53 protein-coding genes and 1 tRNA gene (1 of these 54 running past the window's edge) are annotated in these 57,146 nt (G+C 67.3%); 30 read left to right on the top strand and 24 right to left on the bottom strand.

Annotation, left to right across the window (positions count from 1 at the left end; translation table 11 throughout):
- On the bottom strand, positions 1-656 hold the 5' portion of the coding sequence (locus tag DID99_RS09250) for an MFS transporter (protein ID WP_124666532.1). 532 nt of this gene lie to the left of the window's left edge; 656 of the gene's 1,188 nt are visible here — the first part of the coding sequence; it begins with the start codon at positions 654-656; its stop codon lies beyond the left edge, outside the window.
- A gap of 264 nt (positions 657-920) precedes the next feature.
- Here DID99_RS09250 and uvrA point away from each other — a divergent pair, with 264 nt between their 5' ends.
- Positions 921-3,806 carry an excinuclease ABC subunit UvrA gene (gene uvrA, locus DID99_RS09240; protein WP_044847452.1) on the top strand — a complete coding sequence of 962 codons (2,886 nt, stop codon included), beginning with the start codon at positions 921-923 and terminating at the stop codon, positions 3,804-3,806.
- Positions 3,807-4,061: 255 nt separating this feature from the next.
- Positions 4,062-5,144: an AI-2E family transporter gene (locus DID99_RS09235; RefSeq protein WP_185640882.1), complete on the top strand. Its 1,083-nt coding sequence runs from the start codon at positions 4,062-4,064 to the stop codon at positions 5,142-5,144.
- 136 nt (positions 5,145-5,280) lie between these two features.
- On the opposite strand, the gene purU is transcribed toward DID99_RS09235, so the two are convergent.
- The 5 genes from purU to DID99_RS09210 all read right to left on the bottom strand — a co-directional run bounded on the left by purU (position 5,281) and on the right by DID99_RS09210 (position 10,443).
- On the bottom strand, positions 5,281-6,165 hold the full coding sequence (purU, locus tag DID99_RS09230; protein ID WP_124486499.1) for a formyltetrahydrofolate deformylase: 885 nt from the start codon (positions 6,163-6,165) through the stop codon (positions 5,281-5,283).
- Positions 6,166-6,280: 115 nt separating this feature from the next.
- Positions 6,281-7,138 carry an NUDIX hydrolase family protein gene (locus DID99_RS09225; RefSeq protein WP_124666530.1) on the bottom strand — a complete coding sequence of 286 codons (858 nt, stop codon included), beginning with the start codon at positions 7,136-7,138 and terminating at the stop codon, positions 6,281-6,283.
- 5 nt (positions 7,139-7,143) lie between these two features.
- Positions 7,144-7,758, bottom strand: coding sequence for a LysE family translocator (locus DID99_RS09220; protein WP_124666529.1), 615 nt, complete (start codon positions 7,756-7,758; stop codon positions 7,144-7,146).
- Between the two features lie 33 nt (positions 7,759-7,791).
- A complete protein-coding gene (locus DID99_RS09215) occupies positions 7,792-8,358 on the bottom strand; it encodes an adenine phosphoribosyltransferase (RefSeq protein ID WP_124486502.1) in 567 nt (188 codons plus the stop codon).
- Positions 8,359-8,436: 78 nt separating this feature from the next.
- Complete coding sequence (locus tag DID99_RS09210; protein ID WP_044847457.1) at positions 8,437-10,443, bottom strand: monovalent cation:proton antiporter family protein; 2,007 nt, start codon at positions 10,441-10,443, stop codon at positions 8,437-8,439.
- A gap of 125 nt (positions 10,444-10,568) precedes the next feature.
- Here DID99_RS09210 and kdsD point away from each other — a divergent pair, with 125 nt between their 5' ends.
- From kdsD to DID99_RS09155, 11 genes are all read left to right on the top strand, one after another.
- On the top strand, positions 10,569-11,552 hold the full coding sequence (gene kdsD / locus DID99_RS09205; RefSeq protein ID WP_124486503.1) for an arabinose 5-phosphate isomerase KdsD: 984 nt from the start codon (positions 10,569-10,571) through the stop codon (positions 11,550-11,552).
- Positions 11,552-12,088, top strand: a complete 537-nt coding sequence (locus DID99_RS09200) for an HAD family hydrolase (protein ID WP_044847459.1) — start codon at positions 11,552-11,554, stop codon at positions 12,086-12,088. The genes kdsD and DID99_RS09200 overlap by 1 nt, the downstream gene beginning before the upstream one ends.
- Positions 12,089-12,091: 3 nt before the next feature.
- Positions 12,092-12,706, top strand: coding sequence for an LPS export ABC transporter periplasmic protein LptC (gene lptC, locus DID99_RS09195; protein WP_124666528.1), 615 nt, complete (start codon positions 12,092-12,094; stop codon positions 12,704-12,706).
- Between the two features lie 20 nt (positions 12,707-12,726).
- Complete coding sequence (lptA, locus tag DID99_RS09190; protein WP_044847461.1) at positions 12,727-13,392, top strand: lipopolysaccharide transport periplasmic protein LptA; 666 nt, start codon at positions 12,727-12,729, stop codon at positions 13,390-13,392.
- A complete protein-coding gene (gene lptB, locus DID99_RS09185) occupies positions 13,389-14,165 on the top strand; it encodes an LPS export ABC transporter ATP-binding protein (RefSeq protein WP_124486505.1) in 777 nt (258 codons plus the stop codon). Before lptA ends, lptB begins: the two co-directional genes overlap by 4 nt.
- A gap of 157 nt (positions 14,166-14,322) precedes the next feature.
- Entirely contained in the window at positions 14,323-15,828 is a 1,506-nt protein-coding gene (locus tag DID99_RS09180) for an RNA polymerase factor sigma-54 (RefSeq protein ID WP_044847463.1), read from the top strand.
- Between the two features lie 159 nt (positions 15,829-15,987).
- The gene (gene hpf / locus DID99_RS09175; protein ID WP_006477786.1) at positions 15,988-16,347 is read left to right on the top strand and encodes a ribosome hibernation-promoting factor, HPF/YfiA family; all 360 of its coding nucleotides are present in this window, start codon (positions 15,988-15,990) and stop codon (positions 16,345-16,347) included.
- A 169-nt stretch (positions 16,348-16,516) separates the two neighbouring features.
- Positions 16,517-17,056, top strand: a complete 540-nt coding sequence (locus DID99_RS09170; RefSeq protein ID WP_044847464.1) for a PTS sugar transporter subunit IIA — start codon at positions 16,517-16,519, stop codon at positions 17,054-17,056.
- Positions 17,057-17,185: 129 nt separating this feature from the next.
- Positions 17,186-18,154, top strand: a complete 969-nt coding sequence (gene hprK, locus DID99_RS09165; RefSeq protein ID WP_006483133.1) for an HPr(Ser) kinase/phosphatase — start codon at positions 17,186-17,188, stop codon at positions 18,152-18,154.
- Positions 18,155-18,229: 75 nt separating this feature from the next.
- A complete protein-coding gene (gene rapZ, locus DID99_RS09160; RefSeq protein ID WP_124520748.1) occupies positions 18,230-19,138 on the top strand; it encodes an RNase adapter RapZ in 909 nt (302 codons plus the stop codon).
- A gap of 26 nt (positions 19,139-19,164) precedes the next feature.
- Positions 19,165-19,800, top strand: coding sequence for an LON peptidase substrate-binding domain-containing protein (locus tag DID99_RS09155; RefSeq protein WP_124486506.1), 636 nt, complete (start codon positions 19,165-19,167; stop codon positions 19,798-19,800).
- Between the two features lie 120 nt (positions 19,801-19,920).
- Here DID99_RS09155 and mutY read toward each other — a convergent pair whose 3' ends face one another.
- Together mutY and mutM are read right to left on the bottom strand one after the other, a co-directional pair.
- The gene (mutY, locus tag DID99_RS09150; RefSeq protein ID WP_124486507.1) at positions 19,921-21,027 is read right to left on the bottom strand and encodes an A/G-specific adenine glycosylase; all 1,107 of its coding nucleotides are present in this window, start codon (positions 21,025-21,027) and stop codon (positions 19,921-19,923) included.
- A 37-nt stretch (positions 21,028-21,064) separates the two neighbouring features.
- The gene (gene mutM, locus DID99_RS09145; RefSeq protein WP_044847468.1) at positions 21,065-21,892 is read right to left on the bottom strand and encodes a bifunctional DNA-formamidopyrimidine glycosylase/DNA-(apurinic or apyrimidinic site) lyase; all 828 of its coding nucleotides are present in this window, start codon (positions 21,890-21,892) and stop codon (positions 21,065-21,067) included.
- A gap of 86 nt (positions 21,893-21,978) precedes the next feature.
- Here mutM and DID99_RS09140 point away from each other — a divergent pair, with 86 nt between their 5' ends.
- The 8 genes from DID99_RS09140 (at position 21,979) to hisC (ending at position 29,156) form a co-directional block, all read left to right on the top strand.
- Positions 21,979-23,802, top strand: a complete 1,824-nt coding sequence (locus DID99_RS09140) for a tetratricopeptide repeat protein (protein WP_124486508.1) — start codon at positions 21,979-21,981, stop codon at positions 23,800-23,802.
- Positions 23,802-24,422, top strand: coding sequence for a lipoprotein insertase outer membrane protein LolB (lolB, locus tag DID99_RS09135; RefSeq protein ID WP_124571314.1), 621 nt, complete (start codon positions 23,802-23,804; stop codon positions 24,420-24,422). Before DID99_RS09140 ends, lolB begins: the two co-directional genes overlap by 1 nt.
- A 27-nt stretch (positions 24,423-24,449) precedes the next feature.
- A complete protein-coding gene (ispE, locus tag DID99_RS09130; protein ID WP_124666527.1) occupies positions 24,450-25,331 on the top strand; it encodes a 4-(cytidine 5'-diphospho)-2-C-methyl-D-erythritol kinase in 882 nt (293 codons plus the stop codon).
- A gap of 53 nt (positions 25,332-25,384) precedes the next feature.
- A tRNA-Gln gene (locus DID99_RS09125) sits at positions 25,385-25,461 on the top strand.
- A gap of 44 nt (positions 25,462-25,505) precedes the next feature.
- On the top strand, positions 25,506-26,468 hold the full coding sequence (locus tag DID99_RS09120) for a ribose-phosphate pyrophosphokinase (RefSeq protein WP_044847472.1): 963 nt from the start codon (positions 25,506-25,508) through the stop codon (positions 26,466-26,468).
- 162 nt (positions 26,469-26,630) lie between these two features.
- Positions 26,631-27,239: a 50S ribosomal protein L25/general stress protein Ctc gene (locus DID99_RS09115; protein ID WP_044847489.1), complete on the top strand. Its 609-nt coding sequence runs from the start codon at positions 26,631-26,633 to the stop codon at positions 27,237-27,239.
- Between the two features lie 119 nt (positions 27,240-27,358).
- Positions 27,359-27,958, top strand: coding sequence for an aminoacyl-tRNA hydrolase (gene pth, locus DID99_RS09110; protein ID WP_124486511.1), 600 nt, complete (start codon positions 27,359-27,361; stop codon positions 27,956-27,958).
- A 130-nt stretch (positions 27,959-28,088) separates the two neighbouring features.
- Positions 28,089-29,156 carry a histidinol-phosphate transaminase gene (gene hisC / locus DID99_RS09105; protein ID WP_124486512.1) on the top strand — a complete coding sequence of 356 codons (1,068 nt, stop codon included), beginning with the start codon at positions 28,089-28,091 and terminating at the stop codon, positions 29,154-29,156.
- A gap of 88 nt (positions 29,157-29,244) precedes the next feature.
- Here hisC and DID99_RS09100 read toward each other — a convergent pair whose 3' ends face one another.
- The 3 genes from DID99_RS09100 to rsmD form a co-directional block, all read right to left on the bottom strand.
- Positions 29,245-29,511 carry a YfhL family 4Fe-4S dicluster ferredoxin gene (locus tag DID99_RS09100; protein ID WP_124520742.1) on the bottom strand — a complete coding sequence of 89 codons (267 nt, stop codon included), beginning with the start codon at positions 29,509-29,511 and terminating at the stop codon, positions 29,245-29,247.
- A gap of 59 nt (positions 29,512-29,570) precedes the next feature.
- A complete protein-coding gene (gene coaD / locus DID99_RS09095) occupies positions 29,571-30,068 on the bottom strand; it encodes a pantetheine-phosphate adenylyltransferase (protein ID WP_044847476.1) in 498 nt (165 codons plus the stop codon).
- 111 nt (positions 30,069-30,179) lie between these two features.
- Positions 30,180-30,794: a 16S rRNA (guanine(966)-N(2))-methyltransferase RsmD gene (gene rsmD, locus DID99_RS09090; protein WP_124666526.1), complete on the bottom strand. Its 615-nt coding sequence runs from the start codon at positions 30,792-30,794 to the stop codon at positions 30,180-30,182.
- 202 nt (positions 30,795-30,996) lie between these two features.
- Between rsmD and ftsY the strand changes: the two genes are divergently transcribed.
- Positions 30,997-32,169 carry a signal recognition particle-docking protein FtsY gene (gene ftsY / locus DID99_RS09085; RefSeq protein WP_124666525.1) on the top strand — a complete coding sequence of 391 codons (1,173 nt, stop codon included), beginning with the start codon at positions 30,997-30,999 and terminating at the stop codon, positions 32,167-32,169.
- Between the two features lie 104 nt (positions 32,170-32,273).
- Here ftsY and maiA read toward each other — a convergent pair whose 3' ends face one another.
- The gene (gene maiA, locus DID99_RS09080; protein ID WP_044847479.1) at positions 32,274-32,918 is read right to left on the bottom strand and encodes a maleylacetoacetate isomerase; all 645 of its coding nucleotides are present in this window, start codon (positions 32,916-32,918) and stop codon (positions 32,274-32,276) included.
- 199 nt (positions 32,919-33,117) lie between these two features.
- Between maiA and ybiB the strand changes: the two genes are divergently transcribed.
- Together ybiB and leuA are read left to right on the top strand one after the other, a co-directional pair.
- Entirely contained in the window at positions 33,118-34,092 is a 975-nt protein-coding gene (gene ybiB, locus DID99_RS09075; protein WP_124666524.1) for a DNA-binding protein YbiB, read from the top strand.
- Between the two features lie 395 nt (positions 34,093-34,487).
- Positions 34,488-36,134, top strand: a complete 1,647-nt coding sequence (leuA, locus tag DID99_RS09070) for a 2-isopropylmalate synthase (RefSeq protein ID WP_124666523.1) — start codon at positions 34,488-34,490, stop codon at positions 36,132-36,134.
- Between the two features lie 142 nt (positions 36,135-36,276).
- Here leuA and DID99_RS09065 read toward each other — a convergent pair whose 3' ends face one another.
- Both DID99_RS09065 and DID99_RS09060 read right to left on the bottom strand, forming a co-directional pair.
- Positions 36,277-36,660, bottom strand: coding sequence for a nuclear transport factor 2 family protein (locus tag DID99_RS09065; protein ID WP_057926513.1), 384 nt, complete (start codon positions 36,658-36,660; stop codon positions 36,277-36,279).
- 45 nt (positions 36,661-36,705) lie between these two features.
- Positions 36,706-37,275 (bottom strand): acyloxyacyl hydrolase, encoded by a 570-nt coding sequence (locus tag DID99_RS09060; protein ID WP_124520732.1) that lies wholly within the window; start codon positions 37,273-37,275, stop codon positions 36,706-36,708.
- A 361-nt stretch (positions 37,276-37,636) separates the two neighbouring features.
- On the opposite strand from DID99_RS09060, the gene rpoH reads away from it, so the two are divergent.
- From rpoH to cydX, 5 genes are all read left to right on the top strand, one after another.
- Positions 37,637-38,572, top strand: coding sequence for an RNA polymerase sigma factor RpoH (gene rpoH / locus DID99_RS09055; RefSeq protein WP_044847484.1), 936 nt, complete (start codon positions 37,637-37,639; stop codon positions 38,570-38,572).
- A gap of 330 nt (positions 38,573-38,902) precedes the next feature.
- Positions 38,903-39,178 carry a cytochrome oxidase putative small subunit CydP gene (gene cydP / locus DID99_RS09050; protein WP_124486518.1) on the top strand — a complete coding sequence of 92 codons (276 nt, stop codon included), beginning with the start codon at positions 38,903-38,905 and terminating at the stop codon, positions 39,176-39,178.
- Positions 39,168-40,748, top strand: a complete 1,581-nt coding sequence (locus tag DID99_RS09045) for a cytochrome ubiquinol oxidase subunit I (RefSeq protein WP_044847486.1) — start codon at positions 39,168-39,170, stop codon at positions 40,746-40,748. Before cydP ends, DID99_RS09045 begins: the two co-directional genes overlap by 11 nt.
- 31 nt (positions 40,749-40,779) lie before the next feature.
- Complete coding sequence (gene cydB, locus DID99_RS09040; protein WP_124666522.1) at positions 40,780-41,916, top strand: cytochrome d ubiquinol oxidase subunit II; 1,137 nt, start codon at positions 40,780-40,782, stop codon at positions 41,914-41,916.
- A 54-nt stretch (positions 41,917-41,970) separates the two neighbouring features.
- Entirely contained in the window at positions 41,971-42,093 is a 123-nt protein-coding gene (gene cydX / locus DID99_RS09035; protein ID WP_006483737.1) for a cytochrome bd-I oxidase subunit CydX, read from the top strand.
- A 259-nt stretch (positions 42,094-42,352) separates the two neighbouring features.
- On the opposite strand, the gene nagE is transcribed toward cydX, so the two are convergent.
- The 8 genes from nagE to imuA form a co-directional block, all read right to left on the bottom strand.
- Positions 42,353-44,116 carry an N-acetylglucosamine-specific PTS transporter subunit IIBC gene (nagE, locus tag DID99_RS09030; RefSeq protein ID WP_124486520.1) on the bottom strand — a complete coding sequence of 588 codons (1,764 nt, stop codon included), beginning with the start codon at positions 44,114-44,116 and terminating at the stop codon, positions 42,353-42,355.
- A gap of 87 nt (positions 44,117-44,203) precedes the next feature.
- A complete protein-coding gene (gene ptsP / locus DID99_RS09025) occupies positions 44,204-46,786 on the bottom strand; it encodes a phosphoenolpyruvate--protein phosphotransferase (protein WP_124571322.1) in 2,583 nt (860 codons plus the stop codon).
- A gap of 15 nt (positions 46,787-46,801) precedes the next feature.
- A complete protein-coding gene (locus tag DID99_RS09020) occupies positions 46,802-47,809 on the bottom strand; it encodes an SIS domain-containing protein (protein WP_124486632.1) in 1,008 nt (335 codons plus the stop codon).
- Positions 47,802-48,905 carry an N-acetylglucosamine-6-phosphate deacetylase gene (nagA, locus tag DID99_RS09015; protein ID WP_124486522.1) on the bottom strand — a complete coding sequence of 368 codons (1,104 nt, stop codon included), beginning with the start codon at positions 48,903-48,905 and terminating at the stop codon, positions 47,802-47,804. The genes DID99_RS09020 and nagA overlap by 8 nt, the downstream gene beginning before the upstream one ends.
- Positions 48,906-49,002: 97 nt before the next feature.
- Entirely contained in the window at positions 49,003-49,737 is a 735-nt protein-coding gene (locus DID99_RS09010) for a GntR family transcriptional regulator (RefSeq protein ID WP_124486523.1), read from the bottom strand.
- A 306-nt stretch (positions 49,738-50,043) separates the two neighbouring features.
- The gene (locus DID99_RS09005) at positions 50,044-53,259 is read right to left on the bottom strand and encodes an error-prone DNA polymerase (RefSeq protein ID WP_124666521.1); all 3,216 of its coding nucleotides are present in this window, start codon (positions 53,257-53,259) and stop codon (positions 50,044-50,046) included.
- Between the two features lie 6 nt (positions 53,260-53,265).
- The gene (locus DID99_RS09000; protein WP_124666520.1) at positions 53,266-54,762 is read right to left on the bottom strand and encodes a DNA polymerase Y family protein; all 1,497 of its coding nucleotides are present in this window, start codon (positions 54,760-54,762) and stop codon (positions 53,266-53,268) included.
- Positions 54,695-55,402 (bottom strand): translesion DNA synthesis-associated protein ImuA, encoded by a 708-nt coding sequence (gene imuA / locus DID99_RS08995; RefSeq protein WP_124486526.1) that lies wholly within the window; start codon positions 55,400-55,402, stop codon positions 54,695-54,697. The genes DID99_RS09000 and imuA overlap by 68 nt, the downstream gene beginning before the upstream one ends.
- A gap of 287 nt (positions 55,403-55,689) precedes the next feature.
- Here imuA and DID99_RS08990 point away from each other — a divergent pair, with 287 nt between their 5' ends.
- A complete protein-coding gene (locus tag DID99_RS08990; protein WP_124666519.1) occupies positions 55,690-55,998 on the top strand; it encodes a VF_A0006 family four-cysteine protein in 309 nt (102 codons plus the stop codon).
- 100 nt (positions 55,999-56,098) lie between these two features.
- On the opposite strand, the gene DID99_RS08985 is transcribed toward DID99_RS08990, so the two are convergent.
- Positions 56,099-56,431 carry a DUF1493 family protein gene (locus DID99_RS08985; RefSeq protein WP_124571327.1) on the bottom strand — a complete coding sequence of 111 codons (333 nt, stop codon included), beginning with the start codon at positions 56,429-56,431 and terminating at the stop codon, positions 56,099-56,101.
- Positions 56,425-56,781 carry an STM2901 family protein gene (locus DID99_RS08980; RefSeq protein WP_221623049.1) on the bottom strand — a complete coding sequence of 119 codons (357 nt, stop codon included), beginning with the start codon at positions 56,779-56,781 and terminating at the stop codon, positions 56,425-56,427. Before DID99_RS08980 ends, DID99_RS08985 begins: the two co-directional genes overlap by 7 nt.
- Positions 56,782-57,146: the final 365 nt, after the last annotated feature.

Below are 57,146 nucleotides of genomic sequence, written 5' to 3'. Positions count from 1 at the left end.
AAGTTCAGGCGCAGCAGCTCGCCGTTGTGCAGCACCTCGCCGAACGGCGCCGGCACGTGCACGGGCTTCGCCGCGTCGGGCACGATCCACACGACGACCCCGATCGCGAGGATCGACAGCACGCCGACGATCGCGAACAGCCCGCTCATCCCGACCCAGTGGAACACGATCGGCGCGCCGACGATCGCGACCGCGAACGACACGCCGATCGAGCCGCCGACCATCGCCATCGCCTTCGTGCGGTTCTGCTCGGAGGTCAGGTCGGCGATGAACGCGAGCACCGCGGACGACACGGCGCCCATCCCCTGGATCACGCGGCCGACGATGATCCACGTGATGTCGTGCGCGAACGCGGCGACAAAGCTGCCGAGCGCGAAGATCAGCAGGCCGGTGGCGATCACGGGCTTGCGGCCGAACTTGTCCGACGCCCACCCGTAGAAGATGTACAGCAGCGACTGCGTGACGCCGTACGCCCCGAGCGCGATGCCGACGAGCAGCACGTTGTCGCCGCCCGGGATGGTTTTCGCGTAGACCGAGAACACCGGCATGATCATGAACAGGCCGAGCATGCGCAGCGCGAAGATCGCCGCGAGCGACGTGGTCGCGCGCAGTTCGGGCGCACTCATGCGGGAAGACGTGGCGGACGGATGGGACATCGGGAATGAATTTCGAATGATCGGAATGTCCGCCCGGCGGCGGGCGGCGGAAGATCAGGGCCACCGGCCCGGCAGGCCTGGCTGGCGCTTTCCGGGACGTCGGGCAGGCAGCCTGCGGGGCCGCCTCGCGCCGTGCGGCGCGGCCGCCTCCCCGGCGTGGACACCGCCTTGCTGCCAGCTGCTGCAAAGGCTGGGGGCCCCCAACGACGGCCTCGAAAAGCCGTTATAGTAGCAGGTTTGGTTCCCTCCATTTTCGCCAGGTTCATGGAACAGATCCGTATCCGTGGGGCACGCACCCACAACCTGAAAAACGTCAATCTCGACCTGCCGCGCCACAAGCTGATCGTGATTACCGGGTTGTCCGGGTCGGGCAAGTCGTCGCTCGCGTTCGACACCCTTTATGCCGAAGGCCAGCGCCGCTACGTCGAGAGCCTGTCCGCGTACGCCCGCCAGTTCCTGCAGCTGATGGAGAAACCCGACGTCGACCTGATCGAGGGCCTGTCGCCCGCGATCTCGATCGAGCAGAAGGCGACGTCCCACAACCCGCGTTCGACCGTCGGCACGGTCACCGAAATCCACGACTACCTGCGACTTTTGTTCGCACGGGTCGGCACGCCGTACTGCCCCGACCACGACATCCCGCTCGAGGCGCAGAGCGTGTCGCAGATGGTCGACGCGGCGCTCGCGCTGCCCGAGGAAACCAAGCTGATGATCCTCGCGCCGGTCGTCGCGAACCGCAAGGGCGAGCACGCCGAGCTGTTCGAGGACATGCAGGCGCAGGGCTTCGTGCGCTTTCGCGTGCGCTCGGGCGGCGGCACCGCGAACGAAGGCGTCGCGAAGATCTACGAGGTCGAGTCGCTGCCGAAGCTCAAGAAGAACGACAAGCACACGATCGACGTCGTCGTCGATCGTCTCAAGGTGCGGCCGGACATGAAGCAGCGCCTCGCGGAATCGTTCGAGACCGCGCTGCGCCTCGCCGACGGCCGCGCGATCGCGCTGGAGATGGATACCGACCACGAACACCTGTTCAGCTCGAAGTTCGCGTGCCCGATCTGCTCGTACTCACTGCAGGAACTCGAGCCGCGCCTGTTCTCGTTCAACAACCCGATGGGCGCGTGCCCGGAATGCGACGGCCTCGGCCAGATCACGTTCTTCGACCCGAAGCGGGTCGTCGCGCACCCGTCGCTGTCGCTCGCCGCGGGCGCCGTGAAGGGCTGGGATCGCCGCAACCAGTTCTACTTCCAGATGCTGCAGAGCCTCGCGGCGTTCTACGAATTCGACATCGACGCCGCGTTCGAGGACCTGCCGGAAAAGATCCGCAAGGTGCTGCTGTTCGGCTCGGGCAAGCAGACGATCCCGTTCTCGTACATCAACGAGCGCGGCCGCACGACGATCCGCGAGCACGTGTTCGAAGGGATCATCCCGAACCTCGAGCGCCGCTACCGCGAGACCGATTCGGTCGCGGTGCGCGAAGAGCTCGCGAAATACCAGAACAACCAGCCGTGCCCGTCGTGCGACGGCACGCGGCTGCGCCGCGAGGCGCGCCACGTGCGGGTCGGCACCGGCGACTACGCGCGCGGCATCTATGAAATCAGCGGCTGGCCGCTGCGCGACGCGCTCGGCTATTTCGACGGCCTGTCGCTTGACGGCGCGAAGCGCGAGATCGCCGACAAGGTGATCAAGGAAATCGTCGCGCGCCTGACCTTCCTGAACAACGTCGGCCTCGACTACCTGTCGCTCGAGCGCAGCGCTGAAACGCTGTCCGGCGGCGAGGCGCAGCGGATCCGGCTCGCGTCGCAGATCGGCTCGGGCCTGACCGGCGTGATGTACGTGCTCGACGAGCCGTCGATCGGCCTGCACCAGCGCGACAACGACCGCCTGATCGCGACGCTCAAGCACCTGCGCGACCTCGGCAACTCGGTGATCGTCGTCGAGCACGACGAGGACATGATCCGCACGGCCGACTACGTCGTCGACATGGGCCCGGGCGCCGGCGAGCACGGCGGCGTGATCGTGGCCGAAGGCACGCCGAAGCAGGTGCAGTCGAACCCGCAGTCGCTGACGGGCCAGTATCTGGTCGGCAAGCGCACGATCGAATACCCGGACGAGCGGCTCGCGCCCGACCCCGAGCGGATGCTGCGCATCGTCGACGCGCACGGCAACAACCTGAAGCACGTCGATCTCGAACTGCCGGTCGGCCTGCTGACCTGCATCACCGGCGTGTCGGGCTCCGGCAAGTCGACGCTGATCAACGACACGCTGTATCACGCGGTCGCGCGCCACCTGTACGGCTCGTCGGCCGAGCCGGCGCCGCACGAGGCGATCGAGGGCCTCGAGCACTTCGACAAGGTGATCAACGTCGACCAGTCGCCGATCGGCCGCACGCCGCGCTCGAACCCGGCCACCTACACGGGCCTGTTCACGCCGATCCGCGAGCTGTTCTCGGGCGTGCCGACCGCGAAGGAGCGCGGCTACGATCCGGGCCGCTTCTCGTTCAACGTGAAGGGCGGCCGCTGCGAGTCGTGCCAGGGCGACGGCGTGCTGAAGGTCGAGATGCACTTCCTGCCGGACGTCTACGTGCCGTGCGACGTGTGCCACGGCAAGCGCTACAACCGCGAAACGCTCGAAGTGCAGTACAAGGGCAAGAACATCAGCGAAGTGCTCGACATGACGGTCGAGCACGCGTACGAATTCTTCAGCGCGGTGCCGGTGATCGCCCGCAAGCTGAAGACGCTGCTCGACGTCGGCCTCGGCTACATCCGCCTCGGCCAGTCGGCCACGACGCTGTCGGGCGGCGAGGCGCAGCGCGTGAAGCTGTCGCTGGAGCTGTCGAAGCGCGACACGGGTCGCACGCTGTACATCCTCGACGAGCCGACCACCGGCCTGCACTTCCACGACATCGCGCTGCTGCTCGAGGTGATCCACCGGCTGCGCGACCAGGGCAACACGGTCGTGATCATCGAGCACAACCTCGACGTGATCAAGACGGCCGACTGGGTGATCGACCTCGGCCCCGAAGGCGGGGCCGGCGGCGGCCAGATCATCGCGCAGGGCACGCCCGAGCAGGTCGCGAAGACCAAGGCGAGCTTCACCGGCAAGTACCTCGCGCCGCTGCTCAAGCGTCCGGCCCGCAAGGCGGCGGCCGGCTGACACTTTCCGTTCCCGCGCGCGGCTGCCCGGCCGCGCGCGCCCGGCAGCGGGGCGGCGCCGACCTCCTCGTTTTCCCTTCTGCGGTTTTCCCCTCTGCGTTTACACCACGAGCCAAACAGCCCCGTGGCGGACCATAATGGCAGCTATACTTTACGGTCGTAAGGTTCGCCATCCGCACCAATCCGGTGCGGCGCCGGGCGATCGCCGCCGTGTCGCCCACCGCGCGGCACGGCACACGAACGACAGGAATCCATGATGGAGAAGCAACAAGAGTCGCGCGACGCGCAGAACCGCGAGCCGCACCTGCGCAGCGTGCGGCTGACGAGCGACTTCAGCCTGCCGAAGCTGTCGGCGATCGAGATCGGCAGCTACCTGTTCGCCCTCGTCGCGATGGTGCTCGTCATCGAACTCAAGCTGCTGGGCGGGCTGCTGGCCGGCATGCTGGTCTATCAGCTGATCCACACGATCGCCCCGGTGATCGAACGCCACACCACGAGCATGCGCGCGCGCTGGGTCGCCGTCGTGCTGCTGTCGATCGCGATCGTCGGCGGGCTCACGGGCCTGACGATCGGCATCATCGAGCACTTCGAGCACACGGTGCCGAACCTGCAGAGCCTTCTTGGCCAGCTGATGCAGATCGTCGAGCAGACGCGCGCCCGCACGCCGGCCTGGATCGCGAACCTGCTGCCGGTCGACGTCGAACAGATGAAGACCAAGGCGGCGCTGCTGATGCACTCGCACATGGACCAGCTCCAGCAAGGCGGCAAGAGCGTCGCGCGCGGCTTCGGCCACGTGGTGTTCGGGATGATCATCGGCGCGATGATCGCGATCGGCGTCGAGCACGGCAAGGTGCGTCGGCCGCTGTCGACCGCGCTCGTCACGCGCGTGTCGCGCTTCGCCGAATCGTTCCGCCGGATCGTGTTCGCGCAGATCAAGATCTCGGCGATCAACGCGACCTTTACCGGCATCTACCTGCTCGTCGCGCTGCCGATCTTCCACCAGCGGCTGCCGCTGTCGAAAACACTGGTGCTCGTCACGTTCATCGTCGGCCTGCTGCCGGTGATCGGCAACCTGATCTCGAACACGCTGATCGTCGCGGTGTCGCTGTCGGTCAGCATGGGCACCGCGATCGCGTCGCTCGCGTTCCTCGTCGTGATCCACAAGCTCGAGTACTTCCTGAACGCAAAGATCATCGGCGGCCAGATCGAGTCGCGCGCGTGGGAGCTGCTGCTCGCGATGCTGATCATGGAAGCCGCGTTCGGGCTGCCGGGCGTGATCGCCGCGCCGATCTTCTATGCGTACATGAAGCGCGAGCTATACATGCTGCGGCTGATCTGACGCGCCGTACCCGACGCAACCCGATCCCCGCGCATCACGCGAAAAAAACGCCGCGCCCCGTCAAGGGCGCGGCGTTCTTGTTTGCGGCAACCGACGGCCTGCGCAGGCCGGCCGGCGCGCATCACCGATCAGCCGATCAGCGGAACACGACGGTCTTCGTCCCGTTCAGCACGATCCGGTGCTCGACGTGCCACTTCACCGCACGCGCGAGCGTCACGCACTCGACGTCGCGGCCGATCGCGGTGAGCTGGTCGGGCGTCATGCTGTGGTCGACGCGCTCGACTTCCTGCTCGATGATCGGGCCTTCGTCGAGGTCGGTCGTTACGTAGTGCGCGGTCGCGCCGATCAGCTTCACGCCGCGGTCGAACGCCTGGTAGTACGGCTTCGCGCCCTTGAAGCTCGGCAGGAACGAATGGTGGATGTTGATCGCGCGGCCGGCGAGCTGCTGGCACATGTTCGGCGACAGGATCTGCATGTAGCGCGCGAGCACGACGAGATCGGCCTGGTGTTCGTCGATCACTTCCAGCACCCGCGCTTCCTGCGCGGCCTTCGCCGCATCGGACGAACCGCCGACGAGCGGGAAATGATGGAACGGGATGTTGTAGCTGGCGGCGAGCTGGTAGAACTCCTTGTGGTTCGACACGATCGCCGGAATCTCGATCGGCAGCTGGCCGGTGCGGTAGCGGAACAGCAGGTCGTTCAGGCAGTGGCCGATCTTCGACACCATGATCACGACGCGCGGCTTCACGGCCGCGTCGTGCATTTCCCAGCGCATCCCGAACTGCTCGGCGAGCGGCGCGAATTCCTCGCGCAGCGTGTCGAGCGCCGACGCGGCATCCGCGCCCTCGCCGTCCTGCACGAAGTGCACGCGCATGAAGAACTCGCCGGTGCGGCTGTCGCCGAACTGCGCCGAATCGAGGATGTTGTTGGCGCGCTCGAACAGGAAGCCCGAGACCGCGTGGACGATGCCATGCCGGTCGGGGCACGACAGTTTCAAGATAAAGCTGTGATCGGTCGACATGACCGCTACTCCCTTCGTTTCGGTATTCGTCAAATAGGCCGTTCGTCCGGCCTCACCCTGGGGCCCAAGCCCGGGCAGGCAGGCGGCGCCTTCAGGTGGCTCGCCAGGTGGCGCGTCAGGCGGCCGGCGCGAACAGCGCGTCGATGCCCGCGGCGTCCGCCGCCGATAGCCAGCGGTGGCGCAGCAGCGTGTCGAGCATCGCGAGGCTCGCATCCATCGTCGCGCGGCCTTCGCGCAGCCAGCCGATCACCTCGGGCACGCCGGCCAGCAGGTGCTCGGCCACTTCGCCGTCCTGGTTGTGCGGCGCGAAGTCGCGCGGCAGCGGCAGGTCGTACACGAAGATCAGTTCGGACTGCGTGCCTTCCGGCAGCGAACACAGTACCTGCACCGCGCGGCCCGCGATCGCGCGTGCCGCCAGTTCGGCCAGCATGCCGGCCTCTTCCCAGCATTCCTTCGTGAGCGTCTCGTGAACGCCCAGGCCCCAGCCGATGCCGCCCGCGACGACGTTGTCGAGCATGCCGGGGTCGGTGGCCTTGGTCGCGCTGCGGCGGCCGAGCCACATCTGCGGCGCGGCGGGCGAACCCGGCGCAGCCGCATATTCTACGATGCCGTTCAGGTGCACCGCATAAGTCTGCGTGCCGAAGAAGCGCGACGCGGCGCGCTCGATGTACGCGAGCGGCGGATCGTCGAAGCGGTTGCGGATAGCATAGATCTCGTCGCGCCAGCCGGGAATCGCGCCTTCGGCCGCCAGCGCGCCGATCGCGCTCGCGAGCGCCATGCTGCGCGCGTCGACCGTGTCATAGCGCGCCGACAGCACGACGCGCGCGTCCGTCAGCTCGAACACGTCGGGCCAGCGCGCGAGCTTCGCGATGTCCTGGCGCCGCACCCAGCCCACGGCCACGCCGGCGATCTCGAAACGCAGGTGCGCGGCCGGATCGAAGCGGCGCGCGGCCGCAATGCACGGAAACGTCATCGGGCTCAGTCCTTCAGCGCGACGCGGATGCCGATCGCGATGAAGGTCGCGCCGGCGATCCGGTCGAGCCACACACCGGCCTTCGGGCGGCGCTTCAGCCATGTGCCGATCGCGCCCGCGCCGACGCCGAACAGCGAGAAGATCGCGGCCGTCTGCAGCATGAACAGCGCGCCGAGCTCAAACATCTGCAGCGTCACGCCCTGCACGCCGTGCTGATCGACGAACTGCGGCAAGAACACGACGAAGAACAACGTGACCTTCGGGTTCATCAGGTTGCCGATCACGCTCTGCCGGAAGATCGCGCCAAGCGGCTGCGGCGGGCGCGCGTGCGCGTTCGCGAGGCCCTGGCTGCGCAGCGCCTTGATGCCGATCCACACGAGGTACGCGGCGCCCGCGAGCTTCAGCGTCTGGAACGCGACCGGCGACGAGCGCAGCACCGCCGCGACGCCGAGCGCCGCGAGCGTCGTATGGAACAGGATTCCGGCCGTAAAGCCGAGCGCGGCGACGAAGCCGGCCGCGCGGCCCTGCGAGATGCCGCGCGCGAGCACCTGCAGGTTGTCGGGACCCGGCGCGAACGTGATCGCGATCGACGTGGCGAGAAACAGCATGAAGTTGGGCATCGTGACCTCGCGGCGTGGGCCGGCTCCAGTGGTTCAGTGGCCGGCGAATTCGGTGACGGTATAGACGGGCAGCCCCGCGTTGCGCAGCAGCGTCGAGCCGCCGAGATCGGGCAGGTCGATGATCGCCGCGCCTTCGACGACGACCGCGCCGAGCCGCTGCAGCAGGTTGCGCCCCGCCATCATCGTGCCGCCGGTCGCGATCAGGTCGTCCATGATGATCACGCGGTCGCCGGGGCGGCACGCGTCTTCATGGATCTCGACGGTCGCGCTGCCGTATTCGAGGTCGTACGATTCCGAGCGCGTCTTGTACGGCAGCTTGCCGAGCTTGCGGATCGGCACGAAGCCGACGCTCAGCTCGTACGCGACGATCGGCGCGATGATGAAGCCGCGCGCGTCGAGCCCCGCGACGTAGTCGAGCTTCGCATCGACATAGCGTTCGACGAACAGGTCGACGAGGATGCGCAGCGCCTTCGGGCTCTGCAGCAGCGTCGTGATGTCGCGGAACTGCACGCCCGGCTGCGGCCAGTCGGGCACGGTGCGGATCTGGCTGTGGATGAAGGCGACCGGATCGAGCGGTGCGCCCGGCGACGAATGCGGCATGAAACTCTCCGAAAAAAACGGTGCGCGAAGATCGGGCACCGTTTCGAATAAATACGGGTCAGGTTATCGAAGCGCGACTCAGGCGAGCGCGGCCGGCGGCTCGCGCCGATGCCGCGACAGCCGTTCCTCCGCGAGCGCGAGCGCTTCGGGCAGCCCGCGCAGCACGACGATGTCGCTCGCGCGCAGCTTGGTCTGCGGGTCGGGTTCGACGCCGCGGATGCCGTGCCGGCGGATCGCCGTGACTTCCAGCCCGAGCGCATACAGCCCGAGCTCCTCCAGCGAGCGCCCGACCGCATCCGCGCGCGCGTCGACCGGCACCGATTGTAGCCGCACCTGCTCGTGATCGTCGTCGTCCGTGTCGTCGGCGCCGCGGAAATAGCCGCGCAGCAGGCTGTAGCGCTCGTCGCGCATCTCCTCGACGCGCCGCACGACCTTGCGCATCGGCACGCCGACCAGCACCAGCGTGTGCGACGCGAGCATCAGGCTGCCCTCGACGATCTCCGGAATCACCTCGGTCGCGCCCGCCGCGAGCAGCTTCTCGAGATCGGCATCGTCGACCGTGCGCACGATCGCCGGCAGCGTCGGCTCCAGCTCGTGCACGTGGTGCAGCACGCGCAGCGCCGACGGCGTGTTCGCATACGTGATCGCGACGGCCGCCGCGCGATGAATACCGGCCGCGAGCAGCGACTCGCGGCGCGCCGCGTCGCCGAACACGACCGATTCGCCGGCCGTCGCGGCCGCGCTCACGCGATCGGGGTCGAGGTCGAGCGCGACATACGAAATACCTTCCTGCTCGAGCATGCGCGCGAGGTTCTGCCCGGCGCGGCCGTAGCCGCAGATGATCACGTGGCCACGCTGCTTGAGGCTTTGCGTCGCGATCCGCGTCATCTGCAGCGACTGCTGCATCCATTCCGTCGACGACAGCCGCATCACGATCCGGTCGGCGTTCTGGATCAGGAACGGCGCGGCGAGCATCGACAGCAGCATCGACGCGAGGATCGCCTGCAGCAGAGTCGAATCGACGAGATGCCGGTCGAGGATCAGGTTCAGCAGCACGAAGCCGAATTCGCCGGCCTGCGCGAGGCCGATGCCGGTGCGCATCGCGACGCCCGGCGTCGCGCCGAACAGCCGCGCGAGCCCGGCGATCATCGTCCCCTTGAACAGGATCTGCCCGACGAAGAAGCCGAGCACCAGCAACGGATGCTCCCAGATCACGCGCGGATCGAGCAGCATCCCGGTCGTCACGAAGAACAGGCCGAGCAGCACGTCGCGGAACGGCTTGATGTCCTCTTCCACCTGATGGCGGAATGGCGTCTCGGAGATCAGCATCCCCGCGATGAACGCGCCGAGCGCGAGCGACAGGCCGAAGCGGTCGGTGATGAACGCGGCGCCGAGCGTGACGAGCAGCAGGTTCAGCACGAACAGTTCCTGCGAGCGGCGCCGCGCGACGACGTTGAGCCAGCGCGTCATGAAACGCTGGCCGACGATCAGCAGCAGCGCGAGCGCGATCACGATCTTGACGGCCGCGAACCCGAGCGTGAGCGCGAGATCCTTCGACGACTCGGCGCCGAACGCGGCGATCACGATCAGCAGCGGCACCACCGCGAGATCCTGGAACAGCAGCACGCCGAAGATGTTGCGACCGTGCGCGGTCTCGATCTCGAGCCGCTCGGCGAGCATCTTCGACACGATCGCCGTCGACGACATCGCGAGCGCGCCGCCGAGCGCGACGCTGCCCTGCCACGTGATGTGCACCCAGCGCTCGAACAACGCGCCGAGCACGACCGCGAGCGCGAGGGTCGCGACCACCTGCAGCAGCCCGAGCCCGAACACGAGCCGCTGCATCGCCCGCAGCTTCGCGAGCGAGAATTCGAGGCCGATCGAGAACATCAGGAACACCACGCCGAATTCCGCGAGATGCTCGGCCCGTTCGAGGTCCGCGGCGATGCCGAACGCGTGCGGGCCGACCAGGATGCCGACGGTCAGGTAGCCGAGCATCGGCGGCAGGTTCAGCGAGCGAAATACGACGACGCCCACTACCGAGGCCAGCAGCAGCAGCAGGGTCATTTCGAGCGGGGAAATCACGGGCGAAGCGTCCTCGTTCGTCGGGGCCACGGCAAGGCGGGCGCGGGTGGTGGCGGTAGGCAAGCGGCATCGGACGAGTCCGAAGGCGCGGCGCGGCGAACAAACGCCTTTGCTATACTCCGCGCATGATAGCGAAAATCAATGATGATCGGGCGCTCGCGCTCGCCCGCGACGTGCTCGACATCGAGGCGGACGCCGTGCGCGCGCTGCGCGACCAGCTCGACGGCGACTTCGTTCAGGCCGTCGCGCTGCTGCTCGGCTGCCGCGGCCGCGTCGTGGTATCCGGCATCGGCAAATCGGGGCATATCGCCCGCAAGATCGCGGCCACGCTCGCCAGCACCGGCACGCCGGCCTTCTTCGTCCACCCGGCCGAGGCCAGCCACGGCGACCTCGGCATGGTCACGTCGGACGACGTCTTCATCGGCATCTCCTATTCCGGCGAATCGGAAGAACTCGTCGCGATCCTGCCGCTCGTGAAGCGGATCGGCGCGAAGCTGATCGCGATCACGGGTCGTGCGGAATCGAGCCTCGGCACGCTCGCCGACGTGAACCTGAACGCCGCGGTGTCGAAGGAAGCCTGCCCGCTGAACCTCGCCCCCACCGCGAGCACGACTGCCGCGCTCGCGCTCGGCGACGCGCTCGCCGTCGCGGTGCTCGACGCGCGCGGCTTCGGTTCCGAGGATTTCGCGCGCTCGCATCCGGGCGGCGCGCTCGGCCGGCGCCTGCTCACCCACGTGCGCGACGTGATGCGCTCGGGCGACGACGTGCCGCGCGTCGGGCTCGACGCGACGCTGTCGGACGCCCTGTTCCAGATCACCGCGAAGCGGCTGGGCATGACCGCCGTGGTCGGGCCCGACGGCCGCGTGGCCGGCATCTTCACCGACGGCGACCTGCGCCGTGTGCTCGCGCGCGACGGCGATTTCCGCACGCTGCCGATCGTCGACGTGATGACGCGCGAGCCGCGCACGATCGGCCCCGACCATCTCGCGGTCGAGGCCGTGGAACTGATGGAGCGCCACCGGATCAACCAGATGCTGGTGGTCGATGCCGACGGCGCGCTGATCGGCGCGCTGAACATGCACGACCTGTTTTCGAAGAAGGTGATCTGATGAGCGCAGCGCTGACTGCGGCCGAACGCGCGAGCCGCGTGAAGCTGATGATTTTCGACGTCGACGGCGTGCTGACCGACGGCGGGCTGCTGTTTACCGCGGCCGGCGACGCGATGAAGTCGTTCAATTCGCTCGATGGCCACGGCGTGAAGCTGCTCGGCGAGGCCGGCATCGCGACCGCGATCATCACCGGCCGCCGCTCGGAAATCGTCGCGGCGCGCGCGAAGGAAATGAAGATCGCGCACCTGTTCCAGGGCGTCGAGAACAAGCTCGCCGTGTTCGCCGACCTGATCGCATCGCTCGGCATCACCGCCGACGCCTGCGGCTACATGGGCGACGACTGGCCCGACCTGCCGGTGATGCTGCGCTGCGGCTTCGCGACGGCACCGGCCAACGCGCACCCCGAGGTGATCGCGCGTGCGCACTGGGTGGCCGAGGCCCGCGGGGGCCACGGCGCGGTGCGCGAGGTCTGCGACGCGATCCTGCGCGCGCAGCGCCGCTACGACGCGCTGCTCGCGGCTGCCTGCGGAGCCTGACGGATGAACACGCATTTCCGCTGGACCCAGCTGCTGCCGCTCGTCGCGGTCGCCGCGCTCGCGGGCATCACGTGGTGGCTGCTGCAGGCGACGCTGCCGCCGCCCGGCGAGGACGCCGTGCGGCCGAAGCGCCACACGCCCGATTATTTCGCGGACAACTTTTCCGTCACCGAGCTCGACCAGTCCGGCTCGACGCAATACCGGCTGACGGCCGCGAAGCTGATCCATTACGAAGATACCGACAACAGCGACCTGACCGATCCGGCCATGCGCGCGTTCCAGCCCGGCAAGCCGGTCGTGACGACCACCGCGAAGCGCGGCACCGTCAACGGCGACGTGTCGATCGTCGACTTGTACGACGATGCGCGCATCCTGCGCGTGGCCGGCGGCGGCGATCCGCAGATGCAGGCCGATTCCCAGCATTTCCGGATCTTCGTCAATGACGATGTGATCCAGACCGAAAAGCCGGTTAAACTTCAGCGCGGCCTGTCGCTCGTCAACGCGACCGACGGCATGAAGTACAACAACGTCACCCGGGTCATCGAGCTTTACGGCAACGTGCGCGGCACGATCGCCGCGGCGGACACGTCCGGCGGCTCGAAAGGTCAATCCAGGTGACGCATCCCTCACGTGACTGCATGAACGAACCGTTCCCTCGACAGAATTCCGGCGGCGCTGCGCGCGCCGTCCGCGCCGCGCTCGCCGCGACGCTCGTGGCGCTCCCGCTCGTCGGGCTGGCGCCGCTCGCCCATGCCGAGAAGGCCGACCAGAACAAGCCGATCAACGTCGAGGCGGACAACCTGACCTATGACGACCTGAAGCAGGTGACGGTCGCGACCGGCAACGTCGTGATCACGAAGGGCACGATCATCATCAAGGGCGACCGCGTCGAAGTGCGCCAGGATCCGGAAGGCTATCAGTACGCGACGTCGTTCGGCAGCGGCAAGAAGCACGCGACGTTCCGCCAGAAGCGCGAAGGCCTCGACGAATACATCGACGGCGACGCCGAGCGCATCGACTACGACGGCAAGCAGGACCTGACGACGCTGACGACCGCCGCGACCGTGCGCCGCCTGCAGGGCACGTCGACGATCGCCGACACCGTGCACGGCAGCGTGATCACGTACGACGGCCAGCGCGACTTCTACACCGCGAAGGGCGGCAAGGACGTCGCGGCGCCGGGCAACCCGAACGGCCGCGTGCGCGCGATGCTGTCGCCGAAGAACGGCGGCCCCGGGCAGCTGAACGGCGCGCCGGCGAAGCTGTCGCCGTCGACCACGATCCAGGGAGCGCCGGCCCAATGAACGCGCTTCCGAACCGCCAGCCGGCCGGCACGACGAGCTCGCTCGTCGTGCGCAACCTGAAGAAACGCTACGGCTCGCGCACCGTCGTCAAGGACGTGTCGCTCGACGTGAAGAGCGGCGAGGTCGTCGGCCTGCTCGGCCCGAACGGCGCCGGCAAGACGACGTCGTTCTACATGATCGTCGGCCTCGTGCCGACGGATGCGGGCGAAATCTCGCTGAACGGCAGCTCGATCGGCCTGCTGCCGATCCACAAGCGCGCGTCGCTCGGCCTGTCGTACCTGCCGCAGGAAGCGTCGGTGTTCCGCAAGCTGACCGTCGAGGAAAACATCCGCGCGGTGCTCGAGCTGCAGCACGGCGAAGACGGCAAGCGGCTGTCGAAGGACGCGATCGCGTCGCGCACCGAGGCGCTGCTCGACGAATTGCAGATCGGCCACCTGCGCGAGAACCCGGCGCTGTCGCTGTCGGGCGGCGAACGCCGTCGCGTCGAGATCGCGCGCGCGCTCGCGACCAATCCGAACTTCATCCTGCTCGACGAGCCGTTCGCCGGCGTCGACCCGATCGCGGTGCTCGAGATCCAGAAGATCGTCAAGTTCCTGAAGCAGCGCAACATCGGCGTGTTGATTACCGATCACAACGTCCGCGAAACGCTCGGCATCTGCGACCACGCTTACATCATCAGCGACGGTTCGGTGCTCGCCGCCGGCGCGCCGAGCGAAATCATCGAAAACGAAAGCGTGCGCCGCGTGTACCTCGGCGAACACTTCCGCATGTAAATCCCCCGTGGCTGGCCGCCCCCGCCCGGCATCGCCGCGCGGGGCGCGCCCGCGTGTCCTGCGGCCCCGCCGCGGCCGGGCGCCGCGCCGCGCGTAATCGCGGATGGCTCAAGGCGCCTGGGTCGTGGCAAACTGCCGGTATGACTCCCTCTCTGCCATGAAAGCCAGCCTTCAACTCCGCCTGTCGCAACACCTGGCGCTGACACCGCAACTGCAGCAGTCGATCCGGCTCCTGCAGCTGTCGACGCTCGAACTGCAGCAGGAAGTCGCGATGGCCGTCGCGCAGAATCCGCTGCTCGAGAACGACGACGAATGGATCGCGAGCCCGCTGCGCGTCGCGGCGGACGGATCGCTGATCGCGCAGACGCCGCCCGGACAGAACACCGAACCGGGCATCACGAACGGCAGCAGCCAGTCGAGCGAACGCGCCGAGCGCGACGAGCCGGCCGGCGCCGACGAATACGACGGATACGCATCGGGCGACGCCGGCGACGGCCCGCAGTGGAATCTCGACGAGTTCGGCCGCTCGAGCGGCGCCTCGGACGATGACGATCTCCCGCCCCTGCAGGTGCAGGAAGCCGCGACGTCGCTGCGCGACCACCTGTCCGCGCAATTGCGCGTCACGCAGGCCGGGCCGCGCGACCGCGCGCTCGTGATGTTCCTGATCGAATCGCTCGACGACGACGGCTACCTGACCGCCACGCTCGACGAAGTGCTCGCCGACCTGCCGCCCGAACTGGAAATCGACTGCGACGAACTGAATGCGGCGCTCGCGCTGCTGCACAGTTTCGATCCGGCCGGGGTCGGGGCCCGCTCGGCGTCCGAATGCCTGAAGCTGCAGTTGCTGCGCCTCGATCCGTCCCCCACCCGCACGCTCGCGCTGGAGATCGTGTCGCAGCACCTCGAACTGCTCGCCGCGCGCGACTTCACGCGGCTGCGCAAGCAGCTGAAGGCGAGCGACGACGCGCTGCGCGACGCGCACGCGCTGATCCGCTCGCTGGAGCCGTTCCCCGGCGCTGCCTACGGCAAGGCCGAGGCCGACTACGTCGTGCCCGACATCATCGTGAAGAAGGCCGGCCAGGGCTGGCTCGCGGAACTCAATCCGGAAGTGATGCCGCGCCTGCGGATCAACAACCTGTACGCGAACATCCTGCGCAACAGCCGCGGCGACCCGTCGGCCGGATCGTTGAAACAACAGCTCCAGGAAGCACGCTGGCTGATCAAGAACATCCAGCAGCGATTCGACACGATCCTGCGTGTCGCGCAGGCTATTGTCGAACGTCAGAAGAACTTCTTTGCGCATGGCGAAATTGCCATGCGCCCCTTGGTTTTGCGGGAAATAGCTGATACGCTGGGCCTACACGAGTCGACTGTCAGCCGTGTGACAACCGGGAAGTACATGCTGACCCCGTTCGGGACGCTGGAATTTAAGTACTTCTTCGGATCACACGTTTCGACCGACACCGGAGGCGCCGCATCGTCGACCGCCATCCGAGCCCTGATCAAGCAACTGATAGGAGCTGAAGACCCAAAATCGCCACTTTCGGACAGCCGCATTGCCGAGCTGCTGGCAGAACAGGGATTCGTGGTTGCGCGCCGCACGGTTGCCAAGTACCGCGAAGCCCTCAAGATCCCGGCAGTGAATCTGCGCAAGTCTCTTTAAGCCTGCTGCCTGCCCGGCGGCAGGCGTGTTCCGGCCACCGCGCACTCGGGGAACAGGCCGGGCGACTTGTCCGCGAATTTGCCGCGCCATGCGGCAGGGGCAAGTCGACCGGAGCGCCGCCTCGATGCGGCCGGGTGGTCACTCGCTTGGAGAAGCACTATGAACCTGAAGATCAGTGGACATCATCTCGAAGTCACGCCTGCAATTCGCGAATACGTGATCACCAAGCTGGACCGGGTGCTACGGCATAGCGATCAGGTGATCGATGGCACTGTGATCCTCTCGGTCGACAATCACAAGGAAAAGGACAAGCAGCAGCGCGCGGAAATCAACCTGCATCTGAAGGGCAAGGACATCTTCGTCGAAAGCGCAAACGGCAACCTGTACGCTGCGATCGATCTGCTGATCGACAAGCTGGATCGCCAGGTCGTCAAGCACATGGAGCGTCTGCAGACCCATGCGCACGACCCGATCAAGCTGCAGCCGTCGATCGACCAGATCGAACTGCCGCCGCAATAACGTTCACCGCAACACACACGCCGCCCGGTTCGCCGGGCGTTTTTTTTGCGTCCACGCGGCAGTGGTGCGACCGGTCCGTCCATGCCGCGCCACGCACGCGGCTGTGCTCTATAATGTTCCGGTTATCGCCGGGGGGCGTTGGGTGCGGTAGCTGTCGTGCAGGTTTCCGATGCCGAACGCCTTGATATCGCCGAACATGGAAAATCAGTCTGCCGCCGCAAGGAGACCCCAGGCCGCCCAATCGCCTGCCAACATGAATCGCCTAGCCAAAATCCTGCCCATAGAGAACGTCGTCATCGACCTCTCCGTCACCAGCAAGAAACGCGTCTTCGAACAAGCCGGGCTGATGTTCGAGAATCAGAACGGCATCGCCCGCAGCACCGTCACGGACAACCTGTTCGCGCGCGAGCGCCTCGGCTCGACCGGGCTCGGCGAAGGCGTCGCGATTCCGCACGGGCGCATCAAGGGGCTCAAGCATCCGCTCGCCGCCTTCGTGCGGCTCGCCGACGCGATCCCGTTCGAAGCGCCCGACGGCCAGCCGGTCGGTCTCCTGATTTTCCTGCTCGTCCCCGAGCAAGCCACCCAGCAGCACCTCGAGATCCTGTCGGAAATCGCGCAACTGCTGTCCGATCGCGACGCGCGAGAGCGTCTGCACAACGAAACGGATCTCGCCGAGTTGCATCGCCTGCTCACTCAGTGGCAACCTTGAGTTGATCCGGGCGGATTATTTTCCCGAACGAGGCGGCACACGCCGCCGACCAGGGCCGCCCGGCGCCGGTCCGGCATGGCGACGCCCGTCGCCGCGCGCATGCACCGGCTCATTGGAGTGACGAGAGTCATGGATACGTCCAGCATCAACGCCCAGAGCATCTTCGACGACAACGCGGCCACGCTGAAACTGAGCTGGCTGACGGGGCATGAAGGCTGGGAGCGCGGTTTTTCGGCCGACACCGTCGGCAACGCGACGTCGAGCGCCGACCTCGTCGGCCACCTGAACCTGATCCACCCGAACCGGATCCAGGTGCTCGGCGAAGCCGAAATCGACTACTACCAGCGGCAGACCGACGAAGACCGTTCGCGCCACATGGCCGAGCTGATCGCGCTCGAACCGCCGTTCCTCGTCGTCGCCGGCGGCGCCGCCGCGCCGCCCGAGCTCGTGCTGCGCTGCACGCGCTCATCCACGCCGCTGTTCACGACGCCGATGTCGGCCGCCGCCGTGATCGACAGCCTGCGGCTCTACATGTCGCGCATCCTCGCGCCGCGCGCGACACTGCACGGCGTGTTCCTCGACATCCTCGGGATGGGCGTGCTGCTCACCGGCGACTCCGGGCTCGGCAAGAGCGAACTCGGCCTCGAACTCATCAGCCGCGGCCACGGCCTCGTCGCCGACGACGCGGTCGACTTCGTCCGACTTGGCCCCGATTTCGTCGAAGGCCGCTGCCCGCCGCTGCTGCAGAACCTACTGGAAGTGCGCGGCCTCGGCCTGCTCGACATCAAGACGATCTTCGGCGAAACCGCGGTGCGCCGGAAAATGAAGCTGAAGCTGATCGTCCAGCTCGTGCGCCGCCCGGACGGCGAATTCCAGCGGCTGCCGCTGGAAAGCCAGACGGTCGACGTGCTCGGTCTGCCGATCAGCAAGGTCACGATCCAGGTCGCGGCCGGCCGCAACCTCGCGGTGCTGGTCGAGGCGGCCGTGCGGAACACGATCCTGCAGTTGCGCGGCATCGACACGTTGCGCGATTTCATGGATCGGCAACGACTCGCGATGCAGGATCCCGACAGCCAGTTCCCCGGCAAGCTCGTGTAACCGCCCCGCGCCGGCCTCGCAGCGCCGACGCGTCGAGCCGGTGCTATGATGAAACGTCAGGATTCTCTGCTTCCCATGCGCATCGTCCTCATCACCGGCATCTCCGGCTCAGGCAAGTCCGTCGCGCTGAACGCGCTCGAAGACGCAGGCTACTACTGCGTCGACAACCTGCCGCCGCACGTGCTCCCCGAACTCGCCCGCTACCTGGCCGACGGCGGCCAGCACCGGCTCGCGGTCGCGATCGATGCGCGTTCGAGCGCATCGCTGGACGAAATGCCCGGCCTGATCCGCTCGCTGTCGCTCGAGCACGATGTCCGCGTGCTGTTCCTCAACGCAAGCACGCAGGCGCTGATCCAGCGCTTCTCCGAAACGCGCCGGCGCCACCCGCTGTCCGGCTCGCCGTCGCACGACGCGAACGTCGGGCTGCTGTCGTCGCTCGAGGAAGCGATCGAGCGCGAACGCGAGCTGGTCGCGCCGCTCGCCGAATTCGGCCACCAGATCGATACGAGCACGCTGCGCGCGAACGTGCTGCGCACGTGGGTCAAGCGCTTCATCGAGCAGAAGAACAACGACCTGATGGTGATGTTCGAGTCATTCGGCTTCAAGCGCGGCGTGCCGCTCGATGCCGACCTGATGTTCGACGTGCGCGCGCTGCCGAACCCGTACTACGACCATGAGCTGCGCCCGCTCACCGGGCTGGACCAGCCGGTCATCGCCTTTCTCGACGCACTGCCGATCGTCCACCAGATGATCGACGACATCCATGCGTTCCTGATGAAATGGCTGCCGCACTTTCGTGAAGACAACCGCAGCTACCTGACCGTCGCCATCGGCTGCACGGGCGGTCAGCATCGCTCGGTGTTCATCGCGGAAACGCTCGCCGCGCGCCTCGCGCACGATGCGAACGTGATCGTGCGGCATCGTGACGCGCCGGTGGATGTCGACGCGTCGTCGCGGCTCGTCACCGAGGTCGAACGACCTTAGCGACACCGCCCTCTCGCCGGCGCGCCATGTCCACCCTATCGACCACCCTGATCGACCTGCCGCTGTTTCCGCTGCATACGGTGCTGTTCCCCGGTGGCTTGCTGCCGCTCAAGGTATTCGAGGCGCGCTATCTCGACATGTCGCGCGCGTGCCTGCGCGACGACGCGCCGTTCGGCGTGTGCCTCCTGAAGAGCGGGCCCGAAGTCGCGCAGGACGGCGCCGTGTCGGTGCCCGAGACGATCGGCTGCATGGCGCGCATCACCGAGTGCGACACCGGCGAATTCGGGATGCTGTACCTGCAGGCGATCGGCACGCAGCGATTCGAGTTGCTGTCGTATCGCGTCGAAAGCAACGGGCTGCTGGTCGGGATCGCGGAGCCGCTGCCCGACGACATCCCGCTCGAAGGCGAACAGGCGCTCGCACAATTCGGCTCGTGCGCCGAGGTGCTCGAGCGCATCATCGAAGCGCTGAAGAAGTCCGAACCGGACAAGATGCCGTTCGGCGAACCGTTCCGCCTCGACGACCCGAGCTGGGTGTCGAACCGACTCGCGGAACTGCTGCCGCTCGACCTGCGCGCACGGCAGAAGCTGATGGAGTTTCCGGATGTCGGCGCGCGGATCGACGCCGTGCACCACGTGCTCGACCGGCACGGCTGGCTGTAAGGCGCGGCCGGCCAGCCGCGTCGCACCGGCGTCGCCGGGCGGATCATCCTGACGGGCGAGCCGACCGCGTCGGCGCGGCACTTCCGTAAGCACGGCCCGCACCGCGCCCTTTCCCCATCGTTACAGCAACGACCCGCTCAGCGCATCGAGCAGCTTGCGCACGGGCGCCGGCACGCCGTACGCATCGAGCCCGGCGAGCGGCACCCACGCCGTCTCGGCATCCCGTGCATGCGCAAGCGGAAGGCCGCCGTTCGTCATGTCGCTCAGCCGCGGCTCGATCTCGAGCCGGAAATGCGTGAACGTGTGCGTGAACGGCGCGAGCGGCACCGGGCCGCCGCCGCCGAAGCCACGCGCGAGTTCCGCGAGCGCCGCATCGCCGTCCGCCTGCGGCAGGCACCACAGGCCGCCCCAGATGCCGGCCGGCGGACGCCGTTCGAGCAGCACGGCGTCGCCGTCGCGCAGCACGAGCATCCAGGTCTTGCGCGTCGGCACGGCCTTCTTCGGCCGCGCGGCCGGCAGTTCGCGCTGGCGGCCCGTGGATTGCGCGACGCAGTCGCCCGCGAACGGGCAGCGCGCGCAATCCGGCTTGCCGCGCACGCACAGCGTCGCGCCGAGATCCATCAGCCCCTGCGTATAGGCACTCACGTCGGCCGCGTTCGCGGCATCCGGCAGCAGCGATTCGGCCAGCGCCCACATGTCGTTCTCGACGCGCTTCTCGCCCGGAAAGCCCTCGACGCCGAACACGCGCGCCAGCACGCGCTTCACGTTGCCGTCGAGGATCGTCGCGCGTGCACCGTATGCGAACGACGCGATCGCCGCGGCCGTCGAACGGCCGATGCCGGGCAGTTCGGCAAGTGCTTCCGGCGTCGACGGGAATACGCCGCCATGCTCGGCGACGACGACCTGCGCGCAGCGGTGCAGATTGCGCGCGCGCGAGTAGTAGCCGAGCCCGGCCCACAGCGCCATCACGTCGTCGGACGGCGCGGCCGCGAGCGCGGCGACGTCGGGAAAGCGCTCGAGAAAGCGCGTGTAATACGGGACGACGGTCGAGACCTGCGTCTGCTGCAGCATGATTTCCGACAGCCAGATCCAGTAGGGATCGCGGGTGTTCTGCCACGGCAGGTCGTGGCGGCCGTGCTCGCGCTGCCAGGCGATCAGTCGCGTGGCGAACGTGCGATGCAGCGGCGTGACGGGGAACGGAGCGGGGGCGATGCGGGGCGGCTTCAAGTGTTCGAATCTTCGGAAAAAGGTTGCAACGCGGGGCTCAACGCTGGCAGGTCGGGCAGTAATAAGTCGAACGCTGACCCTGCACGATCTGGCGGATCGGCGTGCCGCAGACGCGGCAAGGCAGCCCCGCACGGTCATAGACGAAGCAGTCGAGCTGGAAATAGCCGCTTTCGCCGTTGCTGCCGACGAAATCGCGCAGCGTACTGCCGCCGCGCTCGATCGCGTCGGCGAGCGTCGCGCGCACCGCGTCGGCCAGCCGCTCATAGCGCGGCAGCGACACCTTGCCGGCCGCGGTCGTCGGCCGGATGCCCGCGCGAAACAGGCTCTCCGACGCATAGATGTTGCCGACGCCGACGACCATGTCGCCCGCGAGCAGCGCCTGTTTGACCGACACCGTGCGGCCGCGCGTGCGTGCGTGCAGCAGCGCGCCGGTGAACGCCGGCGAGAACGGCTCGACGCCGAGGCTCGCGAGCAGCGGATGCGCATGCACGTCGCCGGCTTCGCGCGGGTGCCACAGCACGGCGCCGAAACGGCGCGGATCGCGGAACCGCAGCACGAATTCGTCGAAGATCCAGTCGATGTGGTCGTGTTTCGCAGCCACCGGCACGCCGGCCGCGGGCAGCACGCGCAGCGTGCCCGTCATCCCGAGATGGACGATGAACCAGCCTGCGTCGACCTCGAACAGCAGATACTTGCCGCGACGCTCGACGGCGAGCACCTCGCGCGCGCGCAACTGCTCGGCGAGCCCCGCCGGCACGGGCCAGCGCAGCATCGCGGTACGGACGTCGACACGCTCGACGCGGCGGCCCGCGACAAAGGGCTCGATGCCCCGGCGCGTGACTTCGACTTCTGGCAACTCTGGCATGTTCTACGGGTCCGAAACTCGATTCACGATCGTGCGTGTATTGTAGCGAGCGCGTTACAATCGGTTGAAACATCGAACGGATTTCCATGACCCTGCCCTCGAAGCTGCTTCTGAAGCGCCCCGCCGCCGAGCGCGGCGTGCGTGCCTTCCCGGTCCGCCGTGCGCTCGGCGCCGCGCTGTTCGCCGCCTGGACCCTCACCGCCATCCCGGCTCACGCGCAGGATCCGGCATCGGACGACGCGGAGCCGCAGGGCGCGTTCGAGCACGTGATGCCGGACGAGCAGAAGAATCTCCCGGGCGTCCCGCTGACGAGCCAGATCGTCTACCAGGTACTGGCCGCCGAAGTCGCGCTTCAGCGCAACCAGCCGGCGCCGGCCTACCAGACCTACCTCGCGCTCGCCCGCGACACGCGCGATCCGCGCATGGCGCAGCGTGCGACCGAGATCGCGCTCGGCGCGCAAAGCCCGGCCGACGCGCTGTCCGCGGCCAATCTCTGGCGCCAGTACGCACCGGATTCGAACCGCGCATCGCAAGTCGACGCCGCGCTACTGGTGCTCGCCGGCAAGCCGGCCGACGCGCAGCCGATGCTCGCGCGCGAACTGGCCCGCGCGACCGGCGAAACGCGCGGCCCCGCGATCCTCGCACTGCAGGCGCTGCTGGTGCGCGGCGCGGACCGCGTCGGCGGCCTCGCGGTGCTGAAGGACATGCTGAAGAACGACATGAACCGTCCCGAGGCGCAGCTCGCGATCGCGCGGCAGCAGCTCGCGGTCGACGACAAGGAAGGCGCCGCGCAGTCGCTGAAGCAGGCGCTGCAGATCCGCCCCGACTATCTGCCGGCGGCGCTGATGCTGTCGCAGATGGGGCCTGCCGAGCGCGCAGCCGGCATCACGTCGTTCGAGAAATATGTTCAGCAGAATCCGAAGTCGCGCGATGCGCGCCTCGCACTGTCGCAGCTCTACCTCGCCGACGACCGCCTCGACGACGCGCAGAAGCAGTTCGAGACGATGCGCAAGCTCGACGCGAAGGACCCGACGCCGCTGATGGCGCTCGCGCTGATCAAGATCCAGCAGAAGAAACTCGACGACGCGAACGCATACCTGAAGCAGTACGTGCAGCTCGGCAACAAGCAGCCGAACCTCGACGTCGGCCAGGGCTACATCTACCTCGCGCAGATCTCGATCGAACAGGGCAATGACGCGCAGGCGTCGCAATGGCTCGACAAGGTCGACCAGACGAGCCAGCACTACCTGCCCGCGCAGATCACGCGCGCGCAGCTCCTGCAGAAACAGGGCAAGACCGACGAGGCCCGCAAGGTGCTCGACGACCTGCCGATCAGCGATCCGCGCGATGCGGCCGTGGTCGCACGCACCGACGCGTCGATCCTGTTTACCGCGAAGCGCTATCCGGAAGCCGAGGCGCGACTCGCGCAGGCAGTCCAGGACTTCCCGGACGATCCCGACCTGCGCTACGACTACGCGATGGCCGCCGAGAAGACGGGCCACTACGCGGCAATGGAAAAGCAGCTGCGCGAGCTGATGCGCACGCAGCCCGACAACCCGCAGGCGTACAACGCGCTCGGCTATTCGCTGGCCGATCGCAACCAGCGCCTGCCCGAAGCCAGCAAGCTGATCGACAAGGCGCTGTCGCTCGCGCCGAACGACGCGTACATCATGGACAGCCTCGGCTGGGTGAAGTACCGGATGGGCGACGCGGCCGGCGCGGCGAAGGTGCTGCGGCGCGCGTACGAGCTGCAGCCGAACGCCGAGATCGGCGCGCACCTCGGCGAAGTGCTGTGGAAGAGCGGCGCGCAGGACGACGCGCGCACCGCGTGGCGTGCCGCGCAGAAGCTCGAGCCCGACAACGACACGCTCGTGCAGACGCTCAAGCGCCTGCAGATCAACGGCCTCTGATGCGGATGTTCCCGATGCTTTCCCTGTCTTCCCGCGCGCTGCGCACGCTGGCCGCGGCCGGCGCCGCGCTCGCGCTCGCCGGCTGCGCGAGCACGCCGCCGTCGGCGAATGCGCCGGCGGGCACGGTGCTGCAGACGGCCGCGACGCACGCGTACCACGGCCGTTTCGCGGTGCAGTACAACGATCGCCTCGGCCGACCGCAGAACGTGTACGGCAACTTCGACTGGCAGGAGTACGGCGACGACGTGTCGCTGGAGCTGCGCAGCCCGCTCGGCCAGACGCTCGCGGTCGTGAAATCGACACCGCAGGCCGCGTCGCTCGAACTGCCGAACCGCCAGCCGCAATACGCGACGGACGTCGGCGAGCTGATGCAGAACACGCTCGGCTTCTCGCTGCCGCTGGCGGGCCTGCGCTACTGGCTGCTGCCGACGCCCGCGCCCGCGACGCCCGCGCAGACGGTGCGCGACCCGGCCGACACGACGCACGTCAAGCAGATCCGCCAGGACGGCTGGACGATCGACTATCTCGCCTACGCGGACGCACCGGCCACGGGCGTCAAACGCGTCAACCTCGTGCGCGCGACGCCGCCGCTCGACATCAAGCTCGTGCTCGACCAGTAAGCACGTGAACCTAGCCCCGACATACGCATGACCGATTCGATCCGCTCGCTGCGCAACTGCCTTGCGCCCGCGAAACTCAACCTGTTCCTGCACATCACCGGCCGCCGCCCGAACGGCTATCACGATCTGCAGAGCGTGTTCCAGCTGCTGAACTGGGGCGACACGCTGCATTTCACGCTGCGCGACGACGGTCGCGTCGCACGCGTCACCGACGTGCCGGGCGTGCCCGAGGAAAGCGATCTCGTCGTGCGCGCGGCCAACCTGCTGAAAACGCACACGGGCACCGCGGCCGGCGTCGACATCGAGATCGACAAGCGCCTGCCGATGGGCGCGGGCCTCGGCGGCGGCAGCTCCGATGCGGCAACGACGCTGCTCGCGCTGAACCGTCTGTGGCAACTGAACCTGCCGCGCGCGGAACTCCAGTCGCTCGCGGTGAAACTCGGTGCCGACGTTCCGTTTTTTGTTTTTGGAAAAAATGCGTTCGCAGAGGGTATCGGAGAAGAATTAGCTGAGGTAGAATTGCCGACTCGCTGGTTTTTGGTTGTGACGCCGCGAGTTCATGTCCCCACCGCTGAAATTTTTTCAGACGAGTTGTTGACAAGAGATACAAAGCGAGTCACAATTACAGACTTTCTTGCACAGCAAAACAGCGATGCGGGATGGCCAGATAGCTTCGGCCGGAACGATATGCAGCAAGTTGTGACAAGTAAGTACGCGGAAGTTGCGCAGGTGGTCAAATGGTTGTATAATGTGACCCCCGCGAGGATGACCGGCTCCGGAGCAAGCGTGTTTGCAGCGTTTCATAGCAAGCACGAGGCAGAAGCGGCGCAAGCCAAGCTGCCCACCGGTTGGAACGGTGCAGTTGCCGAGAGCCTGAACGAGCATCCGCTCTTCGCTTTCGCGTCATGAAGTTTTGCTTTGCCGGATGGCCTACAAGTCCGGTGAAGTTATCAGTTGAGTGTAGGGGAGTCGCCAAGTTGGTCAAGGCACCGGATTTTGATTCCGGCATGCGAGGGTTCGAGTCCTTCCTCCCCTGCCAAAAATTTTCCCGCATTTCCCGCCTAAGCCTGAAGCAGGTGCACGATGAGCAGCCACAGCCATGATGGCTTGATGGTCTTTACTGGCAACGCGAATCCCGCGCTCGCCCAGGAAGTCGTCAATATCCTTGGAATCCCCCTCGGCAAAGCAATGGTCAGCCGTTTCTCCGACGGTGAGATCCAGGTCGAGATCCAGGAAAACGTGCGCGGCAAGGACGTCTTCGTCCTGCAATCCACGTGCGCGCCGGCCAACGACAACCTGATGGAACTGATGATCATGGTCGATGCGCTCAAGCGCGCATCCGCCGGCCGGATCACCGCTGCCATCCCCTACTTCGGCTATGCCCGCCAGGACCGACGCCCGCGTTCGGCGCGCGTCGCGATCTCGGCGAAGATCGTCGCGAACATGCTGGAAATCGCCGGCGTCGAGCGGATCATCACGATGGATCTGCACGCCGACCAGATTCAAGGCTTCTTCGACATCCCGGTCGACAACATCTACGCAACGCCGATCCTGCTGGGTGACCTGCGCAAGCAGAACTACTCGGATCTGCTCGTCGTGTCGCCGGACGTCGGCGGCGTGGTCCGCGCCCGGGCACTCGCGAAGCAACTCAACTGCGATCTCGCGATCATCGACAAGCGTCGCCCGAAGGCGAACGTCGCCGAAGTGATGAACATCATCGGCGAAGTCGAAGGCCGCACCTGCGTGATCATGGACGACATGGTCGATACGGCCGGCACGCTCTGCAAGGCCGCGCAAGTGCTGAAGGATCGCGGTGCGAAGCAGGTGTTCGCGTACGCGACGCACCCGGTTCTGTCGGGTGGCGCCGCCGAGCGTATCGCCGCATCGGCACTCGACGAGCTGGTCGTCACCGATACGATCCCGCTGTCGGCCGAGTCGCTGTCCTGCTCGAAGATCCGCTCGCTGACGAGCGCGAGCCTGCTGGCAGAAACGTTCTCGCGGATTCGCCGCGGCGACTCGGTGATGTCGCTGTTCGCGGAATCCTGATCGCGGAACGACACGATATAGCATGCGCAGAAAGCGAAGCGGCAACGCTTCGCTTTTTGCACAATCGGACGGGATAGACGAAACCCCGTCCGTTTCATCGGGGGCCGCCATTTCGCCGGCCCCGTTTTACTGCCTGGTCGCGGGCAGCAAATGGAGAATCACATGAAAGTCGTCGCTTTCGAGCGCCAACAGCAAGGTACGGGTGCGAGCCGCCGCCTGCGCAACGCCGGTAAGACCACGGGTATCGTCTACGGTGGCGAAGCAGCCCCGCAAAAGATCGAACTGGATCACAACGCGCTGTGGCACGCCCTGAAGAAGGAAGCCTTCCACTCGTCGATCCTCGACCTGGAAGTCGCTGGCCAGTCGCAACAGGTTCTGCTGCGCGACGTGCAATACCACCCGTTCAAGCAACTCGTGCTGCACGTGGACTTCCAGCGCGTCGACGCGAAGAAGAAGCTGCACACGAAGGTGCCGCTGCACTTCCTGAACGCTGAAGTCAGCCCGGCAGTGAAGCTGTCGAGCGCAATCGTCTCGCACGTCGCGACGGAAATCGAAGTCGAGTGCCTGCCGTCGGCCCTGCCGGAATTCCTCGAAGTCGATCTGTCGAAGATCGAAGCAGGTCAGTCGCTGCACGCGAAAGACATCGCACTGCCGAAGGGCGTGACGCTGGTCGCGCACGTCGACGCGGAAAACCCGGTTGTCGCATCGGCGACGGTCCCGGCTGGTGCCGTGTCGGACGCAGCAGGCGAAGGCGAAACGCCGGCTGCCTAAGCGGCTGCCCACGCGCCATTCGATCCGTTTCACGAAACGGTCGATGCAACCCGCCGCGGCTTGCCCGGCGGGTTTTTCTTTTTCTGCGCCCAGGCGGGCGCTGCCGCCTACGAAACGTCATGATCAAACTGATCGTCGGCCTCGGCAATCCCGGGGCGGAATACACCGCGACGCGCCACAACGCCGGCTTCTGGCTGATCGACCAGCTCGCCCGCGAAGCCGGCGCGACGCTGCGCGACGAGCGCCGCTTTCACGGCTTCTACGCAAAAGCGCGCCTGCACGGCGAGGAAGTCCACCTGCTCGAGCCGCAAACCTACATGAACCGCTCCGGCCAGTCGGTCGTCGCGCTCGCGAATTTCTTCAAGATCCTGCCCGACCAGATCCTCGTCGCCCACGACGAACTCGATCTGCCGCCCGGCACCGTGAAGCTGAAGCTCGGCGGCGGCAGCGGCGGCCACAACGGCCTGAAGGACATCTCCGCGCATCTGTCGTCGCAACAGTACTGGCGCCTGCGCATCGGCATCGGCCATCCGCGCGACCTGATCCCGGAAGGCTCGCGCGCCGGCGCGAAACCCGACGTCGCGAACTTCGTGCTGAAGCCGCCGCGCCGCGAGGAGCAGGACGTGATCGACGCATCGATCGAACGCGCGCTCGCCGTGATGCCGATGGTCGTCAAGGGCGAACTCGACCGCGCGACGATGCAGCTGCATCGCAACTGAACCCGCGCTGCACCGGTGCGGTGCAATGTGCCGCCCGGTTGCGCCGGGCAGCCCCGCCCTGCCGCGCAATTGCGCACTGCAACGCCCACATGCGGTAATCTGGTCGCTTTTGCCCGTCAGGAGCCAAGCGGTGAGCCGTTACTGGAGCGACGTCGTTCAGCAACTCGTGCCTTACGTGCCGGGCGAACAGCCCGCGCTCGCACACCCCGTCAAGCTGAACACCAACGAGAATCCCTATCCGCCTTCGCCGCGCGTCGTCGCGGCGATCGCACGCGAACTCGGCGATACCGGCGACACGCTGCGCCGCTATCCCGATCCGCTCGCGCGCGCACTGCGCGAGACGGTCGCGGCCCATCACCGCATCAAGCCCGAACAGGTCTTCGTCGGCAACGGCTCCGACGAAGTCCTCGCGCACGCATTCCAGGCCCTGCTCAAGCATGACCGGCCGCTGCGCTTTCCCGACATCTCGTACAGCTTCTACCCGACCTACGCGCGCCTGTATGGCGTAGAGACTGCGATCGTGCCGCTCGCGGACGACTTCTCGATCCGGGTCGAAGACTATCTCGACGACGCGGGCGGCGTGCTGTTCCCGAACCCGAACGCGCCGACCGGGCGCGCGCTGCCGCTCGCGGACATCGAGCGGATCGCGGCCGCGAACCCGTCGTCGGTCGTGCTGATCGACGAGGCGTATGTCGATTTCGGCGCGCAATCCGCGATCGCGCTGATCGACCGCCATCCGAACCTGCTCGTCGTGCACACGACGTCGAAGGCGCGCTCGCTCGCGGGCATGCGCGTCGGCTTCGCGTTTGGCGATGCCGCGTTGATCGACGCACTGAACCGCGTGAAGGACAGCTTCAATTCCTATCCGCTCGACCGGCTCGCGCAGGCCGCGGCGCAGGCGGCATACGAAGATACCGACTATTTCGGCGCGACCTGCCGGCGCGTGATCGACAGCCGCACGCGGCTCACGCACGCGCTCGAGGCGCTCGGTTTCGACGTCGTGCCGTCGGCCGCGAACTTCGTGTTCGCGCGCCATCCCGCGCACGATGCGGGCACGATCGCGGCACAGCTAAAGGATCGGGAAATTTTCGTGCGGCACTTCAGGGCGCCGCGCATCGACCAGCACTTGCGCATCACCGTCGGTACCGACGCCGAATGCGACGCGCTCGTCGCGGCATTGCGCGAGCTGATCGGCTGAAACGGTAGCGGAAGCTGAAACGGAACCGGCGCCGAACGGCGCCGGCCGAGGAAATCGTGACGTCGAGACGCGCGACGTCAGCAGGGCGTCACCGCACGTCGTCGCCCTTCGCGGCGGTCAACGCGTGATACTTCGCCATCAACTGCGCGTGCGATTCGTCGTGCTGCGGATCGCGCGGAATGCATTCGACCGGACACACCTGCTGGCACTGCGGCTCGTCGAAATGGCCGACGCACTCGGTGCACTTGTTCGGGTCGATCACGTAGATATCCGGGCCCATCGAAATCGCGCCGTTCGGGCACTCGGGCTCGCACACGTCGCAATTGATGCACTCGTCGGTAATCATCAAAGACATACTGATCTCACTTCTTCAGGCCGGCGGCCGGCTTCACGACGAAACCGGCCGGCGCCGCGTCACGCGGCCGGACCTCCCATCGCAGTGACCTTCTCGGTCAGCCACTTCTCGACGGACGGGAACACGAACTTGCTGACATCGCCGCCCAACTGCGCGATTTCGCGCACGATCGTCCCCGAGATGAACTGGTACTGATCGGACGGCGTCATGAACATCGTCTCGACGTCGGGCAACAGATAGCGGTTCATCCCCGCCATCTGGAACTCGTATTCGAAATCGGACACGGCACGCAGGCCGCGCACGATCACGCGCGCGTTGTTGATGCGGACGAAATCCTTCAGGAGGCCCGTGAAACTCATGACCTTCACGTTCGGATAATGACCGAGCACCTCGTTCGCAATCGTCAGACGTTCTTCCAGCGAGAAGAACGGCTTCTTCGCGCGGCTGTCGGCGACACCCACCACCAGCGTATCAAAAATGCTCGACGCACGCCGCACGAGGTCTTCGTGCCCGCGCGTCAGCGGATCGAACGTACCGGGATACACGGCGACTACCATGTCGCTCCTCCTGTCATCACGCAAACGGGGTGGCAGCCGTGCGACGCGCACGCCACTGCCGAGATGGGCATGCGTCGCCTTTGCCGCGCGCCGCCTCGTATGGAACGCGCATTATTCATCATTTTCGCGCCGCAGCAAATGATAGTGAACCGCACCGGCCTTGCCGTGCTTCACCACCTGCCAGCCGGCCAGTGCGTCGTGCGCGGCCGGGTCGAGCTCCGCCCCCGTTTCGACGTACAGCGCACCATCCGGCGAGACGAGCGGCGCCGCCAGCGCGATCGAGCGGTCGAGCACGGCCGGCTCGCCGAACGGCGGATCGAGGAACACGACGTCGAACGCGCCCGGGGTCAGCCCGGCCGCGAGCCGCAGCGCGTCGGCTTCCGCGACCTCGACCGAGCGTGCGCCGAGCTTGTCCTTGATCGCGCGCAGCTGCTGCGCCGCGCGCGGGTGGCGCTCGACCATCACGACGCTCGTCGCGCCGCGCGACGCGGCCTCGAAGCCGAGCGCGCCGGTGCCCGCGAACAGGTCGAGGCAGCGCCGGCCTTCGAGATCCTGGCCGAGCCAGTTGAACAGGGTCTCGCGCACGCGATCGGGCGTCGGCCGCAGGCCGTCGAGATCGAGCACGGCGAGCGGCGTGCGTTTCCAGTCACCGCCGATGATGCGGATCGTGTGCGGCTTGCCGCGGCCGGCGGGGGCCGCCGGGCGGCCGGAAGAGGAACGGGACATACGGAATATCGACAACGGAGGGAACGGGTGCGCACGCGGGCGCACCGCCAAACAGGCGCACGTTACCACAGCGGCGGCACCGACTGACGCGAGTGCCTCGCCGCACTGATAAAATGCACGGTTTCGGCCGTCGTGCGCACGCGCGCCGGCCTCTCCGGCGCTCCGCCCTGGCGGCGCCCCGCCCTCTTCCCGACGTCAGACCATGTTCAGCTTCTTCAAACGATTCAAGAAAACGCAGGAGCCCGACTCCGCGGAATCGCAATCAGCCGACGCGCCGCAACCGGACGAGCCGTCCGACGCGCCCGCGCCCGCGCCCGCCCCCGAGCCCCGCCGGGCGGTCGAAGCACCGCAAGCGCCCGCGCAACCGCGACAGGCCGCGCCGGCCGTCGTGATGACGGTCACGCCGACCAACGACGGCAGCGACGAAGTCGTCGAAGCGGTCGAGATCGTGCCGCCGCCGACGCAGGACGCGTCCGCGAAGAAGTCGTGGCTCGCGCGCCTGAAGTCGGGGCTCGCGAAGACGGGCTCGAGCATCACCGGCGTGTTCGTCAACACGAAGATCGACGAGGATCTGTACGAGGAGCTCGAAGCCGCGCTGCTGATGTCCGACGCCGGCGTCGACGCGACCGAGTACCTGCTCGGCGCGCTGCGCGAGAAGGTGCGCGCGGGCCGGCTGACCGATCCGCAGCAGGTGAAGGGCGCGCTGCACGACCTGCTCGTCGAACTGCTGACGCCGCTCGAGAAGTCGCTGATGCTCGGTCGCGCGCAACCGCTCGTGATGATGATCACGGGCGTGAACGGCGCGGGCAAGACCACCAGCATCGGCAAGCTCGCGAAGCACCTGCAGAGCTTCGACCAGTCGGTGCTGCTGGCCGCGGGCGACACGTTCCGCGCGGCCGCGCGCGAACAGCTGGCGGTCTGGGGCGAGCGCAACAACGTGACGGTCGTCCAGCAGGAAAGCGGCGATCCGGCCGCGGTGATCTTCGACGCGGTCAGCGCCGCGCGCGCACGCAAGATCGACGTAATGATGGCCGACACGGCCGGCCGCCTGCCGACGCAGCTGCACCTGATGGAAGAGCTGAAGAAGGTGAAGCGCGTGATCTCGAAGGCGCACGACGGCGCGCCGCACGAGGTGCTGCTCGTGATCGACGCGAACACGGGCCAGAACGCGCTCACGCAGGTGAAGGCCTTCGACGATGCGCTCGGCCTCACGGGCCTGATCGTCACGAAGCTCGACGGCACCGCCAAGGGCGGGATCCTCGCCGCGATCGCGCGGCAGCGCCCGGTGCCCGTCTACTTCATCGGCGTCGGCGAGAAGGTCGAGGACCTGCAGCCGTTCAACGCAGTGGAATTCGCGGACGCGCTGCTCGGCTGAACGCCGCCGGCCCGCATCGCACGGGGCGCCTTCGGGCGCCCTTTTTACATGCGCGGCCGGAAGCCGTCAGCCGGAAGCCGGCGGCCCCGCGACGTCATTCGATGTCATTCGGCGTCGGGCTGCACGCCAGGCTCGGCGGCCTTGAACGCATCGAGCGTCGACGCATGATCGGCGATCCGCTGGATCGTCGGAAAGCGCGTCGTGTCGATCGAGAAACGGTTCGCGTTGAACACCTGCGGCACGATGCAGATATCGGCGAGCGTCGGCGTGTCGCCGAAGCACAGCTTGCCGGTGCGCGGATCGCTCGCGAGGCGCGTCTCGAGCGACGCGAAACCCGCCTCGATCCAGTGCCGGTACCATTCGTTCTTCGCTTCCTCCGGCACCTTCAGCGTGTGCTTCAGGTATTTCAGCACGCGCAGGTTGTTCAGCGGATGGATCTCGCACGCGACCTGCAGCGCGATCGCCCGCACATACGCGCGGTCGACCGGGGCCTTCGGCAGCAGCGCGGGTTCGGGATGCGTTTCCTCGAGATATTCGATGATCGCGAGCGATTGCTGCAGCGTGGCATCGCCGTCGATCAGCGTCGGCACGACGGCATCCGGATTCACCGCGCGATACGCGTCCTTCAGTTGCTCGCCGCCGTCGCGCAGCATGTGCACGGGGACCGTGTCGAACGGCAGCTGCTTCAGGTTCAGGGCGATCCGCACGCGGTACGACGCGGAACTGCGGAAATAGCTGTAAAGCTTCATGGGTGTCTCTCTGTTGGTCGTATTCGGCCGGTAACGGCGCCTGCAGCGCACGCACGGCGCCGCCGGGAACCCGAGTTTAGCGCGCCGCGCGGCGGCGGCGCGCGCAGCCGCGCTTGGGCGACCCGCGCCCATGCGATACTCGGGGCATTCGTTACCGCTTACCGCGCGGCCCGATGCCGGCCGCCCGCCCCACGCCCCGATGACCGCTCCCCACGACTCCGCCGCCTCGCCGTTCCCCTGCGCCCGCTTCATCAAGGAAATCGGCCGCGGCCCGAACGGCGCACGCGCGCTGTCCGCCGAAGACACGTTCGAGCTCTATCGCGCGATGCTCGATGCACGCGTGTCGGACGTCGAACTCGGCGCGATCCTGATCGCGTATCGCCTGAAGGGCGAAAGCGCCGACGAACTGTCCGCGATGCTCGCCGCCGCGCAGGCGTCGTTCGAACCGGTGCACGTGCAGGACGCCGCCTTCCGCCCGGTGTCGATTCCGAGCTACAACGGCGCGCGCAAGCAGCCGAACCTGGTGCCGCTGCTCGCGCTGCTGCTCGCGCGCGAAGGCGTGCCGGTGCTCGTGCACGGCGTCGAACGCGATCCGGGCCGCGTGACGAGCGGGGAGATCTTCTCGGCGCTGTCGATCGCGCCGTCGAAGTCGCACGACGCGATCGAGGACATGCTCGCCGAGCGCCGCGTCGCGTTCGCGCCGATCGACGCGCTGGCGCCGCGCATCGCGCGCCTGCTGGCGCTGCGCGGCGTGCTCGGCGTGCGCAACTCCACGCACACGCTCGTGAAGATCCTGCAGCCGTTCGCGCCGGCCGGGCTGCGGCTCGTCAACTACACGCATCCGCCGTACCGCGACAGCCTCGCGCAACTGTTCCGCGATCATCCGGACGCCGCGCTCGGCGGTGCGTTGCTCGCGCGCGGCACCGAAGGCGAAGCGGTGGCCGACACGCGGCGTCAGGTGCAGGTCGACTGGCTGCACGACGGCGTGTGCGACACGCTGATCGAGCCCGAGCGCTCGTCGAGCGACGCACCGCCCGTCGCGCTGCCCGAATCGCGCGACGCGGCGACCACGGCCGCGTGGACGGACGCCGTGCTGCGCGGCGAAGTTCCGGTGCCGGACGCGCTTGCGCGGCAGGTCGACACGATCGTGCGGATCGCCCGGATCGCACCCTGACCGGCATCCCGGGCCGGCGTGCTGTCGCGCCGGCCTTTTCAACCGACCATTTGACACGCACCCGCATCCTGGCATAGAGTTGTCGCCATGCGTTCCTTTCCGAACACCCTCCGAATTACCTCCGGCCGCCTAGCGCGGTCGCTATCGCTACGACTAGCCTAAGGCTGTCTTAGCGCCGTGTGCTGTCCGCACGGTCCCTCCCTGCAGTTCCTCGCAGCACCCTTCTCGCAGTTTTTACAACCCGAAGTCGTCAGCATTCGTCCGTCTATCCGTCGGTCGATTCGCGAAGATCATCCGCATCCGCAGCGCGTTTCCGGCGCCACGGTGCGAGGCAGCGCCTACCGTCGCCCATGCCGCCCGTCTTCGCTCGCGACTTGAGACCCGAGGTCCAGAAGATGAAGCGCAACCCGCAAGACAAGTATCGTCCGTTCGAACCCGTCCGCATCAATGGCCGCCGCTGGCCGACCCGCACCATCGAGCGTGCGCCGGTCTGGATGAGCACCGACCTGCGCGACGGCAACCAGTCGCTGATCGAGCCGATGAGCATCGAACAGAAGCTGGAGTTCTTCGACATGCTGGTCGCGATCGGTTTCAAGGAGATCGAAGTCGGGTTTCCGTCGGCGTCGCAGACCGACTTCGATTTCGTCCGCAAGCTGATCGACGAGAAGCGGATCCCCGACGACGTGACGATCGAAGTGCTCGTGCAGTCGCGCGAAGACCTGATCGCGCGCACCTTCGACGCGCTCGACGGCGTGCCGCGCGCGATCGTGCACCTGTACAACGCGATCTGCCCGTCGTTCCGGCGCATCGTGTTCGGGATGTCGAAGGACGACGTGAAGGCGCTCGCGGTCGAGGGCACGCGACTCATCAAGGAACACGCGGCGGCCCGCCCGGACACGCACTGGACCTATCAGTACTCTCCTGAAACCTTCAGCATGACCGAGCTGACGTTCGCGCGCGAAGTATGCGACGCGGTCGCGCAGGCGTGGCGTCCGACCCGCGATCACAAGATGATCGTCAACCTGCCGGCGACCGTCGAAGCCGCGAGCCCGAACGTGTTCGCCGACCAGATCGAGTGGATGGACCGCAACCTCGCGTATCGCGACAGCATCGTGCTGTCCGTGCATCCGCACAACGATCGCGGCACCGCGGTCGCCGCCGCCGAACTCGCGCTGCTCGCGGGCGCCGACCGCATCGAGGGCTGCCTGTTCGGCAACGGCGAGCGCACCGGCAACGTCGACCTCGTCACGCTCGCGCTGAACCTCTATACGCAGGGCATCGACCCGGGCCTCGATTTCTCCGACATCGACGCGGTGCGCCGCGTGGTCGAGCGCTGCAACCAGATTCCGGTGCATCCGCGCCATCCGTACGCGGGCGACCTCGTGTTCACCGCGTTCTCCGGCTCGCACCAGGACGCGATCCGCAAGGGCTTCGCGCAGCAGCGCCCGGACGCGGTGTGGGAAGTGCCGTACCTGCCGATCGACCCGGCCGACCTCGGCCGCAGCTATGACGCGGTGATCCGCGTGAACAGCCAGTCCGGCAAGGGCGGCGCGACGTTCCTGCTCGAACGCGGGATGGGCTTCACGCCGACGCGCCGCGTGCAGATCGAATTCAGCCACGCGGTGCAGACGCTCGCCGACGCATCCGGCGAGGAAGTGACCGGCGACGCGATCTGTGCGCTGTTCGCGCGCGAATTCTTCGAGACCGACGGCCCGGCCGCGCGCCACGGCAACGGGGCGCGCTGGCAGAACCGCGACATCGCGAGCGCGCCGCCGGCCGATGCGACGCCCGAAGACGCCGTGCAGCGCATGGCCGCGGCCTTCGCGACGGCAGCCGGCGCGACGATCGACGTCGCCTCGTGCGAGCACGCGCGCACGACGGACGGCCGGATCGCGGTATCGGTCGGCTGCCGGGTCGGCGACGCGCCGCTGCGGCATGGTGTCGGGGTGCACGACGACGCGGCGAGCGCCGCGCTCGATGCGGTCGTCAGCGCGATCAACCGCTCGGCCTGGCATTGCGCCGACCGCCGTGCGGCGGCCTGACGGCAGGTTTCGCTTCAGGGTTCGAACGTCAGCGAGCGGTGCGTGACCGCCCGTGCGCCGCGCGATCCGCGCCGCACGGGCCAATGAAAAGCGGCCCAGAAGGCCGCTTCGGTCGGGACATGAAAAGGAGCGCCAGGCGCGCTCATGTCTCGGTCGCGCACCGCGTCGCCTGCCACGCGAGCAGGCGCCAGTGGCCCTGCTCATGCGTGTGGACGGCCGTATAGGCGATCGGAAACACCAGCCCGCCGTTGTTCGTTTCCATCTCGATCAACGCGCGCCCGGTGACGACGCAGGTCGCGTCGCCGACGGGCAGCAGGTCCTGCGACTGGATTTCGATCTGGCGATAGCGGCGGCGGCCGGCGACGATGGCGTCGATGAACTGCTGCTTGGTTTCGCGTTTGCCGTTGGTGTGCACGAAGAACACCTTGTCCGACAATTGCGCGTCGAGCGCCTCGCCGTCTCCGTCGACCATCGCCCGGAACCGATCGCGCTCGAGCGCGCGAATCGCATCGACCACCTTCGCCATCGCCTGACTCCTCGGCAACGCGCCCGCCGTGCGCCGGCGTGCGGATCAGAAGTTGTACTGCACGTAGAACTGGTGGAAATTTATACCAGGATTCGGCTCTTTGATACCCGCGTTAGACACATGTTGAAAACGGTAACCGACCTGATACTGTTGCCGTTCTCCGAACTGGGCGCCAACGCCGGCGACGTCCACGAACTGGAACGACGTCGCCAGCGACAGATTGTTGGAGATCGTCGGGGAAGTCAGGAAGCGGATGCCGGCACCGGCCTCGATGAACGGACGCACCTGGCCCGCGCTCTTGATGAAGCGGAACATCGGCTGCGCGCCGAATTCGCCGATGCTGCCATGAACATTGCCGCCCGTATGCCAGTAGCCGGCGTGCCCTTCCACCACGAACGCGAAGTGCCAGCCGCCGATTTCCCACCAGTTCCAGCCCGGATCCCATACGACGCCGAGATCGCCCTTGTCGATCCCGTGGCGATCGGAAAACCCGCCGCCGGCCTGGATTCCCCATCGATCCGCGAACGCGGCACCCGATCCGCCCAGCAGCGACGCCGCCAGCAACGCGTGCAGCGCAAGCCGACTATGGGGCCGGCGATTCTTCTTATTGTTCATCTGACACTCCAACTTTGTGGGTTGAATGGAGCCTTGCCGCAGCGGCCGGGCCCGAGCGAACTGAATGGTATGGTAAAGGACTTTTCGGATCGGCATCGCGAAGCGAAATTGTTTGCTTCCAAAACTACAAAAATCGAAATCGTCTACTGATTACCATCAGAAACAATGGCTTACGGAACTTCCCTCCGCCAGCCCGGTCGCAAATTAGACTATCGACTCGACAAGTTCGATAGAAAACTGGGAACTTGGATGCCCCCGTGCCCTCTAAGGAATTAGCACTCGGATTACGGGAGTGCTAAGATGGGCCCCGGAATCTCATCCGAGACCAGGGGTTTGTCCCTGATTCCAAAGGAGTTTTTTAGTGAGCCACGCCCTGACCCTTCCGAATACCCTGAGCCCGACGCCGGCCAAGGCCGAATCGGCAGGCTCGCTGGCGCTCGCGACTCAATCGATGTTGCCGGGCCAGCTTGGCAACATCGACGCGTATATCCAGGCCGTCAACCGGATCCCGCTGCTGAGCGCCGAAGAGGAACGCCAGTACGCGACCGAATTCCGCGAAGACAACAACCTCGACTCGGCACGCCGCCTCGTGCTGTCGCACCTGCGGCTCGTCGTGTCGATCGCGCGCAACTATCTCGGCTACGGCCTGCCGCACGGCGACCTGATCCAGGAAGGCAACATCGGCCTGATGAAGGCGGTGAAGCGTTTCGACCCGGCGCAAAACGTGCGTCTGGTGTCGTACGCGATCCACTGGATCAAGGCCGAGATCCACGAGTACATCCTGCGCAACTGGCGGATGGTGAAGGTCGCGACGACGAAGGCGCAGCGCAAGCTGTTCTTCAACCTGCGCAGCCACAAGAAGAGCATGCAGGCGATGACGCCCGAGGAAATCGACGGCCTCGCGCAGGAGCTCAACGTCAAGCGCGAAGACGTGACCGAGATGGAAACGCGCCTGTCGGGCGGCGACATCGCCCTCGAGGGCCAAGTGGAAGACGGCGAGGAGTCGTACGCGCCGATCGCCTATCTGGCCGATTCGCACAACGAGCCGACCGCCGTGCTCGCCGCGCGTCAGCGCGACATGCTGCAGACGGACGGCATCGCGCAGGCGCTCGAGGCGCTCGACGCCCGCAGCCGCCGGATCATCGAGGCGCGCTGGCTGAACGTCGACGACGACGGCTCGGGCGGCTCGACGCTGCACGATCTCGCGGCCGAGTTCGGCGTATCGGCGGAACGCATCCGCCAGATCGAAGCGAGCGCCATGAAGAAGATGCGCACCGCACTTGCCGAATACGCCTGAATCCGCAATTTAGAGCGCTTCACCCAAAACCGCTGCCCGCCCGGCAGCGGTTTTTTTTCGTCTGTCGTTTTTAGCCTCGATCGTGTCTGATTAATCGACCTTGTTGATCGGGTATCGGGCGAATTCCGGCCCCTTCCGCATAACCTTGATCTGCCTCAAGTTTCGGCATGCGCTTCGCGACGGTCTGCCGCATCGCCGCACTCGGCATCGGAAAGCCGGCATTTTAAAATTGGCATGTCGGCTCAAAAGGATTAAAACAGCTTAACTGCCGTCATAAATCCGACGTAAAGTCGCCCCAAAACCGATGTAAATCGATTCAGGATAATCACCTTGATCTCGATCAATAAAGCGCCTGCGCCGCGTCCCCCGCAGGCCACAGGCAGCGGCTGGCGCGCACGCATCGCCGCGTGGGCGCGCGGGCCGACCCTCATGCGCGACATCACGCTGGTGCTGATCGTCAAGCTGATCCTCCTGATGTCGCTCAAATACGCATTCTTCAATCATCCGCAGGCCGAGCACATGTCGCTGCCGCCTGCCGTCGTCGCCGAGAAGCTGCTCTCGGTGCCGGCGCCTGCATCTACCGAGGGAGACCACCATGATAAGTAGCGAAGTCGTCGATCTGTCGCGTCTGCAGTTCGGCATCACGGCGCTCTACCACTTCCTGTTCGTGCCGCTGACGCTCGGCCTGTCCTGGCTGCTCGTCATCATGGAAGCCGTCTACGTGATGACCGGCAAACAGGTCTACAAGGACATGACGCAGTTCTGGGGCAAGTTGTTCGGGATCAACTTCGCGATGGGCGTGACGACCGGCATCACGCTCGAGTTCCAGTTCGGCACGAACTGGTCGTACTACTCGCACTATGTCGGCGATATCTTCGGCGTGCCGCTCGCGGTCGAGGGCCTGATGGCGTTCTTCCTCGAATCGACGTTCGTCGGCCTGTTCTTCTTCGGCTGGAACCGCCTGTCGAAGGTCAAGCACCTGATGGTCACGTTCCTCGTCGCACTGGGCTCGAACCTGTCCGCGCTGTGGATCCTCGTCGCGAACGGCTGGATGAACAACCCGGTCGGCGCCGAGTTCAACTACCAGACGATGCGCATGGAGTTGACGAACCTGTTCGACGTGCTGTTCAACCCGGTCGCGCAGGTGAAGTTCGTGCACACCGTGTCGGCCGGCTACGTGACGGCCGCGATGTTCGTGCTCGGCATCTCGTCGTGGTATCTGCTGAAGAAGCGCGACACCGATTTCGCGCTGCGCTCGTTCGCGGTCGCGGCCGGCTTCGGTCTCGCGTCGACGCTTTGCGTGATCGTGCTCGGCGACGAGTCGGGCTATACGACCGGCGAAGTGCAGAAGATGAAGCTCGCCGCGATCGAATCGGAATGGGAAACCCAGCCGGCGCCGGCGTCGTTCACGCTGATCGGCATCCCGAACCAGAAGGAAGAGCGCACCGACTACGCGATCAAGATCCCGTACGCGCTCGGCCTGATCGCGACGCGCTCGATCGACGAGCCGGTGATCGGCCTGCGCGAGCTCGCGAAGCGCAGCGAGGAGCACATCCAGAGCGGGATGGTCGCGTACGGCGCATTGCAGAAGATCAAGCAGGGCGACACGAGCGACGCGACCCGCGCATTGTTCGACCAGCACAAGCAGTATCTCGGCTACGGGCTGATGCTCAAGCAGTTCACGCCGAACGTGACCGATGCGACGCCGGATCAGATCAAGGCCGCCGCGAAGAAGACCATTCCGCCGGTCGCGCCCGTGTTCTTCTCGTTCCGGATCATGGTGTTCCTCGGCTTCCTGTTCCTCGCGACCTTCGTCGCCGCGTTCTGGTTCTGCGCGCGCCGCGAGCTGCTGCAGGACAACCGCCGCTGGTTCCTGCGCTATGCGGTGTGGGCGATCCCGCTGCCGTGGCTCGCCGCGGAATTCGGCTGGGTCGTCGCCGAGCTCGGTCGCCAGCCGTGGACGATCGCGGGCATCCTGCCGACGCATCTGTCCGCGTCCAGCCTGACGTCGACGGACCTGTACCTGAGCCTCGCCGGTTTCATCGCGTTCTACACGGCACTGTTCGTCATCGAGATCAAGCTGATGTTCAAGTACGCGCGCCTCGGCCCGTCGTCGCTGCATACCGGCCGCTATCACCACGAACTCGCCGCAGCCGGCGAGCGTGCCGCGGTTTGAGCACGCCCCCGCAACGGAACAAGGAATCGCTATGGACTATGCAACTCTCAAGCTGATCTGGTGGCTGCTCGTCGGCGTGCTGCTGATCGGCTTCGCCGTCACCGACGGCTTCGACATGGGCGCGACCGCGCTGCTGCCGTTCCTCGGCAAGACCGACGAGGAGCGCCGCATCATCGTCAACACGGTCGGTGCGACGTGGGAAGGCAACCAGGTGTGGCTGATCACGGCCGGCGGCGCGATGTTCGCCGCCTGGCCGCTCGTCTATGCCGCGTCGTTCTCCGGCTTCTACTTCGCGATGCTGCTCGTGCTGTTCGCGCTGTTCTTCCGGCCGGTCGGCTTCGACTATCGCAGCAAGCGGCCCGACCCGCGCTGGCGCGCGGGCTGGGACTGGGGCCTGTTCGTCGGCGGTTTCGTGCCCGCGCTGGTGTTCGGCGTCGCGTTCGGCAACCTGCTGCAGGGCGTGCCGTTCAAGTTCGACAGCGACCTGCGCGTCACCTACTACGGCGGCTTCTGGGCGCTGCTGAACCCGTTCGCGCTGCTCTGCGGGCTCGTCAGCCTCACGATGCTGGTCGCGCACGGCGCGGCATTCATCAAGATGAAGACCGACGGCGTGATCGCACGCCGCGCGTCGATCGCGCTGCTGGTGTCGGCGCTCGTCGCGGTCGTGCTGTTCGTGCTGGCCGGCGTGCTGATCGCGTCGACCATCGGCGGCTTCCACATCACGCACGCCGCGCCGACCGACACGGTCGCGAACCCGCTGCTGAAGGACGTGGCGGCCGGCTCGGGCCTGTGGCTCGCGAATTACGGCGAGTATCCGTGGATGATCGCGGCGCCGGTCGTCGGGATCGCGGGCGGCCTGCTCGCACTGCTGCTCGCCGGCTCGAAGCAGGAAAAGACGGCGTTCTTCTGCACCGGCCTGATGATCGCCGGCGTGATCCTGACCGCGGGTTTCTCGATGTTCCCGTTCATCATGCCGTCGTCGCTCGACCCGCGCAGCAGCCTGACCGTGTGGGATTCGACGTCGAGCCACATGACGCTGCAGGTGATGCTGTTCGCGGTGATCGTGTTCCTGCCGATCGTCCTGCTCTATACGAGCTGGGTGTACCGCGTGATGCGCGGCAAGGTCACGCACCAGTCGCTCGAAGAGAACAAGCACTCGATGTATTGAACCCGGCCGGGGCGCGCACGCGCCCTCGCCCACCGTTTCGCAAGGAGTCGGATCATGTGGTACTTCAGCTGGATTCTCGGTATCGGCGTCGCGCTGTCGTTCGGCATCGTCAACGCGATGTGGCTCGAAGCGCGGCAGAAGCCGCAGGAAGCGCCGGTGCGCGCACGCCGCGACTGACCGCTCCGGCGCGGCGGCGGCTGATCGCCCCGCCGCCCGCCGTCGGGAACGAACCTCGCTACGTGCGAGGTTTTTTTTCGTCCGGACATTCGTTCGGCACGCGCGGCACGTCGAAGCCAATTGAGCGCGATGCCGATGCACGCATCGCGCCCGCGCGCCGACAAAGAAAAACGGCTTGCGACACACGCGTCGCAAGCCGTTTTCGTTTTACCGACCGGCGGCCCGCATCCGCGAGGCGGATCGGGCCGGTCTCGTCAGATCATGCCGGTTGCACGGCCGCACCACCGCCCGTCGACGGCAGGCGCGCGCCGAGCTGTTCCGCATAGCGCGCCGCCGCGTTGCCGCAGACGATGTGGAACGTGTCCGGCGCCACCCATGCGACATCGAGCGCGCCGAGCCGATCGCGATCGACCGCCGCTGCGTCGCGCACGACGACGCGCAGGCGCGTGGTCGCGATCGCGTCGAGCGATGCGACGTTGGTCGCGCCGCCGAACACCGCAAGCCAACGCAGCGGATCGGGATCGAGCGGACCGGCCGCAGCGCCCGTGACCGGCTGCGCGGGCGCGACCGCGGCCGCCGCCGCGGCACCGGCCGCACCGCTGCCGATCGCCGAACGCATCTCGTCGGCGATGATGTCCGCCTCCGGCCCGATGATCACCTGCACGCTGTTGCCGCCGCGCTTGAGCACGCCGCGCGCGCCGATCGACTTCAGTTCCGGCTCCGACACCTTCTCCGGATCGACGACGCTCAGGCGCAGGCGCGTCGTGCAGGCGTCGACGACCGTCAGGTTGCCCGCGCCGCCGAGCGCGGCGATGTAGCGCTGCGCACGCGGCGCTGCCGCCGCGGCACCGGCCGCCGGTGCGACGAAACCGCCCGACGCGAACGACTCGGTTGCCGAGTCGGCCGAGGCCGGCTCGCGACCGGGCGTCGCCATGTTGAACTTGCGGATGAAGAAACGGAACAGCCCGTAGTACGCGACGCCGTACGCAATGCCGAGCGGCACCGCGATCCAGCCCTTCGTCGACAGCCCGTAGTTCAGCACGTAGTCGATCGCGCCGGCCGAGAACGTGAAGCCGAGCTTCACGCCGAGGATCTGGCAGATCGCGAGCGACAGCCCGGTGAGTACCGCGTGGATCACGTACAGCACCGGCGCGAGGAACATGAAGCTGAATTCGATCGGCTCGGTCACGCCGGTCAGGAACGACGTGAGCGCCATCGAGAACAGCAGGCCGCCGACCATCGCGCGGCGCTCCTTCGGCGCTTCGTGCAGCATCGCGAGACACGCGGCCGGCAGGCCGAACATCATGATCGGGAAGAAGCCGGCCATGAAGGTGCCCGCGGTCGGATCGCCCGCGAAGAAGCGGTGCAGGTCGCCGTGCACGAGCTCGCCGCCGGCCGGCGGCGTGAAGTTGCCGAACACGAACCATGCGAGCGAGTTGATGATGTGGTGCAGGCCCGTGACGAGCAGCAGGCGGTTCAGGAAGCCGAACACGAACGCACCGATCGCGCCCGCCGTCGTCAGCCACTGGCCGGCCGCGTCGATCAGATGCTGGACCGGCTGCCACACGTATCCGAACACGATGCCGAGTACCACGCACACGAGCCCGGTGATGATCGGCACGAACCGCTTGCCGCCGAAGAACGCGAGGTAGTCGGGCAGCTTGATGTCCTTGTAGCGGTTGTACAGCAGGCCCGCAACGACACCCGCGATGATCCCGGACAGCACGCCCATGTTCAGCTTGGGATCGATGTCCTTCATGATCGCGGTTTCGATCAGGTAGCCGATCGCGCCCGCGAGTGCCGCCACGCCGTTGTTGTCCTTCGCGAAACCAACCGCCACGCCGATCGCGAACAGGAGCGGCAGGTTGTCGAAGATCGCGCCGCCGGCGTCGGCGATCATCTTGATGTTGAACACGTCCGGCTGCCCGAGCCGCAGCAGGATGCCGGCGACCGGCAACACCGCGATCGGCAGCATCAGCGCCCGGCCCAGGCCCTGTATCTTCAGAAACGGATTCCCGTCCATTCAATCCTCCAATCCATGTCTCGTCATTAAGCGTCGTTGACCTAATTGCTTGCGTAGTGAAACGGGTCGCGCGCCCGCCGTCGACGTTCAGTCGAGCGGCCAGACCTCGCGGCTTGCTGCCCTTACCGCCTGTGCCGAGTCGAGTGCGAGCAAATCCTGCGCACGCTGGCGACACAGCTGGTAATCGAGACGGCGCACGCGCGCCTTGATGCCCGGCACCGACACCGGGTCGACCGACAGTTCGGTCACGCCGAGGCCGACGAGAATCGGCACCGCGAGCGGATCGCCGCCCAGCGCGCCGCACACGCCGACCCATTTGCCGTGCTTCGCGGCGCCGCGCACCGCGATGTCGATCAGGCGCAGCACGGCCGGATGCAGGCCGTCGGACTGCGCGGCCAGATCGGCCTGGCAGCGATCCATCGCGAGCGTGTACTGCGTCAGGTCGTTGGTGCCGATCGACAGGAAATCCGCGTGCTGCGCGAGCTGGTCGGCGAGCAGCGCCGCCGACGGCACCTCGATCATCACGCCGACCTCGATCGGCTCGGTGCGGCCCTGCGCCCGCGCGAATTCGTCGATGCGCTGTCGCAGCCGCACGAGTTCCCCGGCATCCGTCACCATCGGCAGCAGGATGCGCACCGCGCCGAACGGCTTCACCGCGAGCAGGCCCTGCAGCTGATCGTCGAGCAGATCGGGGCGCACCTGCGCGAGGCGGATGCCGCGCAGGCCAAGCGCCGGGTTCGGCTCGGGCGGCAGCGTCAGGTAGTCGACTTCCTTGTCGGCGCCGACGTCGAGCGTGCGGATGATCGCCGTGCGGCCCTGCAGCGCATCGACGATCGACTGGTAGCTCTGCTGGTGCTCGACGACGCTCGGCGCGGCCTGGCGATGGATGAACATCAGCTCGGTGCGCAGCAGGCCGACCGCGTCCGCGCCGTTGTCGACCGCGGTGTTCGCGTCGTCGAGCGTCGCGATGTTCGCGGCGACCTCGATGGCGCGGCCGTCGACCGTCGCGGCGGCGGCGCCGGCCAGCTTCCGGTTCGCCTCGCGCACGCCGTCCAGGCGCTGGCGCTCGTGGCGCGCGCGTTCGACGTCGAGTGCGGTCGGTGCATGTTCGAGACGGCCCGCGCTCGCATCGACGACGACCTGCGTGCCGTCGGGAATCGCATACAGCGCGTCGCCGACCGCGACGAGCGCCGGAATGCCGAGCTGGCGCGCGATGATCGCCGCATGCGACGTCGCGCCGCCGCGCGCCATCACGAGCGCGGTCACGCGCTGGCGATCGAGCGACGACAGGTCCGACGGCGTGAATTCCTCGGCGGCGAGCACGGCCTCGGCGGGCAGCGTGCGGGTCGCGCCGCTCGTGTGGCCGAGCGCGCGCAGCACGCGCTTCTCGATGTCGCGCAGGTCGGCCGCGCGCTCGGCGAGCAGCGCATCGTCGAGCTTCGACAGCGTGTCGATCTGCGCGCGGATCGTCGCGCGCCACGCGAAGCCCGCGCTCTTGCCGAGGCTGATCTGGTCGCGCGCCGCGTCGACCAGCGTCGGGTCTTCGAGCAGCACGCGATGCACCGCGAAGATCCCCGCCTCGCCGACCGCGCCGCGCGCCGATGCGTTGCGCACCGTTTCGTCGAGTTCGGCGTCGACCGCCGTCAGCGCCTGGTCGAGCCGGCGGCTTTCCGACGCGGGCGTGCCGCTCGCCTGTTCGGGCGGCACGATCTCCGCATCGTCGAGACGCACCAGCGTGCCGACCGCGATGCCGGGCGCCGCGCACACGCCCGCGAGCGTGTTCGGGTCGAGTGTCGCGCCGGTGTCGTGCACGATCGGCTGCGGTGCGGGCGAACGCAGCCGCGCCGGCTTCTCCTCGACTTCGCCGTGCGCTTCGCGCAGCAGCTCGTGCTCGACCGCGTCGACGGCCTGCTGCGCGTGCGCGCCGCGGCCGATCAGCTCGATCGTCGCGCCTTCGCCGGCACCAAGGGCGAGCAGGCCCACGACGCTCGCGATCGACGCCTTGCGGCCGTCGAACTGCACGTCGACCGTCGCGTCGAAGCCGCGCACGGATTCGCGTGCGCGTGCGGCCGGCCGGGCATGCAGGCCGCCCGGCTGCGTCAGCACGAGTTCGCGACGCACTTCGTTCATCGCCGCGGCGCCGGCCTGCGCCGCCTGCGCGGCCGCTTCGCCCTTGCCGCGCAGCGTCAGGATCGGCGTCTCGCCGGCCGTCGCGAAACCGCTCGCGCGCTCGACGACGTCGAACGCGTCGGAGTTCGCGATCGCGATCACCGAAACCAGCGAATGCGCGCTGCGCGCGACCGCGTCCTGGTCGAACTCGATCAGCAGGTCGCCCGCGTCGACGCGTGCGCCGGCTTCGACGTGGGCGGTGAAGCCCTGCCCGTTCAGCTCGACGGTGTCGATGCCGATATGCAGCAGCACTTCCGCGCCTTGCGGCGTCGTGATCGTCACCGCATGGCCGGTGCGCGCGAGATGCGACACGACGCCGGCGCACGGGGCGACGAGCTGGCCCGCGAGCGGGTCGATGCCGATGCCGTCGCCGAACATCCCGCCGGAGAACACCGGATCGGGCACATCGGCCAGCGCGACGATCGGCCCGGTCAGGGGGCTGAGCAGGACGATCTGATCATGGGTGGAACTCTTCAACTGGGACTCCTCGGCGCGTCTCATCGGCTGTCTCGGCTATCAGTGCGTTTCGGTGACTTTGTTCAGGTGGCGCGGCGTGTCGGGATTGCGGCCGCGCGCGACGGCGAGATCCGCCGCCATCACGTAGAACGAAAGAATGGCGGCGATCGGGTCGAGCGCCGAATGGGCGGACTGCGCGAGCGGCAAGGTCGCGCCGGGCGTGCCGGCGGGCGCCGCGAGCAGCACGGCCGCGCCGCGTGCGCGCATGTCCTGAGCGAGCTGCAGCAGCCCGGCCTGCTCGGGCCCCGGCGGCGCGAACACGAGCAGCGGATAGTCGCGGTCGATCAGCTCCATCGGGCCGTGCCGGACTTCGGCGCTCGAGAATGCCTCGGCCTGGATGCCGGAGGTTTCCTTCAGCTTCAGCGCGGCTTCCTGCGCGATCGCAAGCCCGAGGCCGCGGCCGATCACGATCATCCGCTCGACGCCCGCGAGCGCGGCGACGGCCGGCGACCAGTCGAGGCGGCCGGCCTGCGCGAGCACGTCGGGCAGGCCGCGCAATGCCGTCATCAGCGCGGCGTCGCGCTGCCAGTACGCGACGATCTGCGCGGACAGCGACAGCATCGCGATGTAGCTCTTGGTCGCGGCGACCGACAGCTCGGGGCCGGCCAGCAGCGGCAGCTGGTGCTCGCACGCGTCGGCGAGCGGCGACGGCAGCACGTTGACGGCGGCGACGGTGCGCGCGCCGGCTTCGCGCAGCGCGGCCATCGTGTTGACGAGATCGGGGCTCTTGCCCGACTGGGAGAATGCGAGCGCGAGCTGGTCCTGCACCTTCAGCGGCGCCTGCTGCAGCGTCGCGACCGACATCGGCAGCGACGCGACGGGCACGCCGAGGCGGCTCATCGTCAGGCTCGCGAAATAGCTGGCGGCGTGATCCGAGCTGCCGCGCGCGACCGTCAGCGCGACGGCCGGCGGGTGATCGAGCAGTTGCGCGGCGAGCGTTTCGACGCGCGTCGTGTCGGCGAGTTGCGCGGCGACGACCTGGGCGGACTCGCGCGCTTCCTTAAGCATATTCGACAATCGATTCTCCTTCGACGTAGGTCGCGGTGAGGTTCAGGTCGCGATCGAACACGACGAGGTCGGCCCATGCGCCGCGCTCGAGGCGGCCGCGATCGGTGACGCCGAGGTAGTCGGCCGCATAGCGCGACATCCGGTTCGACACGTCGGCGATCGGCAGGCCGAGCGACACGAGGTTGCGCAGCGCCTGGTCCATCGTCAGTGTGGAGCCGGCGAGCGTGCCGTCGGCGAGCCGCACGCCGCCGAGGCACTTGGTCACGTGCTGGCTGCCGAGCCGGTATTCGCCGTCGGGCATGCCGGTGGCGGACGTGCTGTCGGTCACGACGTACAGGCGCGGAATCGCGCGCAGCGCGGCACGAATCGCGCCCGGATGCACGTGCAGCAGGTCGGGGATGATTTCCGCGTACTCGGCATGCGCGAGCGCGGCGCCGACGAGGCCCGGGTTGCGGTGATGCAGCGGCGACATCGCGTTGAACAGGTGCGTGAAACCACACGCGCCGTGCTTGAGCGCGGCGACGGCGTCGTCGTAGGTCGCGAGCGAGTGGCCGAGCTGCACGCGCACGCCGCGCGCGGCCATCTCGCCGATGATCTCGATGTGGCCGGCGATTTCCGGCGCGAGCGTGACGACGCGGATCGGCGCGATCGACAGGTACGTCAGCACTTCGTCGAGCACGGCCGACACGGCCGCGTCCGGCTGCGCGCCGAGCTTGCCGGGGTTGATGTACGGCCCTTCGAGGTGCACGCCGAGCACGCGCGCGCCACCCTGCGTGCGGGTGCGGGCGACGGTGCCGAGGTTCGCGACGACCTGCATCAGTTCGTCGCGCGGCGCGGTCATCGTCGTCGCGAGCAGGCTCGTCGTGCCGAACTGCGCGTGCGTGCGCGCGATCGTCTCGATCGCGTCGCCGCCTTCCATCACGTCGGCGCCGCCGCCGCCGTGCACGTGCAGGTCGATGAAGCCGGGCAGGATGTACGGCGCGTCGTTCTTCGCGGGATCGGCGGGCGTGCCGTCGAGCGTGGTGATGCGGCCGTTCTCGCTGTCGAGCGAGCCGTGAATCCAGCCGTCGGGGGTGAGGATGTTTCCAGTCAGCATGACGTTTCTCTTGATGATCTGGTGACGCGGACATCCGCGTCGCGATTTGCAAATGCGTTGTGCTTCGTTGCACGTGGCGCGCGGGCAGTCTCGCGCGTCAGCGTTTCAGTTCGGCGACGAAGTCGTAATAGTCGTCGCGGCAATACGTTTCGGTCACTTCGATCGCGCGCTGGTCGACGCCGTAGCCGATGCGCGTGATCACGAGCAGGGCCGAGCCCGGCTTCACCGCCATCCACTTCGCGATGTCGTGCGTCGCGTTCGACGCGCGAAAGTGCTGCAGCGCGCGCACGACGGTCATCCCGCGGGCGTCGAGGTATTCGTACAGCGACGCGCCGAGCGCCTGCGGATCCGGCACCGCCGCGGCCGGCAGCGTCGAATGCTCGACGGCCATCACGATGCCGTCCGCGCGGCGCAACCGCTCCAGCCGCGCGACCGTCGCGCCCGGCGCGAGGCCGAGACGCGTGATCTCGTCGCGGCGCGCGGCGCGCAGCGTGCGCGACAGCCACACCGAATCGGGCACGAAACCGCGCTGCTGCATCTTCGCGGTGAAGCCGACGAGACGCGACAGCGGATCGGCGACGCGCGGCGTGATGAAGCTGCCCGCCCCGCGCACCCGCTTGATCAGCCCCTGCTCCACCAGCAGCGCGAGCGCACGGCGGGCCGTGATCCGCGACACGCCGACCGACCCCGACAGCAGCCGCTCCGACGGCAGCGCCTCGCCGGCGCGCCACGCGCCGGCGTGAATCGCGCGCGCCAGGTTGCGGGCGAGCTGCAGATACAGCGGCGTGTCGTCGAGGGGATCGGGCGCCAGTTCGGACCAGCCGGTTTCCATGTGCCTCCGGGTGTCGGACGACGATCTCGGACCGTCGAAAGTGAACGCATTATATAACCACCATAATACCAGTCAACGAACTGGTATTAGATAGGTGAAAATCGCCGGAAGCCTTGCCAGGCAAGCGGTTTAGTAGCGGGAAAGCCTTTGTTTACAACATGATGCAGGATAGGGATTTACCCGGATTGGTATGCAAGGGGACAGTTCCGGTGCCGGATTTGACGGGTTTGGGGCGCTGAAAACGATACCTGAATAGAACCAGTTCGGTCGACTGGTATGCATCCGGCGGCGTGCCGGCGCGCCGCGTCAGTGGAACTCGCGGCTCGACGTGCGCAGGCCGCCGAGCAGCGGCGTCAGGTCCTCGAAATGCTGCGCGACGAGGTGCCGCACGTCGCTGACGACCTGCCACACGCCCGACGCCGCGAGCAGCCGCGAATCGAGCGTTTCGCGGCGCTGCCGCGCGAGCAGTTCGGGCCGCACGATCACGTTCACGCAGCCCGTCTCGTCCTCGAGCGTCATGAACATCACGCCCTTCGCGGTGCCCGGCATCTGCCGCGCGATCACGAGCCCGCACGCGCGCGCGAGCCGGCCGTCGGGACGGTCGCGCAACTCGGCCGCGGACGACAGCCGCTGCGCGCGCAACGCGGGCCGCAGCAGCGCGACCGGGTGGCGGTTCAGCGTGAGGCCGGTGGTGTGATAGTCGGCGAGGATGTCGTCGGCTTCCGACGGCGCGCCGAGCACGGGCTGCTCCGTTTCGTCGATCGGCGCGGCGGCGAGCAGGTCGCGTTCGGGGGCTGCGGCGACGGCTTGCCATAATGCATCGCGGCGATGGCCGGCGAGCGTCGCGAGCGCGTTCGCGGCGGCGAGCGCTTCGAGATCGCGCCGTTCGAGCTGCGCGCGGCGCGCGAGCGCGTCGACGTTCTCGAACGGGCCGGCCGCGCGCGCGGCCTCGATGCGCCGCGCGGCGGCCTCGCCGAGACCGCGCACCAGCGACAGGCCGAGCCGCACCGCGGGCTGGCCGTGCGGCGGCGGCTGGTCGGGCAGCGCTTCGAGCGACGCTTCCCAGCCGCTTCGCGTGACGTCGGCCGGAAACACCTTCACGCCGTGGCGCTTCGCGTCCTGCACGAGCTGCGCGGGCGCGTAGAACCCCATCGGCTGGCTGTTCAGCAGCGACGCGACGAAGATCGCGGGTTCATGGCATTTGAGCCAGCTGCTCGCGTACGCGAGTTTCGCGAAGCTGGCCGCGTGGCTCTCGGGGAAGCCGTATTCGCCGAAGCCCTTGATCTGCTCGAAGATCTGCTCGGCGAATTCGCGCGTGTAGCCGCGTTCGAGCATTCCGTCGACGATCTTGTCGTGATACGGGCCGAGATCGCCCCTGCGCTTCCACGCCGCCATCGCGCGACGCAACTGGTCGGCCTCGCCTGGCGTGAATCCGGCCGCGACCATCGCGATCTGCATCACCTGCTCCTGGAAGATCGGCACGCCGAGCGTGCGAACGAGCACTTCCTTGAGCGCCTCGCTCGGATACGTGACTTCCCCCTCCTCTTCGCCGGCCACGATCCTGCGCCGCTTCAGATACGGATGCACGGCGCCGCCCTGGATCGGCCCCGGCCGCACGATCGACACCTGCACGACGAGGTCGTAGTAGTTGCGCGGCTTCAGCCGCGGCAGCATCGACATCTGCGCACGCGATTCGATCTGGAACACGCCGACCGTATCGGCACGGCAGATCATGTCGTAAGTTGCTTCGTCATCCTGCGGAATATGCTTCAGCGTGAATGGCTCGCCGTCCTCCTCTGGCCCGCGCCATGCGGTGCGCATGTCGAACGCGCGATGCAGCGCCGACAGCATGCCGAGCGCGAGCACGTCGACCTTCATCAGCTTGAGCGATTCGAGATCATCCTTGTCCCACTGAATGACGCGCCGCCCGTCCATCGCTGCGTTTTCTACCGGCACGAGCCGCGTGAGCTTGCCGCGGCTGATCACGAAGCCGCCCGAATGCTGCGACAGGTGGCGCGGAAAGTTGAGCAAGCGCCCCGCGAGTTCGGCCCATGCGCGAATGATCGGCGTGGCCGGATCGAGCCCGGTCGACGCAAATTGCTGCAGCAGGTCGCGGCTGCCGTCGAACCAGCGATGCCCCTTCGCGACGCGATCGACCAGCATCGGATCGACGCCGAGCGCCTTGCCGATTTCCCGCAGCACGCCGCGCGGGCGATACGTCGAAACGGCCGCCGCGAGCGCGGCGCGATGCTTGCCGTATTTTTCGTAGATATGCTGAATGACTTCTTCCCGGCGCTGATGCTCGAAGTCGACGTCGATATCGGGCGGCTCGCCACGTTTCTCGCTGATGAAGCGCTCGAACAGCATCGTGCTCTGGTCGGGATCGACTTCGGTGATGCCGAGGCAATAGCAGACGACCGAGTTCGCCGCAGAGCCGCGCCCCTGGCACAGGATGTTCTGGCTACGTGCGAACTTGACGATGTCGTACACCGTCAGGAAGAACGGTTCGTAGCTCAGCTTCGCGATCAGCGTCAACTCGTAGCCGATCCGCTCCATGACATGAGCCGGCGGCTCCCCGGCATAGCGACGGCGCGCGCCCGCCAGGGTTTCCTGTTCCAGATAGCTCGTCGGCGTATGACCTTCAGGCACGATCTCGTCCGGATACTCGTAGCGCAGCGAGTCGAGTTCGAAATCGCACGCATCGAGAATCGCGCAGGTCTCCGCGATCTCGTCCGGCGCAAACAGCTTCGCGATCCGCCCGCGTGCGCGCAGATGCTGCTCCGCATTCGGCGCGAGCGCATAGCCGCATTCCGACACCGGCATCCCGACGCGGATCGCCGTCATCACGTCCTGCAGCGGCTTGCATGAGCGCCGATGCATCGTCACGTCGCCGAGCGCGACGACAGGTACGCCGCGCCGCTCGCCTGCGTCCCGAATCTCGTCGCGCTGCGGGCCGTCCAGCGCGCGCTGCAACTGTACGAGCCCGAGCCGCGCACGCTCGCCGAAGGTCGCGCGAAACCACGCGACCTGCGCATCGAGCACCTCCGCACGCACCGGATACGCGGGCACGAGAATCGCGAAACAGTCGGGCATGCCGCGCAGATGAGCGAAAGCCTCCGGCGGCCTCGACAACATCCTCGACGTCAGCCGGTAGGTTCCCTTCGGCGCCTCCATCCGCCGCCATGAAATCAGCTCGGACAGGTTGCCGTAGCCCTCGCGGTTCTGCGCCAGCAACACGAGTCCGAACGCACCGGGGCCCGGATCGTGACCCGGTGCGACTTCATCCGGCGTGACGTCGAAATACGAACCGATGACGAGCGGCAGCCCTTGCGCTTTTGCCGCGACATGCATGCGCGGCGCGCCGGCGAGCGAGCATTCGTCGGTGATCGCGATCCCTCGATAGCCGAGTTCCACCGCGCGCTCGACCAGTTCCTCCGCATGCGACGCGCCATGCAGAAACGAGAAGTTCGAGCGGCAGAACAACTCCGCGTAATCGGGCAGCAAACCGAATTCCGCAACCATCGCCGCTCACCCGAACAGGCCGTGCAGGAACCAGTGCGGTTCGGCCTCGCTCCCCGCCCGCTCCCTGAACACCCAATAGCACGCGCCCTCTTCGTCCTGCGCGACGCAATAATCGCGCGCCACGTGCTGACCGTCGAACCACCCTGCCTCGATCCGTTCGGGTGACGACATCATTCTCAGCGGCGTATGAAATACCGGCCGTTCCCCGCGCATCAGCAGCGGCAGCGGCTCGGCCAGCAACCACGCGGGACGCGGCGGCGCAGCCGGCAGTCCGTCAGCCGGCTTGCCCGCCGGTGCATCGAGCGGCAGCCAGCGGTTCGCGGCCTCGGGCCGATAGTCGGCCACCGGCGCCGCGCGCAGCACGTTATCCGCGCCGAGCCGCGCGACCAGCAGTTCGAACAGCCGCGCGCGCGTCTCGCGCGTGCCGCCCGGCTCGGGGAAGAGATCGTCGGCCGGCGGTGCGACCGATTCGACGCGCGTGGCCTTCAGCCGCACCGCGATCACCGCGGCCGGCAACTCGACGCGTGCGAGCCGCTCGCCGAGCAGCCGCATGAAGTGCGTCTCGTCGCGCACGGGCGCGGCGAACGCGAGTTCGAGCGGCGTCGGCGGCACCGCCTGGCGGCCGCGCTCGTGCTCGAGATCGAGCGTCATCGCGGCCAGCGACAGCTGCCGCGCGGCCAGCCACCCGCAGAGCTGCACGACGAGCCGCCGCGCGGCGAACAGCACGGCTTCCGCGTATTCGACGCGCTCCGGCAATTCGAGCCGCACGTCGAACACGGGCGGCACCGCCATCCACGCGAGCGGCTCGACCGCATCGCCGTACGCACGATCGAGCGCGGCCAGCAGCGCGGGACCGCAGCGCCGCTGCAGCCCCGCGCGCGGCAGGCGGCGCAGATCGGCGAGCGTGCGGCAGCCGAGGCCGTCGAACCAGCCCGCATACGGGCGCGCGTCGGGCAGCAGCACGCACGGCAAGCGATCGAGCGTACGAACGAGCGAAGCCGGCCCGGCCACGCGGCGCCGGCTGCGCGCACGCGCCGACGTGCGCGCGAGCAGCCACGCGCCGCGCCCGGTCGGCGCGGCGGACAGGCGCGCCGCATAGCCGAGCGCCGCGAGCGTCGCGCGCACCTGGCGGCACAGCGACGGCAGGCCGCCGAACAGGCGCAGGCTCGGGCCGACGTCGACGATCAGCGTCGCTTCGTCGTCGAGCGCGACGCACGGCGAGAAGCGCAGCAACGCGAGCGCGACCGCCCGCAGCGCATCGGCCTCGCGGGCGGGATCGCGTTCGACGAGCCGCGTGTCGGGCGAAAGCGTCAGCACGCCGCCGCGCTTCATGCCCGCGCGCACGCCCTGCCGGCGCGCGGGCGGGTCGGCAATCAGCACGACACCCTGCTCGAGCACCGCGCAGCCTGCGTCGTCTGCGCCGTCCGCCGCGCCGTCAGACGGCGGCGGGGCGCACACGTCGAGCGGCAGGCGCGGCAGATGGATGCCGAGCAAGACGCGCATAGCGGCTCTCCACGATGGGCGACGGCAAATCGAGCGCGAGCGGCTCGCCGCGCGCGGGCCCGCGACGCTTGACGATGTCGAGCGACACGCCGCCCGGCACCGGATGCAGCGCGACGCGCAGCACGGCCGGCGACGGCTGTTTGGCCGCCGACAGCGGGCGCAGCATCACGAACAGCGTGTCGCCGGTGCGCGCGGCCGCGAGATGCAGGCGGCGCAGCGCATCGGGCCGCGCGTCCTGCCAGAGCAGCAGCGCACCGCAGCAGCCGGTCCTGAGCGCCTGCTCGGCGGCCCACAACGCATCGGTACGGCTGCCGGCGCGCAGCCACAGCAGCGCGTCGGCCGGCACGCCGAGCGCGGCCAGCGCGGTCGCATGCGGCGACTGCGGCGGCGCGACGAGCGCGAGCGGCCGCCGCGCGCTGACGGTGCGCGCGAGCGCCGGCGCGAGCAGCCGCATCTCGCCGCAGCCCGGCTGGGCGGCCAGCAGTTCGACGAGCCCGCCGACCGGCCAGCCGCCGCCCGGCAGCTCGGCGGACAGCGACGCGAAACCCGTGTCGATCGTGCGCGCACCGCCGCGCGCGAGCTGCGAGCCGCGCCAGAGCGATGGATGAAGGGATTCGGGAGAAATGGAGGATGCGAGCATGACGCCACCCACAACTGTATGGATATACAGTATATGGCAATGCGTTCATGTCGCACAGTACTAGTACGAAACGGGGGTTTTGTCAGATGAAAAGCGCAGGAAAAGCCGGCGCCCCCGTCATGTGACGGCGAGCCGCCCCGGGCGTGGCGGGCGCGTGTCGGCGGAACGACCGCCCGCCGCAATCCTCCGGCTCCGAAGCGACGCCGATCCTGGCGCACCGCGTCAGCCGCCCTTGCCGCTTTACGTTATGCTGTCCGCCGACCCGATCCACACCATCGGAGGGGCCTATGAAACGGGGGATCCGTGCGATCGCATACGCGGCCGTCGCGCTGGCGCTGCCGGGTGCGGCATTCGCGCTGACCGACGGCTACGCGCAATACGACGACTGCATGCTGGGCGCGCTGCGCGAGAGCCGCAACGGCGTGGCCGCGCAGCTGATCCAGCGCTCGTGCGACGCGCTGTACCGCAACAACGCGATGCTGCTGCCGCGCGAGCGGCGCTTCCACGAGTGCGTCGTGCAGTCGCTGCCGGGCGTGCGCGACAACTACGCGATCCAGCAGATCATGGCGATCTGCTCGCGGCGCGGCGAGATGTGAGGGGGTAGCGCGTGTCAGCCGACGCTGGACCTGCCGCGCCTCTAAAGGAGTCGGCACGATGCCGCCGCCCGGACACAGACAAATGCAAAGCGGTGAGCAGTCAGCTGTAGAGCCAGTGCCCAGCCTTGGCCGATGCAATCAACATTCGGACGTTCAGGTCCGGAACATGATGAACGACTCTTTTCTTGAACGGATTGATCAAGTCAAGAAATGAAGAGTCCTCTTCGGGGTAATATTTTTTAATGTCGAATCTACTCATATCGACACCAAACTCCTCCGAATACTCCTTCATCATTTCTCCGACTTCAGCAGCATCAAAGCCCAGGTCAACATCCAGATCGGTATTTTCGGTTATATCCACATTCCTCGACAACATGGAGAAGCCAATCCTCTTCTTCACGAAGTCAACTACTTCATCCTCAATGTCTACCATAACCTGTCACCCTCCCTCGCGACCCTATTGTAATGATTAGCTGCCTTACGAGCGATAATACAAATTTCACTCGCGAGAATTACCCAGCCTGCGACGGGTATCGTTCTCCCCACAAAAGTGCCGATGTTCCTCACCATCCTGATTTTCAGATCCTTCACCGGCCCGCCCACCAGGGTGGGCAACTTAAGACCAAACGGAAACTGCGCCTTCTGAAAAACCCTTCTCGAAAACTGGCTTGCACGCGAGGTCCCTTTTATTGCTCCGCCGGGTTTCACACGGGTCGATAAATTGTTTTTACCAAGCAGAATCATGCCAACCGACACCGCATCGTCGACACCCAACTGATTCATGGATTCGTCGACCATTATCCAGAAGAACAATTCCCCCGGCAGTCAGATTATCCATTCCATAATAATAGTAAACGCCGCCCAACTTTTCGGCCGCCCCCATTCAATATCCTCGCGTGTAATTTCCAGAACTGTTTTTCAGTCTAACGAAGACATATGGCTACCGAGCGGACAAATTCCTGCCGATCTTCCGGCCGCTCTCTATGCAACGACGGTGGAATATCCCGCGAAACTTTTGTCATGCGGCTCGACGTGAGCAATGACGGGGCACAGCGGGATACCGGCTCGAGAAAAGGCATACCGGTTCCGCACTCGAGCAACGACGCACCGGCTCGATGGCAACGTAACAGACCGTTACCAGACGGCGC

The sequence above is a fragment of the Burkholderia sp. Bp8986 genome (genome assembly GCF_003854225.1).
Taxonomy (GTDB): Bacteria; Pseudomonadota; Gammaproteobacteria; order Burkholderiales; family Burkholderiaceae; genus Burkholderia.
This window is presented reverse-complemented; position numbering and strand designations above follow the sequence as displayed.

Coding starts and splice junctions, on each gene's coding strand:
- leuA (WP_124666523.1), top strand. CDS start 34,488: ATGAAGCGCAACCCGCAAGACAAGTATCGTCCGTTCGAACCCGTCCGC.
- imuA (WP_124486526.1), bottom strand. CDS start 55,402: ATGCTCGCATCCTCCATTTCTCCCGAATCCCTTCATCCATCGCTCTGG.
- DID99_RS09065 (WP_057926513.1), bottom strand. CDS start 36,660: ATGGCGAAGGTGGTCGATGCGATTCGCGCGCTCGAGCGCGATCGGTTC.
- coaD (WP_044847476.1), bottom strand. CDS start 30,068: ATGGTAGTCGCCGTGTATCCCGGTACGTTCGATCCGCTGACGCGCGGG.
- ispE (WP_124666527.1), top strand. CDS start 24,450: ATGACCGATTCGATCCGCTCGCTGCGCAACTGCCTTGCGCCCGCGAAA.
- lolB (WP_124571314.1), top strand. CDS start 23,802: ATGCGGATGTTCCCGATGCTTTCCCTGTCTTCCCGCGCGCTGCGCACG.
- lptB (WP_124486505.1), top strand. CDS start 13,389: ATGAACGCGCTTCCGAACCGCCAGCCGGCCGGCACGACGAGCTCGCTC.
- maiA (WP_044847479.1), bottom strand. CDS start 32,918: ATGAAGCTTTACAGCTATTTCCGCAGTTCCGCGTCGTACCGCGTGCGG.
- lptC (WP_124666528.1), top strand. CDS start 12,092: ATGAACACGCATTTCCGCTGGACCCAGCTGCTGCCGCTCGTCGCGGTC.
- DID99_RS09220 (WP_124666529.1), bottom strand. CDS start 7,758: ATGCCCAACTTCATGCTGTTTCTCGCCACGTCGATCGCGATCACGTTC.
- DID99_RS09225 (WP_124666530.1), bottom strand. CDS start 7,138: ATGACGTTTCCGTGCATTGCGGCCGCGCGCCGCTTCGATCCGGCCGCG.
- uvrA (WP_044847452.1), top strand. CDS start 921: ATGGAACAGATCCGTATCCGTGGGGCACGCACCCACAACCTGAAAAAC.
- DID99_RS08980 (WP_221623049.1), bottom strand. CDS start 56,781: ATGAATCAGTTGGGTGTCGACGATGCGGTGTCGGTTGGCATGATTCTG.
- DID99_RS09005 (WP_124666521.1), bottom strand. CDS start 53,259: ATGGTTGCGGAATTCGGTTTGCTGCCCGATTACGCGGAGTTGTTCTGC.
- cydX (WP_006483737.1), top strand. CDS start 41,971: ATGTGGTACTTCAGCTGGATTCTCGGTATCGGCGTCGCGCTGTCGTTC.
- purU (WP_124486499.1), bottom strand. CDS start 6,165: ATGTCGACCGATCACAGCTTTATCTTGAAACTGTCGTGCCCCGACCGG.
- DID99_RS09170 (WP_044847464.1), top strand. CDS start 16,517: ATGCCGAACGCCTTGATATCGCCGAACATGGAAAATCAGTCTGCCGCC.
- DID99_RS09115 (WP_044847489.1), top strand. CDS start 26,631: ATGAAAGTCGTCGCTTTCGAGCGCCAACAGCAAGGTACGGGTGCGAGC.
- pth (WP_124486511.1), top strand. CDS start 27,359: ATGATCAAACTGATCGTCGGCCTCGGCAATCCCGGGGCGGAATACACC.
- DID99_RS09020 (WP_124486632.1), bottom strand. CDS start 47,809: ATGCTTAAGGAAGCGCGCGAGTCCGCCCAGGTCGTCGCCGCGCAACTC.
- DID99_RS09045 (WP_044847486.1), top strand. CDS start 39,168: ATGATAAGTAGCGAAGTCGTCGATCTGTCGCGTCTGCAGTTCGGCATC.
- ybiB (WP_124666524.1), top strand. CDS start 33,118: ATGACCGCTCCCCACGACTCCGCCGCCTCGCCGTTCCCCTGCGCCCGC.
- ptsP (WP_124571322.1), bottom strand. CDS start 46,786: ATGAGACGCGCCGAGGAGTCCCAGTTGAAGAGTTCCACCCATGATCAG.
- DID99_RS09100 (WP_124520742.1), bottom strand. CDS start 29,511: ATGTCTTTGATGATTACCGACGAGTGCATCAATTGCGACGTGTGCGAG.
- ftsY (WP_124666525.1), top strand. CDS start 30,997: ATGTTCAGCTTCTTCAAACGATTCAAGAAAACGCAGGAGCCCGACTCC.
- DID99_RS09215 (WP_124486502.1), bottom strand. CDS start 8,358: ATGCCGCATTCGTCGCCGGGCGCACCGCTCGATCCGGTCGCCTTCATC.
- DID99_RS08985 (WP_124571327.1), bottom strand. CDS start 56,431: ATGGTAGACATTGAGGATGAAGTAGTTGACTTCGTGAAGAAGAGGATT.
- DID99_RS09155 (WP_124486506.1), top strand. CDS start 19,165: ATGTCCACCCTATCGACCACCCTGATCGACCTGCCGCTGTTTCCGCTG.
- lptA (WP_044847461.1), top strand. CDS start 12,727: ATGAACGAACCGTTCCCTCGACAGAATTCCGGCGGCGCTGCGCGCGCC.
- kdsD (WP_124486503.1), top strand. CDS start 10,569: ATGATAGCGAAAATCAATGATGATCGGGCGCTCGCGCTCGCCCGCGAC.
- DID99_RS09235 (WP_185640882.1), top strand. CDS start 4,062: ATGGAGAAGCAACAAGAGTCGCGCGACGCGCAGAACCGCGAGCCGCAC.
- nagA (WP_124486522.1), bottom strand. CDS start 48,905: ATGCTGACTGGAAACATCCTCACCCCCGACGGCTGGATTCACGGCTCG.
- hprK (WP_006483133.1), top strand. CDS start 17,186: ATGGATACGTCCAGCATCAACGCCCAGAGCATCTTCGACGACAACGCG.
- rapZ (WP_124520748.1), top strand. CDS start 18,230: ATGCGCATCGTCCTCATCACCGGCATCTCCGGCTCAGGCAAGTCCGTC.
- rsmD (WP_124666526.1), bottom strand. CDS start 30,794: ATGTCCCGTTCCTCTTCCGGCCGCCCGGCGGCCCCCGCCGGCCGCGGC.
- DID99_RS09180 (WP_044847463.1), top strand. CDS start 14,323: ATGAAAGCCAGCCTTCAACTCCGCCTGTCGCAACACCTGGCGCTGACA.
- DID99_RS09200 (WP_044847459.1), top strand. CDS start 11,552: ATGAGCGCAGCGCTGACTGCGGCCGAACGCGCGAGCCGCGTGAAGCTG.
- mutM (WP_044847468.1), bottom strand. CDS start 21,892: ATGCCAGAGTTGCCAGAAGTCGAAGTCACGCGCCGGGGCATCGAGCCC.
- cydB (WP_124666522.1), top strand. CDS start 40,780: ATGGACTATGCAACTCTCAAGCTGATCTGGTGGCTGCTCGTCGGCGTG.
- DID99_RS09060 (WP_124520732.1), bottom strand. CDS start 37,275: ATGAACAATAAGAAGAATCGCCGGCCCCATAGTCGGCTTGCGCTGCAC.
- DID99_RS09010 (WP_124486523.1), bottom strand. CDS start 49,737: ATGGAAACCGGCTGGTCCGAACTGGCGCCCGATCCCCTCGACGACACG.
- DID99_RS09120 (WP_044847472.1), top strand. CDS start 25,506: ATGAGCAGCCACAGCCATGATGGCTTGATGGTCTTTACTGGCAACGCG.
- DID99_RS09000 (WP_124666520.1), bottom strand. CDS start 54,762: ATGCGCGTCTTGCTCGGCATCCATCTGCCGCGCCTGCCGCTCGACGTG.
- nagE (WP_124486520.1), bottom strand. CDS start 44,116: ATGGACGGGAATCCGTTTCTGAAGATACAGGGCCTGGGCCGGGCGCTG.
- DID99_RS08990 (WP_124666519.1), top strand. CDS start 55,690: ATGAAACGGGGGATCCGTGCGATCGCATACGCGGCCGTCGCGCTGGCG.
- DID99_RS09140 (WP_124486508.1), top strand. CDS start 21,979: ATGACCCTGCCCTCGAAGCTGCTTCTGAAGCGCCCCGCCGCCGAGCGC.
- hpf (WP_006477786.1), top strand. CDS start 15,988: ATGAACCTGAAGATCAGTGGACATCATCTCGAAGTCACGCCTGCAATT.